We start from the raw sequence: 57671 nt of genomic DNA on the forward strand, positions 1-57671 counted from the left end.
AAAAGCCTAACGGCTAAAAAGTTAGGCGAATCAACGCTTGCGAAATTCCGCAAGCGACTATAAGTGATACATTATAGAAAGGAGTGTAACTTTTATGAAAAAGGAAACACAAAATATCACAGCATTAAGATCCAAAATGTGGATTACAGAAGCTCTTTTAACTATAATGAAAGAAAAAGAATTTAATAAAATTACAATCACAGAAATAATAAAAAAGGCTGATTTAACTCGTCAAACCTTTTATAGAAATTTTAATACAAAGGAAGAAGTACTTCATGAATATGTAAAAAAATTATATAAAGACTGTTTTGATGAAATAGAGCAAATGCCTCAAAAGAATATGTATAAAATATTAGTGACTTATTTTCATTATTGGCATAAAAATAAGAATTTTTTGTTATTAGTAAAAAAAAGTAAGGTGAATCATAAAGTTATGGATTTCTATTATCCCTATATGGGCAAATATTTTGACCAAGCAATTATTAAACTGTATGCAAGCTCTGATTTAGAAATATCATATATGAAACATTTTCTATTAGGTGGTTTAGTTCAAGTAAAAGCTCATTGGCTGGAGAATAATTTTACAGAAACTCCTGCACAGCTTGCAGAGCTTGTATTAAAGTTGATAAATCCTTTAGTTTATGATGTTAAGGAACTGTAGAACTATATTTAAGCAGGATTTAATAGATAATGATTTTATTTATTCAAAGGATGAAGAGGAGTAAAGATCATAAACCCCCTCGAGTAATCAAGGGGGTTATCCTGTTAAATCTATAAAGTTATTTAGTGATATAATATTGATTTTATTTATAAGCTGATATGTATTTCTAAATAATTTTAGAAGAATGCTTTAATACTTGATAAAACTACTAGTAATCCAACAACAATAACAAATATATTGCTTAAATTTTTTCTGTATTTAGATAGTGTTGGCACTTTGTATATTGCGTACATAGGTAATAAGAATAAAATTATTGCAATTAGTGGTGCATTAACCATGTCTATAAGATCAAGAATACTTGGATCTGCATAAGCAACTAACCAACATGTAAGAATCATAAATACAACAATAATATTTTTAACTGTTTTACTATTTAAATCTTTTCCGCAAGATTTAGCACCTTGAACAATAATATCTTCTAAACCTTCATATGCGCCTATATAATGTCCAAGGAAAGATTTTGTAATTGCAACTAAAGCAATTATAGGAGCTCCATAAGCGAATAATGGCATTTTGTATTTGTTAGCAAGGAAAGAAAGAACTGGTAGATTTTCTTTTTTAGCAAGTGCAAGATCAGCAGAAGTTACACTTAAAACAGTACTGAACACAAAGAACAATACAACACAAATTGTTACTGTATAACATACCTTTTGAATTTGAGCACATTTACGATCTACGTTTTCCATTCCATAAGTTTCACGCTGCTTAACAACAAAAGTAGATATCATTGGAGAATGGTTAAATGAAAATACAATTATTGGTAGAATAAACCAAGCTATTCCTAACACAGTAGTAATACCAACGTTTCCATTTGCTGGTGTAAAGTTACCGGCTAAACTTAAATTTGATACATTCCATTGTGGAATCAAATATATAGATAGAAAAACTAAAGTTGCTATAAATGGATATACAAGATAGCTCATTACTTTTACAGTTACATCTTGTCCAAAATTTACAATGAATATTAGAAAAAGAACTAAAATAAGTGATAATATCATTCTTGATGGTGCTTGCATATGTAATTGATTTTCTATAAAACTCTTTGCAGTATTAGTTAATGAAACTGCATACATTATTAGTATTGAATAAATAGAGAAGAAATAGACAACATCAAAAACTTTACTTGCTGTATCTCCAAAATATTCTCTTACAGTAGCTGTAATTCCCTTATCACCAGATTTAGAAAAATAAATCATTTTTGCCATGGCTCTGTGTGAAAAATACATGATAGGGAATGCAATTATAGTAATTAAAAGTAGAGATAATATTCCGCCTGCTCCTGCATTAATTGGTAAGAAGAGTACACCTGCTCCAATTGCTGTTCCAAAAAGGCTCATTGCCCAAGTTGTATCTTGATTATGCCATTTATTAGGATTTTTGTATTCTTTCGAGTCCTGTAATTTTTCTTGAATCATTTTAACGTCTCCTTTATACTTCTTTTGCGATTTTTAAAATTGATAAAGTTATAATATTATGTTTTTTAAGTATTTTGTTTAGTTTAAATTAAAGATAATATTTATTGCCTTTACTCGAAACGTTATCATTATGATTAGTAAATCCTTAAGATTTAAACTAAACCCATCAATTTTTAATATGTATTATTTTAACCTATTATTTATTTTCACCTCCACATTAATATTTTGAAAAATTTTAATCGTAAGAATAAATAATTATTAATATAATAAATTTTTATTGCAATAAGAATATATCACACGAAAAATGTAATGTCAACATAGTATTATAAGAAGTTTGTATTATAGAGTCTAATAAAAAATTAATTTTAAAATTTTGAAAGTTTAAATTTTTAAAAATTGTTCTTTTTTAATTTAGCCTTTTTTATAAATATATTAAATGTTTTTAATGTTTGTAATAATTCAATTTGATGTTATAATATATACGAGTTTTAGCCATCTTTCTTAGTATTTATACATTGTAAATGCTAAAAAATAGGGGCTATATACATTTAAAAGCTCAATTTACTATTATTAGTGAGGTGGAAATTTTGAATGACAGAGAATTAATTGAAAAGCATATACCTATCGCAGAATTTATATCAGAAATTTTAGGAGATAACTGTGAAGTTTTAATACATGATGTTACGAATCCAAATCATTCTGTAATATTTATAAAAAATGGACATTTAAGTGGTAGGAGAATAGGGGCACCTATTACAAATTTAGTACTTAATATAATACAGAATAAGAGCTACAAAAATAAGGATTTTGTGGCAAATTATAAAGCAGAGGGGAATTTCAAAAACTTTAGATCTGCAAGTTATTTTATAAAAAATGAAAAAAATGAAATAGTAGGAGCAATATGTATAAACATAGATATAGAAGAGTACGATAACGTAAAAAAACTGATGGATAAACTATGTTTTATATCCAACGAGTCTTCTAAAGAAATCGAAGATATAAAAACCCAAGAACAATTCTATGATAATGTAGATGACATCCTATATACTATGATCTTTGATGTAATTCGAGATGTAAACATAGATCCTCAAAGAATGTCAGCTGAGGAGAAAATTTATGTTGTAAAACAATTATACGACAAAGGTACATTTAACCTTAAAGGTGCAGTTTTAGAAGTTGCAAAGGCACTTCAAGTATCAGAACCTACAATATATAGATATCTTAACAAATTCAAATCGTCTCATTAGAAGTAAGAAAAATTTGTCGTTATTGCAAGGTATATATAATGCAAAATAATAGTATATAGATTAATATTGTTTTTTTATATTTGTAGAAAAGCTTAGAAAAAGTTAGTATAATTTAGAATTAGATAAATTTCATAAAACACAAAAATATTATAAAAGGAAGGTAGAGTTGTGGAGATTTTTAAAGATGAAATGACATCTAAAGAGAGAAGAGAAGCTTATTTTAGAGGTGAAGAAGTAGATAGATTACCTTGTGCGATTATGTTTGAAGAAACAGCAGCAGTATATGCAGGCATAAATGTTGAAGAATATTATTTTGATTCTAATAAAATGTTAGAGTCTGAAAAGTTTATAGTAAGAGAATTGGGAGCGGAAAGCTGTGGAATTAATGTAACTTTAAGAGGACTAGGAGAAGCACTTGGAAGCAAGATGGGGTATAGTGATTTAAGAGCCTCATTTTTAATAGATCCTGTTTTAAAAGATTACAAAATGTTAGATAATATGGATGTTGTAAATCCTTATAAAGATGGACGACTTCCAATAACATTGAAGGCTCTAGGTAAAATAAAAAAAGAATTAGGTAATGAAGTAAGTGTTGGAAGTGGAGTATCAGGGCCTGTTAGTGCAGCATCTGCCATTAGAGGAACAGAAAATCTTATGAAGGATTTTATACAAAATAAAGAAGCTGTACATAAGCTATTGGACTTTATAGTAGAGTGTAATTTATCGTATGTTGAAGCCGTTTACAGAGAGCACGGATTGACATGTGGAATAGGTGATCCTATATCCTGTGGAAATTTAATAAGTCCTAAGCAGTTTAGGGAATTTTCAAAACCACATCTTAGTAAAATGATAGATGGCATGTATAAGATAACTGGTCAAAAGCCATCACTTCATATATGTGGAAAAACAAAAGGAATTTGGAACGATCTGCGGGATTTAAATATATCAGCTTTTAGTGTTGACAACTGTGAAGATATAGAAGAAGTTAAAAACGCTCTAGGAGATAAGGTGTGTTTGGTTGGAAATATTGATCCAGTTTCAATCATAAGAAATGGAACAGTAGAAGATGTTTATAGAGAAGTTAAAAATTGTATAGAAAAAGCAGCAGATAGTCCAAATGGCTATATAGTTGGATCTGGATGTGATATTCCTGGTGGTGCTCCAATTGAAAATATAAAGGCAGTTATAGAAGCAACTAAAAAATATAGTGGAAGAGTTTCTATTGGAAGATAATATTTTGGTGAAAATCAGGAGGGATTTATGAGCTGGAGCAAAATGAAACAAAGTTTAGAGAGTTTTCTTTGTCCTGCATTATATGGTAGGGTAGAATATGGTGCAACTAGCTATAGATATTTATCTGATAAAGCTGGGCAATGTTATATAAAAGTAGATAAAAAGAACATATTCAATATGAGTGATACAAGCACCTTAATCAAATGGTATAAGACAGAACAGGAAATAAAAAATGATCAAGATATTCAAATCCATATTAACAATGAGGAAATTGAAATGGTGAGAAATGATATTAAGGGGCCAGTCCCAGAGGATAGATTAAAAGTAATTGCAAGAAATAGAAAAGTATCAGAATATGCAAAGGAAATACTATCTGCACAGTCAGCATTATGTAAATCAAATTTCAATGTTGTAGTGAATAAATTTTTAACTATTTCTATAGAGGAAAGTTTAGATAGTAATGATATCTTATTAAATGTTTTGGCATTGGTGGACAGGAGAGTTGGAAAAAAGCGGCTTTTAAAGATGGATGAAAAAATGAGATTGAAGCACCCAATTGTACAATATTTTTATGAACTGCGTCTTAGTGTTTGATGTAAAGAAATGATTTAGAATTTGATGAACATGTGATTAAGTTTTATTAAGAGGTCTTTAAAGCATGGATAGAGAAAAGTTATTGGAGAATATCAAAATACAAATAAAAAATGGAAAACGTATTGTTGGTGTAGCAACAGGTACGGGAATGACAGCGAAGTATGCTGAAAAGGGTGGAGCTGATTTTCTTTTGGTTTTAAACTCAGGTAGATTTCGTCAAATGGGGAGAAGTTCACTAGCAGGATTTTTGCCATTTTGTAATAGTAATGATATGGTAATGGATTTTGCTTCAAAAGAAATAATACCACTAGTAAAAGATATACCTATTATCTTTGGTTTTAATGCAACTGATCCTATGAAGGATATGGAAGATTATATAGATAAAATAAACAATATGGGATTTTCAGGTATTAATAATTATCCTACTGTTGGAATTTTAGATGGTAAGTTTGGTGAAGCTCTTGAGGAACATGGATGTGATTATTTAACTGAAGTAGAAGCAATAAGAATAGCTCATAAAAAAAACATGTTTACAGTTGCTTTTGTATTTAACGAAGCGCAAGCAGAGCAAATGATTAGTGCAGGTGCTGATGTTATTTGTGTACATTTAGGTTTAACAGGAGGGGGATTACTTGGAGCAAAAAAGGTTTTTTCCTTAGAAGCTGCAAAAGTTAAAGCTGAAAATATATTTAATAAATGCAATGAGCTAAATCCTAATGTAATTAAATTAATATATGGTGGACCTGTAAAAACACCAATTGATGTTCAATATATGTATAATAATAATGAAGATTTAATGGGATACATAGGAGGATCAGCTTTTGAGAGAATTCCATCAGAAAAATCTATTACAAATATAACAAAAGCTTTTAAAGTATCAACACAGCTTGATGAAGAAGATTTAATGGTTAAAATGTTAGATGGAGTTACAAAGCATTATAATTATGTTGAATTTGTAAAGAAATATGTAGCTGAAAATTATATGAATCAAATCTCATTTTTGGATTTAGCCAAAGTTGCCCATGTATCCAGAGGTTACCTAAGTAGCTTGTTTAAAAAAGAAGTTGGCTGTAGTTTTCCAGAGTATTTGGTTAAGTTTCGCATAAATAGAGCAGCAGAAATTATAAATAAAGAAAATATACAATTATCAGATTTAGCACCATTAGTTGGTTATCAGGATTATGCTCAGTTTAGCAAAATGTTTAAAAAGTATAAAGGTTGTTCTCCAAAACAATATAAACAGAGTTTTATGACATAAACACAAAAATATAGTACATAACAACGTTTACATAAGTGTGTAAAAAAAGTATGATTAACTTGTAGTTGATCATACTTTTTTTATGAGAACGTTCTCCGGGGAGTTATTTAGCATTGTACAGGCTAAATAAGAGTGGATTTATATTAAGGGAGGTAAAAAAATGAAGACAATTGCCATAGCAGGAACATTTGACACTAAAGGTGATGAATATTTATACGTAAAAGAACTAATTGAAAGCTTAGGTTTATGTACTTTTACCATTCATACAGGTGTATTTAAGCCAACCTTTGAACCGGATATATCAAACAGTGAAGTCGCTGAGGCAGCAGGTACAAATATAGAAACTTTAGTATCGAAAAAAGATAGGGCATTAGCAACAGAGCTATTATCAAAAGGTATGGAAAAGTTACTGCCAGAGTTATATAAACAGGGTAAGTTTGATGGTATTATCTCTTTTGGAGGAACAGGAGGAACTTCACTAGTAACTCCAGCTATGAGGGCGCTGCCTATAGGTGTGCCAAAGATTATGGTTTCAACAGTAGCCTCAGGAAATACTGAACCTTATGTAGGTACTAGTGATATTATTATGATGCCTTCTGTGGTAGATGTTGCAGGTCTTAATTCAATTTCAACAAAAATCTTTACAAATGCAGTATTTGCAATTGTAGGTATGCTTAAATTTGAAAACACAAAGGTTGTGGAGAAAAAGCCGTTAGTTGCAGCCACTATGTTTGGGGTAACAACACCATGTATAACAGCTGCAAGAGAATATCTTGAAAAAAGAGGATATGAAGTTCTTGTATTTCATGCAACAGGCATTGGAGGACGATCAATGGAAGCACTTATAAATGGAGGTTTTATTGAAGGTGTATTAGACCTTACTACTACAGAATGGGCAGATGAAATTATTGGTGGTGTTTTGAATGCAGGACCTCATCGTCTGGAGGCAGCAGCTAAAAATCATGTGCCACAGGTTGTGTCAGTAGGTGCTATTGATATGTGCAATTTTGGTCCATATGAAAGTGTACCAGAGAAGTTTTTATCTCGTAATTTATATAAGCATAATCCAACAGTAACCCTTATGAGAACAAATAAAGAGGAAAATCAAGAAATTGGTTTGAAGCTTGCTGAAAAGTTAAATCTATCTAAAGAAAAAACAGCCTTATTTATACCTTTAAAAGGGGTATCGGCTATTGATATAGAAGGTCAACCTTTTTATGGACCAGAGGAAGATAAGGTATTATTTAATATATTGAGAAATGATGTAAACAGAAATGTTGTGGAAATAGTAGAAATGGATTGTGATATCAATGATGTGAAGTTTGCAGAAGCTGCAGCACAAAAATTGATAGATATGATGAAGAAATAATAAATTTAAGATATGGGAGGATTTAATAATGAATAAAATGACAAGAAGTGAAATTATGGCAAAGTTTAGAGAACAGGTTAAAAATGGAGAAATACTACTTGGGGTAGGAGCTGGCACAGGTATTACAGCTAAATTTAGTGAAGCTGGTGGAGCAAATATTCTTATAGTTTATAATTCAGGTAGATACAGAATGGCAGGAAGAGGTTCTCTTGCAGGTTTATTATCTTATGGAGATGCTAATAAGATTGTAGTTGAAATGGGATCAGAAGTACTTCCAGTTGTAAAAGATACTCCAGTACTTGCTGGTGTTTGTGGAACTGATCCATTTAGAGTAATGGAAATTTTTCTGAAAGAATTAAAAGATCAAGGTTTTGCAGGAGTTCAAAATTTTCCTACAGTAGGATTAATTGATGGTGTATTTAGACAAAACTTAGAGGAAACTGGCATGGGATATGGTCTAGAAGTTGAAATGATAAGAAAAGCGCATGAGCTTGACATGCTTACAACTCCTTATGTATTTGATCCTGATCAAGCAAAAGCAATGGCAGAAGCAGGTGCTGATATATTAGTTGCACATATGGGATTAACTACAAAAGGTACAATTGGAGCACAAACAGCGCTAACATTGGATGATTGTGTAGAAAAAATAGAAGCTATTATTAAAGCAGGAAGAGAAGTTAATCCAGATATCATGGTAATTTGTCATGGAGGGCCTATTGCAGAACCAGAAGATGCTGCATATGTAATAGAAAAAACAGAAGGAATTGATGGATTCTTTGGTGCTTCAAGTATTGAAAGATTTGCAGCAGAGAAAGGGATAAAATCTCAGACTGAGGCATTTAAGACTATAAAGAAATAATAAAACAGATAAAAATCTCTAAGCCCCTTGAATGATCAAGGGGCTTTAAAAATTTAAGAGTGACTTTCTACTATTTTTTAACAATATATAAGATATTAACAAGATTATCTTTTCTAAATCAAGTGATTATTAAAGACTAAGTATTAGTTGTTTATAGTCCAGCGTAAAATTCTGCATTTTATTAAATCGAACAAGTACATTATACCAACTAACACAATAGCAATAAAAATAAATCCTGCACTTACAAGATCAAATCTTGCGAAGTCAGAGTAATATTGAACAAAATAGCCCATACCTGAAGTTGCTCCGAACATTTCCGCCACTGTAAGCAATACAAAGGAAAATTTAAGTGCAACAGCACAGCCTGAAAGTATTGATGGAGAAGCAGCAGGAAGTACAACTTTGAACATTTTTTCCATTCCAGTTATTTCTAATGTAGCTGCATTTTCTAAATATCTTTTGTCAATAGTCATAGTTGCATTAACGGTGGTACCAAGTATTGGCCAAAATGCTCCTAAAAAGATAATAAATATGGATGCATATCTGAAGGAGGAAAAAATGTGAATTGCATAAGGTGTCAAAAGGGTCGCTGGAATAGCACTGAACCCATTAATGTATGGTGTAATATTTTTTCTAAGTAACTTTTTTAAGCCAATAAGAACACCTAAACTTATTCCTAAGGTTACCGCCATAATATATGCTGGTATAAGCAATCCTAGGGAGCTTATCAAACCCTGCATCAGTTGGCCTAAATGTGAAGTGAATTCTGGTAAGACTTTGCTAAGTCCATGAAATAAAAATGGATCCAGTATGCTAAAAACATCAGTTGCAATCTCATATAATAATATCAGTCCTATAAAAATTAGAATCATACCCAATCTATCTTTAATAAATTTTTTCATGCCAACGCTCCTTTTTAAATCATTATATTTAGGTTTGAAATTCTTATGTAAAAGATAAGCTTGGCATGAAGCTGCATACCAAGCTTATCTCAGTTGATTGTATAATTAAGATTTATAAATTATTTTTCTTAAAAGCTTCTAACTTCTTCTTGAAGAATTCGCTATTTGGATAATCCTTGATTAAAGAATCTAAAGCTGCTTTATAATTAGCTGTATCAATATGATCTTCAACTTTAACTTTAGGATCAGTTATGTATCCAAAGCCATTCATCTTCTGCCACATTTTTATTATACTGTTTTTATATGGGTCTGTATCATATTTCATATGTGGACTAAGCAAGAAGCTTTTTGCTGTTTCAGGAGACATATCCAATTTTTGAGTTGTTAGCTCAACAACTCTATTCATGCCTCCATCTTTCTGCATTGCTTCTTCAGCTCTTAGGTATGCACGAAGCAGCTTTTGTGCAGCTTCAGGATTTTCTTTAAGCCAGCTTGTTTTTGCGATCATACGGCAGCAAGAGTGATCAGGCCACAATTCATCAGGCCACATAACGATTTTCATTCCAGCCTTAGCAATTTGAAGTTCAAAACCTGTAGATACTGAACCAAAATCTGCTTGACCGCTGCGCACTGCTTCCATAACATCTGTATTCTTTTTCATTTCAATAAAAGTAACATCTTTTTTTAGATCAAAGCCTGCATCATATAAAATACCTTTTAGTACGATGTCTGGAGTTCCACCTCTCATAATAGCAATTTTCTTGCCGCGGAAATCTTCCACGCTTTTATATGTTGTATTTGGATTTGCAAAAACAGGAGTGGCACCAATAATCATATAGCCACCAAACATAGTGAAATCTTGGCCTTTTGCAATTTGAATCAAAGGACCACCAGTACCATATGTAGAAATAACGTCAACCTGACCTGAACTTAAAGCTTGGAAAGCATCTGTGCCGTTATTTATGTATTTAAGCTCAACATCAATACCTTCTTCTTTTAAGTATCCCTTGTCCTCAGCAAGAAACTGAAATACTTGACCAGAGGTTGCTTGGGCTGCCAATTTAACCTTATGGGTAGTCTTTTTTTCAGAACTGCTTTTATTGCTTGTGTTGTTAGATTTTGTAGCGCAAGCTGTTAGAGATAACATTGCTATGGCTAATAATGCTATAGTTTTAAAAATTTTTTTCACTTTCATACCTCTTTTCATATTTTATTATTTGTTTTTATTTGAATCTCATTATGGATGACTTTTATCAAATCATTACGTAACTGCATAGCCTGAGGATTATCATACATTGTTTCTCTATTCAGATTTTTCTCATTATTAAATGAGTATTTGTAGATGATTTTGCTTGGTGATTGACCTAACACAAAGATATCAGTTGCTAAAAGTAATGCTTCATCCACATCATGAGTAACAAAGAAAATTGTTTTACGACTTACAGTTTCTTTTTTCCACAAGTCTAAAATTAGGTCTTGTAGCTTGGCTCTTGTTACTGCATCCAAAGCTCCAAAAGGCTCGTCCATCAAAAGAATTGGAGGATCTATAGCAAAAGCTCGAGCTATTGCACATCGTTGCTTCATGCCGCCTGAAAGTTCCTTAGGAAACTTGTCAAAATTTGACTCAGCTAGCTCAACATCCTTCATTCTTCTAAGTGCTTCAGCCTTTCGTTCTTCTGAATTCATATTCTTAAATTTTTGTTTAAGTGCTATTGTAATATTTTCCCCCACACTCATCCATGGAAAAAGGCCATAGTCTTGAAAAACTACACCTCTTTGCAGACTTGCTTTTGTAACTGGTTCATTGTCCACAAGAATTTCTCCGGAATTTGGCTTTTCCAAACCTGCAAGCAAACGGAGAAGTGTGCTTTTTCCGCAGCCAGATTGGCCGAGTAAGCAGACAAATGCTCCAGCTTTAACATTCATATTGATATCACCTAATATTGGGTCTTTATCGTAAGAAAAGCTCAAATCGTTTACAGATACATTAAGCATAAATTTACCCCCCTTTCCTTATATTGTTTATGCTGCGACTATTTATACAAATTTTCATGTATAACTTAAGTAGTGCTTATATAAAAAATAGGATATTTATTGAAATTTAATTTAAATAATTAAACTACAATAAAATATTATGATAATAAAATTTACAAATACAGTAAAATAATAAACACAAGACAACAAAACATGTAGATAATTATACAATACGGATTGATATTATCATAATTAAAGTAAATTTGTCTAATCGATAAATTCTATATTAGATATAGGTTCTATTTGTTTTTATAATAACAAGCTAGCTAAAGCTTTTTAAATGAAGCTAAATACAACATTATTCCTACTAGAGTAAATATAAGCCTACTAATTATAAAATGTGAAGATAGAATAAAAACAGGTTCACCAAGACCATCAACAGGTAGAATTGTAGGCATATAACTTATATATCCTTTGGCAAAAATATCAATAAAAGGTGCGTTGTTAAAATTTACAAGTGACAAAACCAAAACAATTGGAATCCAAACATAAAGGAAAATTTGGTTTTTGCTTCCTAAAAACATACTTGTTCCAAAAACAAATGCAAAAGTGGGAAGTAGTATTATTAAAATTGGTAACAAAAAGTTTTGAAAATTTGTAAAATTAAAAATTGTCTTATAAAATACTACACTTATAAAAATGCAACACATTGCAATAATTAAATAAGAAATAAGCAAAGCTAAATTTTTTGTGGTTAAATACTTTTTTTCTGGTAAAGATGTACATGAAGTAATTTCCCTTACTCTTTGTTCATTTCTAGAGAAAAGTCCTGTGCAAGTGAGCATAAGAATTAATAACATAATCGTATTTATGTCACATAAAAACTTGCAATAGCTCCACTTTGAAAAAGGTGCCGTACCAGAAATACCCTGTATTATTTTTGTATATAGATCAATCACTGAAAAGAAAAGTGCAATTATGAAAGTTATAACAAATATCTTTGAAAAAATTATTCTCTTTAGTTCGTATTTAAGAATTTTCATATCCATTGACCACTACCTCCTTTTAGCACCAGTAATATTTAAAAAATCAGAAAAAGATAGTTTTTTATCTTTTTTACCGTAATATTCTTGGTAAATAACTTTCATGGAATTAAAATAATTTTCTTCACCAATGTTATTATAAACATTGTAAATTTCAAGTGGTGCTAGATGATAAATTTTACGATCCTTCAAAATTAATGTAACGAAATATTTTGGAAGCATTGATAGTTTGTTCATGTATGCAGGATTTCTTTGATAAAAGTTTCGATTCAATTCGTTTGCTCCTTTTTTCCACTTTTTTACCAATAAACTTTCTGCATAATCTTTTCCAAATTTGTTTTTCAAGAATAAATAGGTGCTAAAATCCGCAAAAGCTTCATTTGACCATTCACTGTGATTTTTATCTATTTCATTATTGCTGTTTGCGTTAGATGCATCTATTCCACCACCCCACCATTGATGAGCAATTTCATGAGTCATCGTAGCAAAAGTGTCAGAAGAAGAAGCTTGAGATAAATTCTTGTTGGATTTTTTATTTAAACAATCTTCAGCAATCCAAGAAATATTTCCCTGTTGAACTCCAGTTCCACCTTGTACTCCTGATGTTACAACTACTTTAAGACTATTTCTACTTAGTGGTCCAAATTTTTCTGAAAAGAATGAGAATATATCAAGTGTATCACTTCCCCTAGATTCAAATTCTTTTCTCGCAGATAATGGATAGAAAAACTCTACATTTGTGCCACTTACATTTCTTTCAAATATTCCATATGCTCCGGCTTTCAAAGATAAATCATTTAGTTTATTGCAAGAAAAACTCCAAGTAGTAAGACCATCTTTCTCAGAAATTTTGCGATTTTTATCTCCCTCCGTTATGACTGTAAACTTTGAGTCTATTTTTATTGACCCTTCAATAATCCTATCCTTTTGTTCAACACAAACAAAAGGAGCAATGTATTTAGCATGCCCTAAGCTTACATAATTTTTGTTAATTCCTTCAGAAAAATCATTAGTTACATTTAAGGCTTTCGGTGTCCCTGAATACTTTATACTTAGTTTAGCTTTAGTACTTTTGGGAATGCTTATTTCAAAAACATTTCCACGTTTTGCACTGCTCAAAACCTTTGGTGAAACCTTGATGTAGTTTATGTCTACATTGTTTAACTTCATCTCATTAATGTGGTAACCATCTGCTAATTCAAAATATATGTTTTGAGGCTTATCAGTTCCGTTTTGCAGTTCTTGAAGGTAAGCTCCTGTCGCACACTTTTTGTCTTTTTCTATCTTAAGATCTACAAGTATATTTGAAGTTCCTATGACACTATTGTTTACAGGCGTTTCTTTTTTACCATTAATCAATGTTGACGCCAGATCTGTAAGCGAAAATGATTTAAAAATTGGTTCATTTTGAAAAACAAAAAATGCTCCCAAAAGAGAAACTAAAAAGCAAATGGGTAATAATTTATATTTTCTGCAGTTTTTAAAGATAGATTTAAATAGTCCTTTTTCATAACATCTATTGCACAACATTCCGAATAAAAATATGGACATGGCTATTGATAATCCAAACAACCTATTCCAGAGCATTCCCAAAACGATATTCCCGCTTCCGAAATTTTCGGAAAGTCCACTAGCAGCTGTCTGAACCCACATATATTGATAATTAATATTTCCTGTTAAAAAACTAAAAAGCACAGCTAAAATCATAATAATGCAGGTTATATTAACATTTCTAAAAACAAGATAAAATCCTGCGGTCATAAGAATTGTTAGCACAACGGAACCAAAAATTATTATGGAGTAACTGAGTAAGAAGTAACTGAAATTGCTTAAACTGCCCATATTAAATATATAGTGAGGAATCATAAATATCATCGCCATCACTGTTGAAATAACACCAGCGCACATTAAACCTGCAATTTTAGTTAAATTTATCTTTATAGAGCTTGATATTGGCTCAATTATATAATTAACTCTAAACCTAAGTATTTTGTCAAATTCGAAAACTGTTAGTGCAATAAACGCAAAGGTTGAGATTACTGCCCCTGCTTTTGCTGGCAAAAGTATGATTTGAGACAAAAGAGTAAAGCTTTTTACCTCCAATAATTGACTAATACTTTCTGAGATGTATGGAGAAAGTAGTGCGACAATCAAAGGAAAAACTGATGTAAGCAAAATTATTATTTGAGTAAATCTAGACTTCAGAATCCTCTTTGTTTCATAGGCAAAGAATGCATTTTTCATTTAATGAACACCCCCATTGTGTATGACATATGTGTACGCATCTTCGAGAGTAGGCTCGATAAGTGGAATAGAACCTTCTATTTCTTTACCAATAACACGACAAGAGATACCATTACCTGTAAACAATTTAGATGTAATTTTGTACTTATCTCCAATTCTTTTTTCTAAAGCTTCGTTATTTTTTTCCTCAATAAAACCAACATGTCCGTGCACAGCTTTTATTAAATCTGGTGAAGTTCCGTCAAACAAAATCATGCCGTTATTAATGATTATAATTCTATTGCAAATGGCTTGTATATCATCGATGATGTGAGTGGAAAGTAACACTATTTTGTCATTTGCAGTTTGTGAAAATACATTTCTGAATTTAATTCTCTCTTCTGGGTCAAGTCCAACTGTAGGTTCATCTAAAATGATAAGTTCGGGATTTCCAAGTAATACTTGTGCTATACCAACACGCTGTCTCTGACCACCTGAAAGAGTTTTAATTTTAAAGTTTCTTTTTTCTTTCAAATTGGTCTGTTCAATAGCTTGTCTGATAATACCTTTCACATTTTTTTTAATTTCTTTTAATGCACACATGTAATCTAAAAACTCATAAACTGTTAATTCGTCATACAAACCAAAGCTTTGAGGCAAATAGCCTAACTGCTTTCTGAGTTCTTTTTCGTGTTCTTGTATTGGTTTGCCATCAACAGTTATCTCGCCAGTTGTTGGTATTATCTTCGATACCAATAGTTTCATAAAGGTACTTTTTCCAGCACCATTTGGACCCAAAAGTCCTATAAAATTAGGGCTTTTAACTTCTAAGTTTATGTTACTTAGCGCCTTTTTTCCTGTTTTGTATGTCATGCTCACGTTTTTGATATTGATTTTCATAAATGTGTTACACTCCTTTTAGTATATTTTTATGTTTTACTTATATAATAGAATTTTCAACTTACATCTCCGTGACTTTTTGGTGAGAGATTAGTCACTCTAAGAAACCTAAAAATATTGGATAAAAATACGGGAGCATCCTTGGATTTGATTTACACAAATCTAAGAATGCTCCCGTATAATCCTACAACATCCCATAGTCAAGAACATATAGGTTGTTGTTTTCATCATACCCGAAGGAATTAACCTTGCAGTACTCATTTTGTAATTGAGGAGATTTAGTTACAAATAAATTTTTAAACTTCTCTAATTTTGAGAGAAAAGTTTTGTGATTTGAAAAATTTTTTTCCTTTTCTATATATCCATATATTGTCTCATCAGAATCTGTACTAGTATCTATAGGAATTAAACGTTTATGGACAGTCAAATATAAAAATTTGCTTTTATATATTGCATATACTGGGCATAATATATCTTTAAAGTTTTCAAGTTTTTCATCATTTGATGTATAGATTTTAAATTCGTTAATACATTGGTCTGCTCCTACAGGTAAAGAAAATCCTGTAGCATCAGATGAAACTTTAATTATAAAGTTATCTAAAATATATACACATCGCATAGAACGTGCTATGATATTTTTTCTATTTAATTGCTTTAGTAAGCTATTGGTTATGCAGTTATTTTCGCCTAATTTCATTCCATACTGGCTTAAAAATTTTTCAACCTCATATAATTCTTTATTCATAAAAATTCCTCCTTTAAATAATTCTTGGCAATAAAATAAGGACATGAGGGAAAGCTTATGCTTTTACCACATGTCCTCTGTATTCTTTACCTGAGAGTTTGGACATAAATATATATCTTACACCTTGGGTTTTGTATTTAAACAAATTTTCAGAGTTTCGTCCTATAGCGCTATGGGCACCTGAAAGTTTCTGATACAGCCGTGGAACTATATCATTGCTTCTTCGGTTAACAAATTGTTATCTCACGCTATATTCACCCGAATAATATTAAATTTTAATATCTTGGCTTAATTATATCATCCCATTAATCTGATTTCAACCCAGATTTCACAGTATGGGGCTGTATAATATCTATTTCATAATACTTTTTTTAGCAACAGAAATAGCATCTCTTGATTTTTCAATCATTTTCTTACTTTCATCGCCCATCTTTAAGCTCACTGAAATGAAAATCATATCTAAAATAACAAGCTGTATAAGTCGTGAAACCATGGCATCTGTATAATATTTTAAATCATAGGTTGAGCTGAATAGGGATACATCTGATATTTTTGCAAGAGAAGAGTTTAAATAACTTGTTATCCCAATGATTTTACAACCTGCTTTTTTAGCATTTTCAGCACATTCCAAAACTTCACGGCTTTCTCCAGTATGTGAAATGAGAACTACCACATCATCTGCTTTAAGATGAGAAGTTTTTATCAGTGAAAAATGGGAATTTATATCAAAGGATACTCTTTTACCAATTCTCATAAATTTATGATATGCATCCATTGCAATTACACTGGAACCACCTGAACCGTAAAACAATATACTGTCGCTATTTAAGATAAGGTTTACAGCAGTATTCAAATCTTCAATATTTATAATGTTATTTAAATCGTTTATTGCACAAGCAGCAGAAGATACCACTTTTTGCTTTACTGTTTCAATGCTATCGGAAGCCTCAATATTTTGATATCCATCAGCTATATTAATGATACTTGATGATGCTGCAGTAGTATTTTCTTTAGATAATTCTCCAGCCATATCTATACGAAATGTTTGATATGAATTGTAATCAAGCTTATTTATAAAACGTATTACAGTAGGTTCACTAACGGAACATTTTTGAGCTAAATCACTAATAGTTAATCTAACAGCTTCATTTTTATTACTTAAAATATAGTCAGCTATATTTTTTTGTATTTTGGATAAAGTATTATAGCGTGAACGTATAGTAGTAAACAGATTGTCCTGCATGTTTAATAATTCCCCCTAAGTTCTTTTATTTTATGATAAGTCAATTGTAGCAAAACATTATATAAAAAACAACAAAGCTAATATTCAAAAAATTAATTATTGACAACGTTTAAATGTTTTGATATTCTTAATATAGTAAAAATACTACTGATAAACAAAATAATAAGTAATAAAATTACTAAAACAAAAAATATTAAAATAAATGGTGTCTAAAAAAGCATATAAAGCTTTTGAGGATATCACTAAAAAATTGGAGGATGAGATTATGAAAAAAAATATTGGTTTCATAGGATTAGGTATAATGGGAAGACCTATGACATTAAATCTTTTAAAAGCTGGTTACAAGGTGACTGTATATGACATAAACAAGGAAGCAATAGAAAAATTAGTGGCTGAAGGTGCTAAAGGAGCTGCATCACCAAAGGAAGTTGGAGAAAATAGTGACGTAATTATTACTATGGTGCCAAATTCTAAGCATGTAAGAGAAGCAGTTTTGAGTGAAAATGGAGTTGCTAAGGGTGCAAAAGCTGGTTCAGTTGTAATCGATATGAGTTCTATTACTCCAGTTGCTTCAAAAGAAATTGCAAAAGAGCTTTCTGAATTTGGTATTGAAATGTTAGATGCACCTGTAAGTGGTGGAGAACCAGGAGCTGTAGCTGCTACATTATCCATAATGGTAGGTGGTAAGGAACAGGTCTTTGAAAGCGTTAAAGATGTACTTCAAGCTATGGGAAGAGATATTGTTCTAGTTGGAGCAAATGGCTGCGGAGTTACTGCAAAATTAGCAAATCAAGTTATTGTTAATTTAAATATTGCAGCAATGTCAGAAGCACTAGTGCTTGCAGCAAAAGCTGGAATCGATGTTGAAAAGATGTACCAAGCAATTAGAGGCGGACTTGCAGGAAGTGTTGTACTTGATGCAAAGGTTCCTTTAATACTTGATAGAAACTTTGTACCAGGTGGAAAAATTTCAATAAATCTTAAAGATATAACTAATGTTATGGAAACAGCTCATAGCATTGATGTTCCACTACCATTATGCAGCCAATTATTAGAAATAATGCATGCATTAAAAGCAGATGGAAAAGAAAATGACGATCACGGTGGTATAGTACAATATTATGAAAAAATTGCAAAGGTTGAAGTTAGAAGGGAGCAATAATAATGAGCAAAGTGCTAGCTAAAGGAGTTTTTGATAAGATACCAGCAGTAGATGTAAAAGTTGTAGATGAATTATTAACTAAGGAATTAGCTGAACTTGATAAAAAAATAGTAGTACTTGATGATGATCCTACTGGTGTACAAACAGTCCATGATGTTTCAGTTTACACTGATTGGTCATTAGATAGCATTGAAAATGGTTTTAAAGAAGAAAGTTCTATGTTTTTTATTCTAACAAATTCAAGAGGCTTTACTGCAGCAGAAACGGAAAAAGCTCATAAGGAAATGTCTTTAAATATTACACAAGTAGCTAAAAAGCTTAATAAAGATTTTATAGTAATTAGTAGATCAGATTCAACTCTTAGAGGACACTATCCTCTTGAAACAGAGATTTTAAAACAAACTATAGAAGAAAATTCGCAGGTTAAATTTGATGGGGAAGTACTGATGCCATTTTTCAAAGAAGGTGGAAGATTCACTGTTAACAACATTCACTATGTTCAATATGATGAGTATTTAGTGCCAGCTGGAGAAACTGAGTTTGCAAAGGATAGAACTTTTGGGTATACAAAATCTCAATTAGGTGAATACATTGAAGAAAAAACAAAGGGAGCTTTTAAAGCTGAAAACACTACTTATATATCACTTGAAAGCATTAGAAATTTGGAAATAGAAAAAATTAAAGAACAATTATTAAAGGTTGAAAACTTCAATAAAGTTGTAGTTAATGCTGTAGACTATGTTGATGTGAAGATATTTGCTATTGCATTAGTAAAAGCAATAAAAGCAGGTAAAAATTTTATGTATAGAAGTGCAGCTGCTTTGACTAAGGTAATAGGGGGAGTAAGTGATAAAAATTTACTAACTAGAGATGAACTTATTAAAGAAGGTTCTAAAAATGGAGGCTTAATAATAGTTGGTTCTCATGTTAAAAAGACTACTGAGCAATTAGAAGAATTAAAGAAATGTGATTTTATAGAGTTCATTGAATTCAATTGCCATCTTGTTTTAGATTCTGAAAAATTTGAAGCAGAGGTTCAAGGAATTATTGAAAAAACTGAAAAGCTTATAGCAGAAGGTAAAACTGTAGCAGTTTATACTTCAAGAAAAAGGTTAGATCTTGGTGAAAATAAAAAGGAAGAAGAATTAAAGCTTTCTGTTAAGATTTCAGATGCAGTAACAAGCATTGTTGGAAAATTGAAGGTAAGACCTAACTACATTGTTGCTAAAGGCGGAATAACATCAAGTGATGTAGGAACAAAGGGACTTAAAGTAAAAAGAGCAACTGTAGCTGGTCAAATAAAACCAGGAATACCTGTATGGAGAACAGGTGATGAAAGTAAATTCCCAGGTGTAGCATATGTTATATTTCCAGGAAATGTGGGAACTAAAACAACTTTGAAAGAAGCAGTTGAAATTTTAAATCAATAGAAACTATACATTTAATTTGTGATCTGAGGTGTTATAGGGAAAGGAGGAAAAATGCTAGTTAACATGAAAGAAATTCTCCTTGATGCAAAGTTAAATAATTATGCAGTTGGTTCATTTAATGTATATAGTTATGAAACAATAAAAGGTGTTATAGAAGCTGGTAAACAGAACAATAATCCTGCAATAATTGCATTTGGAGAAAAATACATTAAAAATATGGATTTTAAATCAGTATACGCTTTGGTAAATAACTTATCAAAGGATACTAAGGTTCCTTTTGCTTTACACTTAGACCACTGCAGCAATTTGGAAAATGTGTACAAGGCTATAAAGGCAGGATTTACTTCAGTAATGTATGATGGATCTTCCTTGAAGTTTGAAGAAAATGTTGAAAATACTTCAAAGGTTGTTGAAGTTGCACACTCATGTAATGTATCTGTGGAGGCTGAATTAGGTTCTTTGGCAGCAGGATTAGATTCTAATGAAGGAAATTTAGAAGATAAAGAAATTTATACAAGTCCAGCACAGGCAGAAGAATTTGCTAATAGTACAAAAATAGATGCTTTAGCGGTATCAATAGGTACAGTACATGGTATGTATAAAGGTGTGCCTGATATAAGAGTGGATATACTAAAGAAAATAAAGGAAAAAGTTCATATACCACTTGTTTTACATGGCGGATCAGGAACTCCTCAAAATGTATTGAAGGACTGTATTGAAAATGGTATATGCAAAATAAATGTTAATACAGAAATATCAGTATATACTATAGAAAAAATAAGAGAAATGTTAAATGATAATAAGAAACATCATTTATCAGAGATATCATTAAAAGAAACAGAATTTGTTAAAGAAGTAGTTACTAAATATATGAAGATATTTAAATAACTTTTAGAAGGTAAACTTCACCTTCAAAAAACTGGGAAAAGGTGAAGTTTGCACTTTAAAGAAATGTTACATATATCAGATATAGTATTGCAATAATTTATACGATCTAAGAAAACGATAACATAAATGATAAATTTTAGAAAAAACTTTAAGTGGAGGATTTTATTATGAGTAATATAACAATTATGATTCTCATTCTATTTATTTCTATTGCTTTGATTGTGTTTCTTATTATGAAAACAAAGCTAAGTGCATTTTTGGCATTAACTATAGCCGGATTATTCCTTGGTACTGCAGCAGGTATGCCTCTTGATAAAGTTGCTGTTTCATTTCAAAATGGTATGGGAAGCACTTTAGGATTCCTTGCAACTGTTCTTGGACTTGGAACAATCCTTGGTAAGATGCTTGAAATTTCTGGTGGAGCACAGCGTCTTGCAAGAACCTTACTTGATACCTTTGGTGAGAAAAGGGCACATTGGGCAATGTTATTTGTAGCATTTATATGCGGAATACCTGTATTTTTTCAAGTTGGTTTTGTTTTATTACTTCCAGTAATATTTAGTATTGCACTTCAAACAAGAATGTCACTAGTAAAAATAGGAATTCCTGTTGTAGCAGGACTAATAACAGTACATGCAATGGTACCACCACATCCTGCTGCTCTAGCTATTGTTTCTACTCTCAAGGCTGATGTTGGAACTGCTATTATGTTAAGCTTAATTATAGGATTACCAGCTGCAATTTGTGCAGGACCTATTTATGGTAATTTGATTTCAAAATATGTCAAAGTTAATCCTCCAGAGAATCTTTTCCAAGATGAACTTATACCAGAAGAAAAACTTCCTAAATTCGGAATAACATTATTTACAATATTATTACCTATGATAATCATGGTAGTAAAAACTATTGTTGAATTAGCAGCACCTAAGGGAGCACCATATATTCGTCTTGTAGAATTTGTTGGTAATCCAATAGCAGCACTTTTAATTTCTGTAGTTTTCTCATATTTTACTCTTGGATTTTCAAGAGGTATGAAAAAGGAAGAAATATTGAAGATTACTGATGGTTGCTTTGGACCAGTAGCAGGTATACTTCTAGTTATAGGTGCAGGCGGAGCGTTTAATCAAGTTCTTCAGGATAGTGGAATAGGAAAGGTACTTGGAAGTGTTCTTACAAACTTGCACATGAGTCCGATATTGTTAGCATGGATAGTTGCTATTATAATGAGATTTGCTGTTGGTTCTACTACTGTTGCAATGATGACTTCAGCAGGCATAATTCTACCACTTTTATCTAGTTATCCAGATGTGAATCGTGCATTAATATGTGCAGCTATTGGTGCAGGAGGAATTGGTTTATCACATGTAAATGACTCTGGATTTTGGATAGTTAAAGAGTATTTTGGAATGTCAGTAGGAGATACCTTTAAATCATGGACAGCAGCTACAACTGTTGCATCTGTTGTTGCCATTGCTATAACTATGATTGTGGGAACATTCATTTAATTCTAGAAAAATATAATAATATAAGAGTATAATATAAATATGTTAGGTATATATAATTTAGAAACATTATATATACCTAATCGTTTTTGATAAAATACAGTTTAATTATAAGTTTTTGAAATATTAAATAATTGCTTTTAGATTAATTTGTAAAAGTTAGTTATTATAATTTTAGTATAAATTAAGAAGGAGAAGATACTAATGATTAAATATAATTGGTGTGTATGTGATATGGATGGAACGTTGCTTAATTCAAAGGATAGTATATCAAAAGAAAATGAACAAGCATTGAAAAAAATTCAAAATATGGGGATTGAAGTTGTTATTGCTTCAGGAAGAGTTGATCTTTTAATGAAGTCTTTTATAAAACAGTTAAATTTAAAAGGCTATATTATATGCTGTAATGGTGGATTAATTAAAAATATAAAAACAGGAGAAGTTCTCTATTCAAAAATAATGAATAAAGCAGATGTAAAGAAAATTATAAATTATAGTATAAGAAATAATGTTGAATTTTTTATATATACTATTGATACTGTGTATTCTAGTAAAAATAATCCTAAGGCTAAAAAATATGAAATTTTAAATAAGTCATTTTCAGAGGATTTAACAATACCAATAAAGTATGTAAATGATGAAATCATAGAAAATTTAGATGAAATTGATGCTTTTAAAATTTTGCTTGTTTGTGAAGATAGTGATCAGGTTAAGCTAGCTGAAAGTGATTTTTCAGAAATTCATGATATTACAATGGTAAGTTCACTAAAGGGACTTTTAGATATTATGGCATCAAATACTTCAAAAGGGAATGGACTTAAAATTTTATCTGAAAAGTTAGATTTAGATTTAAGTAAAGTTATTGCTTTTGGAGATAATTATAATGATATTGAGATGTTTAGACAAGTAGGAATGCCTATAGCTATGGGAAATGCAGTTGATAAGGTTAAATCAGAAGCTAAATATGTAACTAAATCAAATGATGAGTCTGGTATAGCTTATGCAATTAATAAGTTTATATTGGAAAAATAAATATTTTATTATAGTAGTAGATAAGTACCAATGGGATGTAATTACTGTTGGTACTTTTTTGTGTAAAATTTTGGTTGATGACTATTGATAAAAAAGTAAATTAATTCTAAGATATTATTATAAAAAATTAAAAATTAGAATAATATAAGTATGTTTATAGGTAAATTTAATTTGTGCTATAATGCCCGCAAAATAGACTTGATATAAAATAAGATAGTAAGGGGGATAACATGGTAGAAAATTTATTGGACCATAAAAAAATTTTAGAATGTTTATTGGAAAATTTAGATGAAGGAATTCAAATTGTAGATTCTACAGGTAAAACTATATATTATAATCAGGTAATGGGTAAGGTGGAAGGAATAAATCCTAATGAAGTTTTAGGAAAGCGTGTTAATGAATATCTATCAGATGTAAAGGAAGATACATCAACTCTTATGAAAGTATTAAAAAGTGGAGAAAAAATTGTAGATTTAATTCAACAGTATAGTAATGAATACAAGAAAAAGGTTACGACTATAAATACTACTGTACCTGTGACATGTGATGGTAAAAATGCAGCAGCAATTGAAATATCTAAAGACATGACAAGGTTAAAGGAACTTACTGAATATATATATAAACTACAAGGAAATGATACAAAAGTAAAAAAAAGGTTTAACTTTAAAGATATAATTACTAATAGTGATAAGATGAAGGAAATAGTGAAAAAAGCCAAAAGATCCAGTTTGTCAAATTCATCAGTTTTAATATATGCAGAAACAGGGTCAGGAAAAGAAGTAATGGCTCAAAGTATTCACTATGGTGGGATAAGAAATAATAACCCTTTTATACCAATTAATTGTGCTGCAATACCAGCAGCTTTACTTGAAGGAATGATGTTTGGAACAACAAAAGGTAGTTTTACAGGGGCGGAAAATAAAAAGGGATTATTTGAAGAAGCAAATCATGGAACTATTTTGTTAGATGAAATTAATTCAATGGAACCATATCTTCAATCTAAACTTTTAAGAGTACTTCAAGATGGATACATAAGACCAATTGGAAGCAATAAACCTATAGATATAGATGTAAGAATAATAGCTACATTAAACGAAGAACCTGAGGAACTTGTGAAATCAGGAAAACTTAGAAAAGACTTTTATTATAGATTAAGTGTAATAAAATTAAGAATACCACCACTAAGGGAGAGAAAAGAAGATATACCTATTTTAGCTAATAAATTTCTTAAAGAATGCAATGATATTATGGGGAAAAATATAGAAAGAATACATGAAGATTTAATGGAAAAGTTTTTAAAGTATAACTGGCCTGGAAACATAAGAGAACTTAGAAATGTAATTGAATCTGCTGTAAATATGTCAGATGATACTTCTGTTTTGAATTGTAACAATTTTGAATCTAAAATTTTTAATAAATCAATAAGTGGGCTGTATGAAGATTTTAATATAGATAACTGTGAAAAAATTGATTTAGAAAAATATATAGGCAGCATAGAAAAGAATGTAATTGAAAAGGTGCTTAAAAAAAATAATTATAATGTAAGTAAAACTTCTAGGCAATTAAATATTTCAAGACAAAATTTACAGTATAAATTAAAAAAGCACAATATTAAGCATGAGGGAGAGTAGTAAAGAAAGTACTACTATATCTTTATAATGAATATTTTTAAAATTTTTCATTAAAATGTGTTTTCAATATAAAAGTTTATAAAAACTAGTATGTACAATAGAAGCATATATACATACTAGTTTTTATTTGTTATGTTAAAAATGAATAAATATTCAAAAAAATTAATTAATTAATGCAATAGCAAAATAATTTGTCACATGTAAAAAAATTTTGCACATGGCTATATTAATTGTAAATATTAGACAACATCTATTTAATACCAATTTGAGTAAATATATAGCAAGAAATTTTGCTGATTATTTTATACAAATTAATTTTTAAGCTATATAAATAGAGGATTTCAGCATATGGCACACTGTTTGCTTTATATATTAACGAGACCAATGGAAAACAAAAGTTCCATTTGATACATACAAAATTATATTTATGGTAGGTGAAGAAGTATGATAAAAAAAGGTACATGGGTTGAGGTTGAGGAGATCGTATTGATACCTGAGGAAAGAGCTAAAAATATACCAGAAGAAACCAAAAAAACTCCTCTTAAATGTTGGATAAGGGGAAATTGTTTAAATGATTGTAAGTTAGGCGATGAAGTAAATGTTGAAACAAATGTAGGAAGAATAGCTCGAGGGAAGGTAGTAGATGTAGAACCAGGTTATTACCATTCCTTTGGAAGATATATTAGTGAACTGGGTTACATAGGAAAACAAGCCAGAGATATGATCAAGTAAGTACACTACCTTGCGAGAAAACGTTAACGGTAAAATAAAAGTTCATAATAGGAGGTCTATAAAGCATGAATAAATATGAAGAGCTTATGTTGAGAAAAAATGAAATTATGCTTAAATCTGTTGGCATTGATTTTGATAAATATGAAAATGAGGGACTTTCATTTAATTATGATGGTCTTATGAAGGATGTTGGATATTCTCTAGAAGAAATTAAAAAAATTCAAAAAGAAGTAGGAGTAGGTGATACACCATTATTAGAATTAAGAAATCTTACAAAATTGGCAAGGAAAGTATCTAAAACAAGAAAAGCAGCTAGAATATTTGTAAAAGATGAAAGCTGTAATCCATCTGGAAGCTTTAAAGATAGAAGAGCATCAGTATCTGTATACGATGCAATGAAGAGAGGATATAAAGGAGTAGCTGCAGCTACATCAGGAAATTATGGTGCAGCAGTGGCTTCACAAGCTAATATGAGAGGTCTTAAATGCATAATAGCTAATGAATGCTATGATTCAAGAAAAGTTGGTCAACCTGAAATATTGGAAAAGGGAAGAAAGTGTGAGGGATATGGTTCAGAAGTAGTTAGACTTACTGTAGGTCCTGAACTATTTTATACTTTTTTAAAAATACTTGAGGATACAGGATATTATAATGCATCATTATATTCATCTTATGGAGTGGCTGGTATAGAAACACTAGGTGTTGAAATAGCAGATCAGTGTAGAGAAAGGTTTGGAAAAGATCCTAAGGCTGTGGTTATAACTCATGCAGGTGGAGGTAATGTTACAGGAACGGCTAGAGGACTTATAAAATCAGGAGCAAAGGATACAAAAATAATAGGAGCATCTGTGGATTTAAGTGGTTTGCATATGGCATCAGATATAGCATTTAATAAAAAATCTTTTACAACAGGTCACACTGGTTTTGGAATACCATTTATGACTAATCCAGATAGATCAGATGTGCCAAGAAGTTCAGCAAGACCACTAAGATACATGGACAGATATGTGACAATAACACAAGGTGAGGTATTTTGGATGACCGAGCTTTTAGCTCAATTAGAAGGATTAGAAAGAGGACCTGCTGGAAACACTTCATTAGCATCGGCCTTTGTAATTGCTCAGGAATACGAGGATGACGACATAATAGTGGTCCAAGAAACTGAATATACAGGAGCAGGCAAAAGTCCCATAGCACAACTTAACTTTGCAAAAGAAAATGGCATTGAGGTTTTAGTAGGGGACCCAAAAGATCAAGTACCAGGTAAAAACATAATATTACCTTCTCATCCTGGATTAGTTACTGTAATTGATGAAAATATGGATAATTTAAGAAAATCTTATTTGAAAAATGCTTTTAAGAAAGTAAAAGAAAATAAAATTGGAAAAATAGATTTAAAATTTTTATGTAGTGAGACTAAATTCAGCAAAGAAAAGGTTGTAGAAGCATTAAATCAAAATAATATTGAAATAGAATAGAAGAGGTGAAGATTATGAAAAGGGAAGATGATTATGCAAAGAGAAGAGAGCATTTAAAAGGTTTAACAGATGAACAACTTTATGATAAATTTTGGAGCCTTACTTCTGAAATTGTAAAGCCTTTAGTTGATCTATCTTATCAATATACATCCCCAGCTATTGAACGTTCAGTACTTTTAAGAATGGGGTTTTCCAGTCTAGAAGCGCAGCCAATAGTTGAATATGGAACCAAGTGGAATTTATTGGGTAAAGGTATAGGAAATGTGGTTTTGACCTATGCAAAATTAAAAAATATGGATTACTTGAAAGCAGGAGAGGAATTATCCAAAGGAATAGGATGGAATTTAGTAATAGACAAAATGAAAGGCGGTGAAAAATAATGATTGAAAAATTAAAAGAAAATGAAAAGCTTAATGTAGAAGAAATATTAAAAGATTTAGATAAATATGAACCAAAGTGGAGAGGCTGGCATTGGAGAGAACCTTATAAAGAAGGAAAAGTTGGAGAATTTACCTATCATGAAATATCTAAACCTTTAAAAAATAGTGAACCTCTTCCTGCAGCAAGAAGTTTTAATGGAATAGACCCTCAACCAAAGGCTGTTATTACTACAGAGATAGCTTCAGGCAGATTTGAAGATGATTTAAGAAGGATGAGGATGGCAGCTTGGCACGGAGCTGATCACTTAATGGTTATAAGGACAGCAGGACAAAGCCATTATGATGGATTAATAGAAGGAACTCCAGAAGGAATAGGTGGTGTTCCTATTACAAGAAAAGAAGTTAGAGCTACAAGGAAAGCTATAGATTTAATAGAAGAAGAAGTGGGAAGAAAAATCAATTTTCATTCCTATGTGTCTGGTGTAGCGGGACCTGATATTGCAGTTATGTTTGCAGAAGAAGGTGTAAATGGAGCTCACCAAGATCCACAATATAATGTACTTTATAGAAATATAAATATGTATAGATCTTTTGTAGATGCTGCAGTAGCTAAAAAAATAATGGTATGGGCAGAGATGCTTCAAATAGATGGTGCACATAATGCCAATGCCACAGCTATGAAAGGTTATAATGTAATGCCTGAACTTATGGTTCAGCATGCTATAAATTCAAAGTTTTCAGAAATGATTGGGATGAAACCAGAGAATATATCACTTTCTACAGTACCACCAACATCAGCACCAGCTCCTTGCATGAGATATGATTTACCTTATGCAGTGGCTTTAAGACAATTATTTGATAGATACAAAATGAGAGCTCAAATGAACACTAAATATATAGAATCTTGTGAAAGAGAAGCTACAGTAGGACATACTTTGAATTTATTAATTTCAGAACTAACTTCGGTAGACATTCAAAGTACCATAACTCCAGATGAAGGAAGAAATGTTCCATGGCATTATAATAATATACATGCTGTAAATACAACAAAGCAATCATTTATAGCTATGGATGGACTAATGGACATGATAGAACTTAAGAAAACTGGATATTTACCTGAAAAAGTAAGAGAGCTTAAAGAAAGAGCAGTTCTGTTTTTAGAAGAAATGATAGAAGTTGGCGGATATTTTAAAGCAGTTGATAGTGGCTTCTTTATAGATTCAGGACAGTATCCAGAGAGAAATGGAGATGGCATTGCAAGAAAAATGGAAGGTGGAGATGCTGTAGGAACTATAGTAAAAAGAGAAGAAGATTATTTTGCACCAGTTTGTGCGCATTTTGGATATAACAATGTACCAAAGGAATATAAAAAACCTTGTGATGCTATACATGAATGCACTTTATGTAATCATTCAAAAATTAAATATATAGATGAATTAGATGAAAATGACAATGTATTTAAGAGAATGGAAAATGTAAAAGAAGATGGTACTATAGTACCTGAAGTTCAATGGTCTAAAGATGGATATTTGAAAGTTACTTTATGTTTACCTGAAAATGAACAAATTAGTGAAGCAGCAGCTATTGAAATGGGAAAGAGAATGAACTTAAAGGATGTAGAAATTATACACAAACAAGTACTTCAAAAATCTGAAGGAACTTTAGTTGAAATTAAAGGAGTATGTGATTTCAAAGCTGTGAAGAGAGATGAACTTACTCTTCCAAGAAGAAGAAAAACTCTTGCTCCAGATATAATGAGAGACTATGTAAAAGAACATCCTGTAAAAGTTGTTGCAGCTACTGTTGGAGAAGATGAACATTCTGTTGGATTAAGAGAAGTTATTGATATTAAACATGGTGGTGTAGAAAGATTTGGTATAGAGGCAATATATCTTGGAACTTCATGTCCTGTGGAAAAACTTGTAGACGCAGCTATAGAATCAAAGGCTCAAGCTATATTGTGCAGCACTATAATCACTCATAATGATGTGCACATAAAAAATATGCAAAAACTTCATGATTTATGTGTAGAAAAAGGTGTAAGAGATAAATTAATTCTTGTATCTGGCGGTACTCAAGTAACAGATGAAATAGCTAAAGCTCATGGCATGGATGTTGGTTTTGGAAGAGGTTCCAATGGAACAGATGTTGCATCTTTTATAATTAAAAAATTAATGGGACTTGATCCAGATGAAGAAGAATAATTTTTAAGGTAAAGCAGCAATTTGAATAGGAGGGACTTTTTATGAAAGTAGATTACTTGGTTGCTGAAATAGGCAGTACTACTACACTTGTAACAGCTTTTAATGTAAAGCACGACAACTTAGGAAAGATATTTGTAGATGCTCCTTTTCAGGGTAAAAGCTGTACTACAGTGTTGGAGGGCGATGTAACTATTGGGCTAGAAAATGCAGTAAAAGATATAGAAAACAAAATAAAAGAACCTCTCACATGGGAAAAAATGCTGGCTACTAGTAGTGCTGCAGGAGGACTTAAAATAACAGTTCATGGTCTTATGGAACAGATGACAGTTAGAGCAGCTAAAGAAGCAGCATTAGGTGCTGGTGGCATAATAAAAATGGTTACTTCAGGAAAAATGAGGCAAATAGATTTAAAAAGGATACGTAAAATTAATCCCAATATGATAATGATTGCAGGTGGCACAGACTATGGTGAGAGGGAAACAGCTATTTACAATGCAGAACTTATAAGTGCGGAAAAGTTTAACAAACCTATAGTTTATTGTGGAAATATTGAAAATAGAGAAGAAATAAAAGAAATATTTAAGGGCCAGGAACTTTATATTATTGATAATGTTTATCCTAGAGTAGATGAATTAAATGTAGAACCTGCAAGAAAAATAATACAAGAGGCTTTTGAAAAAAATATTGTAAAAGCTTCAGGTATGAACAAAATAAAGAGCATGGTAAATGGAAGTATAATGCCAACTCCTGGTGCAGTTATGGAGAGCGCAAAAATACTTTATGATATCATAGGAGATTTAGTTGTTTTAGATGTAGGGGGAGCTACTACAGATGTCCATTCTGTAACTGATGGAAGTGCAGTAGTTTTAGATATGTTAATAAGTCCTGAACCTAAAGCCAAAAGAACAGTGGAAGGTGATCTGGGGGTTTTTGTAAATAGCAAAAATGTAATAGATTTACTGGATATTAGAGAACTTGGTGAGCTTAACAAGGATTATATATCACAGCATATAAAAGCTATACCAGAGGAAGAAGAAGATATAAAGGCAAGTTTAGTGCTTACAAAAAAAGCAGTGGAAATGGCTGTAAATAGACATGTAGGAACCATAAAAAGAAAATATGGTGGAGAAAGTGGTTTTGCAGCTTATGGCAAAGATTTATCTCAAGTGAAATATATTATAGGAACTGGAGGGGCACTTACAAGGCTTCCAGATGGAGAAAAAAATCTTTTAGGTATAAGGTTTTTAGAAGATGATGTTACTATGATGCCTAGAAAAGGTGCTAAAGCATTAATAGATAAGGAATACATTATGGCTTCTGCAGGGGTTCTAAGTAAAGATAATAGAGAGGCTGCAGAAGCTCTTTTGAAGCAAAGCTTGAATATCAATGAATCTATGAAAGTTGAAAATTTTTAAATATTAATAAAAAAGGAGAATTTGTTTATGAAAAGGGAATACCCTTGTGTAGAAATAGATTTGTGCAAAATAACGCATAATGCAAAGACAATTCTATCAATGTGCAGTAAAAAAGGTATTGAGGTGGTTGGGGTAACTAAAGTGTTTTGTGCTGAATTATCTGTAGTACAGGCAATGCTAAAAGGAGGAATTAAACACTTTGGTGATTCTAGAATACAAAATTTAATAAGCATGAAAGATATACATTGTAAAAAAACACTTTTAAGAATTTCAATGGAAAGTGAAGCGGAAGAAGTAGTTAAATATAGTGATATAAGTCTTAATTCTGAATTACAAACTATTAAAGTTTTATCAGAAGCAGCTGAAAGCACTAATAAAGTTCATAACATTATACTTATGGTTGATGTAGGTGATTTAAGAGAAGGTGTACTTGTTAAAGATGTTATTGAAACCGTTAGAGAAATATTAAAGCTTAGTAATATAAAATTAATAGGGTTAGGAACTAATGTTACCTGTTATGGAGGAATACTTCCTGATGAAAGGAATTTAGGTAAATTAGTAGAGTTAAAAAAAGATATAAAAAAGATTTTTAATATAGAGCTTCCAATAATTTCAGGGGGGAATTCTAGCAGTATTTATATGGTAATGAATAACACTATACCAAAAGAAATTAACCAACTAAGAATAGGAGAAGGAATTGCATTAGGAAAGGAAACAGCTTTTGGAAAACCTATAGATAATTGCTATGATGATGCCTTTGTACTTAAAGGAGAAATAGTAGAAGTTAAAGAAAAGCCTACGGTTCCTACAGGAGAAATAGGAAGGGATGCTTTTGGTGAAAAACCTCATTTTAAAGATATGGGAATACGTAAAAGAGCTATTGTAGCTGTAGGAAGGCAGGATATAAAGGTAGATGGACTTATACCTTTAGATAAAAATATAAGTATTTTTGGTGCAAGTAGCGATCATTTAATTTTAGATATTACAGATAGTTCAAGAGATCTTGAAGTTGGAGACATAGTAAAATTCAAGATGGACTATGGATGTGTTCTGGCCGCTATGACTTCGCAATATGTGAAAAAGTATTACGCAAATGAATTAGCAATGTCTAGTATATAGAAATGGAGTTGCTAAAGATAAAATAAAAAAATTTTATTGTAGGAGGAATTTTTTATGAAAAGAAAAGTAAAAGTGGTAACCTGGGGTTTAGGCTCTATGGGAAGTGGAATAGCTAAAATGATATTAGGGAAAAAAGGGTTTACTATAGTTGGTGCTATTGATATGGACCCTAATAAAGTAGGTAAAAAGCTTTGCAATATTTTAGATTTAGAAGAAAATGAAGATAATTGTTGTATAGTTACGGATAAGCCCGAACAGGTTATTAAAAAGGGCTTTGCAGATGTATGTATGATAGCTACAGCTTCATTTACAAAAGTAGTATTTCCTTTAATAAAAATGGCAGCAGAGGCTGGTATGAATGTTGTAACTACAGCTGAAGAAATGTCATATCCAAAGGCTTTAGATCCAGAGTTATCTGAGAAAATGGACAAAATAGCAAAAGCAAATAATGCCTCTATATTAGGAACTGGTGTAAATCCTGGCTTTATTATGGATCTAATTGTTATTGCACTAACTGGTGTTTGTGACAAAGTCGATAATATAAATGTATCTAGAATAAATGATTTAGCTTGCTTCGGTAAAGCTGTTATGGTGGAACAAGGCATAGGACTTAAAAAAGAAGAGTTTATAGAAGGAGTAAAAAATGATACTGTAGCTGGACATGTTGGTTTTTTACAATCCTTTGGAATGTTTGAAGAAGCTTTTAATGTTAAATTCAATGATATAAGACAAGAAAAGGAACCAATTCTTACAACTGTTCCACGTTCTACAGAAATAGTATCAGTTAAATCTGGTGATGTAGCAGGTTGCAGACAGCTAGGATATGCTTCTTTAGGAGATAAGATATTTATTAAAATGGAGCACCCTCAACAAATAAGACCAGAGATTGAGAATGTTGACACAGGGGACTATATAACAATAAATGGAGATCCTAAAATAGATCTTCAAATAAAGCCAGAAATTCCAGGAGGCATTGCTACTATAGCTATATGTGTTAATATGATTCCGCTTGTAATGAATTCTACACCTGGACTAAAAACTATGCTAGATTTACCATTACCAAGAGCAATTATAGGCGATGTACGAGATCTAGTCAATGATAGATAATAAGTGCAATTTGTTATATGTGGAAATAATTATTATTAAATAAAAGTTAATTTGGATGAAGTTTCATTTAGTAATGAATAAATTTGTGTAAACTTCATCTGAATTTTACTACAATTTATTAGTTAAATAGAAAATCATTAATTTTTTAGCTTTAGGCTAAATTTTCAGAAAAATCATAAAAAAGATATAAAACGAATAAAAAATTTCATTATATGCCTATAGATTATGGTGAATAAAAAAGAGCTGTTAGAGAGTTGGCAAGCTAAGTGCTGTAACTAATCACCTTGATTTAAACCTTTCTTACTCCCTAAAATTTTATCAAAGTAAGTTTTGGAAAATTATACACTTAAAACTAAAATGATATAAATATACAAAATAACTTGTATATGTAATCATTGATAATGAAAAGTTTAATAAAATAAAAATAAAAAAACTGAGGGGGATTATCTAATGAATTTATTTAGGAAGAGGAGTGTAGAAGACTTTAAAGCGATAGCAGAGGGGAGTGGTTTAAAAAGAAAATTAACAGCTTTCGATATAGCAGCTCTTGGCGTTGGATCAGTAATAGGAACAGGTATATTTGTGGCAACAGGTCAAGGATCTCAATTAGCAGGTCCAGCAATAATAATGTCATATGTAATAGCTGCCATAACAAGTGCATTGTGTGCTCTTACTTATGCAGAACTTGCTACTATGTTTCCTGTTTCAGGTAGTACTTACTCTTATGCTTATGTGGCTTTTGGTGAAATTGTAGCATGGATTATAGGATGGAATTTGATTTTAGAATATCTTGTTGTTTCAGCAACTATTGCATCAGGATGGTCATCAACTTTAGTAGGAATCTTTGAAGCTTATAATATACATCTACCTAAAATGTTTATAAATTCTCCACTGGCTGGTGGCATAATAGATTTGCCAGCGGTTATAATCATGGCTATTGTAACTTCTTTACTTTATATTGGAGTATCAGAAAGTGCCAAAGTAAATAATGTTATAGTTATAATAAAAGTAAGTGTAATAATTATATTTATAGCTCTTGGGGTAACCCATATAAATCCGGCAAACTATCATCCATTTTCACCTTATGGATTTAAGGGAATAATGTCAGGTGCAGCAATTATATTCTTTGCGTATATTGGATTTGATGCGGTGTCTACTGCTGCAGAGGAGACTGTTAATCCTAAAAGAGATATTCCTCTTGGATTAACTATTTGTATGATTGTAATTATTATCTTGTATATAGCTGTTTCTTTTACACTTACAGGAATGGTTCCATATAAAGAGATAGATGTAAATAATGCTCTTCCAGCTGCATTAAGACGAATAGGAATTAACTGGGGTTCAGCATTAGTTGCTGTAGGAGCTATTATAGGAATGATATCTGCTCTTATTGTAACTACATATGGTCAAGTAAGAATATTTATGGCCATGTCAAGAGATGGATTAATACCAAAGTCTTTTGCTAAAATATCAGGAAAATACGGTACACCTGGAAAATGTACCATAATGACAGGAGTCGTAACAGCTATTATAGGAGGCCTTTTACCATTAACTATACTTATGGATCTGTGTAATATAGGTACTTTATCTGCTTTTGTGGTTGTATCAATAGGTGTTATTGTTTTAAGAAAAACTATGCCTGATATTGAAAGAAAGTTTAAGTGTCCAGGAGTACCTTTTACACCTGTATTAACAGTAATTTTTTGTATTTACTTAATGGCAAGTCTACCTGTAGTTACTTGGATTAGGTTTGCAATATGGACATTAATTGGTGTTTCAATTTATTTCATATATAGCAGAAAACATAGCACATTAAATAATAGACAAAATATTGATAAACAGGTGGAAAAATTTTGAAAATAATATTATATTGAGCTTTCTAAATTAGTATGAGTTTGAATTGTTAGCTAAAACTATTTTTATAGTTTTAGCTTTTATATATTCATAGCTGTAAATAGAAGAATTTATGAAAAAATTAAAAATAAAAATCTGTCTTCTTTAATATTTTTCAAGTTTACCATCTATGAAAGTTTATTAGCTAGTTCAATTTGTGTAAAATTATTAAGGAATATCTGCCACTTATATTTTTAAGTAATATGAGAAAACTACATGTATATGCTAATAAAAGTAAAGCTTGCTTAAGCATATAGTCATGAAGTTAAATTTACTTTTCTAAAGGAGGTAATTATTAATGGCACATGAAAAACGAGAAATAGAAGAACATTCAGGTGGCAGCAATCTTATGCATTGGATAGGAAGACTCATAGCAGTTGCAGTTATTTTGGCAATAACGTCATTTTTGACACCAGGTTTTACAATTGTTGGTTTATGGTCATTCTTATTAGCCGCAGTTGTGATAATTGTAATAGATTATTTAGTAGAATCTTTTATGGGCGTTGATGCATCACCTTTTGGAAAAGGACTTAAAGGATTTATTATTGCTGCTATAATAATATATTTAACACAATTTTTAGTTCCTAATATGAGAGTATCTATAATGGGTTCAATATTAGCAGCCATAGTTATTGGAATATTAGATGCTGTATTTCCAGGTAGAGCTATGTAATTTAGCTTTTTATTAATATATAGTTTTAAATGCAATAGCAGTTTAAAGAATAGGCAGCCATATCAAAATCCGAGGATTTATATGGCTGCTTAATTTATAAAATAAAAAAATATTGACAAAGTATTGTAAAAGAAGTAATATGAATATATGAACAGATAAACATATGAACAAGTGAACAACTTAATATATTAGGAGGAGCATATGGAAAATAAAAATAATATTGAAGTTTGTAATTGTAACGTAATACATGAGAATGTAATAAATGAAGTTAAGAAAAGCATACCTGAAGAGGAAAAGCTATATGATTTAGCAGAATTTTTTAAGGTTTATGGTGATACCACAAGAATAAAGATAATATGTGCACTATTTCAAGCAGAAATGTGTGTATGTGATATAGCAGCTTTATTTTCAATGACTCAATCTGCAATATCACATCAATTAAGGGTACTTAAACAAGCAAGATTAGTAAAGTTTAGAAAAGAAGGTAAAGTTGTATATTATTCTCTTGATGATGAACATGTAAAACATATTTTTGACCAAGGATTACTTCATATTAATGAAAGATAAATTGAAGGTGGTGTTAAAATGGCAACTGTAATAAAAAAAGGGAAGATACCAAATAGGACTATTAAAATTCCCCAAAAAAATATAAAAGGTAAATTAAGAAAAGAGTTTATATTAGAGGGGTTGGGTTGTGCAAATTGTGCAGCCAAGATGGAAAGAAATATAAGTAGAATAAAAGGTGTTACAAATGTTTCTGTAGATTTTATGAGAAAGTCTTTGGCATTAGAAATTGAAGAGGTAAGTAGAACTGATGAGCTTATTGCAGCGGCTGAAAAAATTGTAAAAAATATTGAATCACAAGTTATTATGAAAGAGAAGATGTTAAATAAAGAATTGTCTAAAGAGAAAGTGCATGATAATGAGGAACATGATCATAATCATGGGGAAGGACTAAACAAGAAGGAATTAATCCAATTATCCATTGGTACAGCAATATTTGTAATTGCAACTGTTTTTGAATTTAATTTTTGGACAGAAGCTGTACTATATATTATAAGTTATATTTTAATAGGTGGAGAAGTAGTATTAAAGGCTTTAAGAAATATAACAAAGGGACAAATATTTGATGAGAATTTTTTGATGAGTATTGCAACTATTGGAGCTTTTTCAATTCAACAGTTTCCAGAAGCTGTAGCAGTTATGTTATTTTATCAAGTAGGAGAATTGTTTCAAGATGCGGCTGTAAATAATTCTAGAAAATCTATTTCATCACTTATGAACATTCGTCCCGATTTTGCTAATTTGAAACTGAATGATGAAGTAAAGAAAGTTAAGCCAGAAGAAGTAAATATAGGAGATCTAATTGTTGTAGCACCAGGTGAAAAAGTACCGTTAGATGGAACTATAGTAGAAGGAAAATCAATGCTAGATACTTCTGCATTAACAGGTGAATCTGTTCCAAGAGAAGCCATAGCAGGTGATACAATATTAGGTGGATTTATTAATAAAAATGGTCTTTTAACTATTAAAGTTACAAAAGAATTTTCAGAATCTACAGTAGCTAAAATATTAAATTTAGTAGAAAATGCAAGTAGTAAAAAAGCACCAACAGAAAAATTCATAACTAAGTTTGCTAGATATTATACTCCAGTTGTGGTTATATCAGCTGTTTTATTAGCTCTCATTCCACCTTTGGTAATTAGTGACGCAAGTTTTTCTGAATGGATATATAGAGCTTTAGTATTTTTAGTAGTTTCTTGTCCTTGTGCATTGGTAATATCAATACCACTTGGTTTCTTTGGAGGTATAGGTGGAGCATCTAAGAATGGAATTCTTATAAAGGGTGGTAATTACCTAGAAGCTTTAAACAATGTAGAAATGGTTGTTTTTGATAAGACAGGAACTCTTACAAAGGGAACATTTAAGGTTACTGAAATTAGATCTTTTAATGAAATATCCAAGGAAGAAGTATTAGAGTATGCTGCTTTTGCAGAAAGTTATTCTAATCATCCAATAGCTACTTCAATATTAAAAGCCTATGGAAAAGAAATAAGTAAAAATGATATGAAGAACTATGAGGAAATATCAGGATATGGCATTAAAGCAGAAATAAGAGGAAAAGAAGTGTTGTGTGGAAATGCTAAATTAATGGAAAGAGAAAAAATACATTATGATGCCATAGACACTTTTGGAACAGTAGTATGTATAGCTATTGATAAAAAATATGCAGGATATATTGTTATATCCGATGAAATAAAAGAAGATTCAAAAATGGCGATACAGGGATTAAAGTCAATAGGAATTAAAAAGACTATCATGCTAACAGGTGATAATAAAGTTGTAGGTTCAAAAGTTGGACAAGAATTAGGAGTAGATGAAGTTTATTCTGAACTTCTTCCACAGGATAAGGTTGAAAAACTTGAAAATTTAGAAAAACAAAAATCATCAAAGGGAAAGCTTGTTTTCGTTGGAGATGGAATTAACGATGCACCAGTACTTGCAAGAGCAGATATAGGTATAGCAATGGGAGGTTTAGGATCGGATGCAGCAATAGAAGCAGCAGATGTAGTAATTATGACTGATGAACCTTCTAAAATCGTAAGTGCTATAAAGATAGCAAAAAGAACAAAGACCATTGTAATGCAAAATATAGTTTTTGCATTAGGGGTTAAAGCAATAATCCTAGTATTAGGAGCTTTAGGAATCGCAAATATGTGGGAAGCTGTATTTGGAGATGTAGGCGTAGCAGTAATTGCAATTCTAAATTCTATGAGAGTATTGAAAGTGAAAAAATAATGAAAGAGAACAATGCAGTGGAAGTTTGAATTTTAACTTTTACTCCGTGATATATGTTAAGTGTTTCATCACGGCTAAATGTTTCTAATTATTCTAAAGCTCAAAGTTTGTGAAAACCTAAGAACTTTGTCAAACTCGGTTCCCTCAAACAGGACTAAAGTTCTAAGGCTTTCACAAACTGTTCGCTAAGAATAATAAGAAACAATTTAGCTAATGTGATGAAACACTTAACATATATCACTGCATAAAAGTTAAAATTCGAACTAGTAGCTTCAAGTGTACACATCTAATTGCATTATTAAAATAGTTTAAATATATATGAATTAGGTAATAAGTATTATGAAAGTTGCTTATTAGTGCATTGAGTGTACACATAATACATTATCGCGGAGCCTGCAAAATAGTAATTTATTTAAAAATGAATAAGATATAAATTACAATTGAGTGTATTAAAACATAGATAAATAATACTGATGGGGTAATTCTCATCAGTATTATTTTTGCTTATAATCTCTTTTTTAGTTTATGTAAAAGGATGAAAGTTTTTTTAAAATAGTGAATGTTATTATGAGTAGCCGTGTGCGGGAAAGCCGCACGTAAGGATTCTGTGAGGAGCTTAACATTGTGAGGGGTAAGTCTACTCGACTAGAGTTAAGTAGTATAAATGGTGGACATACTTAAAACCACCTTACAAGGCAAGTCCACCTTTGTTGGTGTTGTGATTTCTAGGATGCATTAAGTATAATCAATAGGTTTAAATATATATAGGTATAATTTTAAATTAAAGTAAAATTAATTTTATTTTGTAAGTGTAGGTAATAATATGGATTAATATGGTATAATTCGATTAGAAACATTATAACGTATATAATGTATTTTAATTATAGTAATTATGTATATAATTGGAAGTTAGGAAATGTTGTTCGGCAAATTTTAAACTATTCATTAGTAAATATATTGATAAAGCAATTGTATCAGAGTTGGCATAAAAGTTATAATAAAGAGGTGAGCAATGTGTCATTATTAGCAGAAACATTGGTAGAAGAATGGTTTAATCGACGTGGCTATTTTACTATTCGTGGAATCAAAGAAACAGTGGATGAAATTGATATATTTGCTATTAAGAATGTGAGGCACAATTGTTGGAATTGTGTTCATTGCGAAGTTCAAGTAGGGATTCGGCCTGTTACTTACATATCGAGACTTACAAAACAACTCATGATTGAATTGAATGTGAAGAATTCAAATAGTGCAAAGCAGAGAACTCTTGACCAATTAAATAAGTGTGTAGATGCATGGGTTGAGATGAAGTTTACTAATACAAAGAAAGAGAGTGTTTGTAGTCAACTTTTTGGCGAAACAAATTGGAACTATATGTTTGTTTATGGGTAAGATGGTTTGTATGAAGATGATGGGGAATATGGATATCGAAAAATATAATAAATATTTATTATTTCCTTTTATAATTTAATCCTTAGAAGCTTCAGTAAATGCGCCACTTACATAATCAAAAATTCGCTTTCAGTAAAAGCATCAAGCATGTTTTTCAAATTATCAACCGGAACTTAAACAAAAGAAGTTAAGCATCATTGACAACTGTTGGTGTTATTTAGTAAAATAAATTTCTGCAAAATATTCATGCTTCATATCTTTATGAAGTAATGCAAAGCAAAATTTAATGTGAAGAATTGTATTTTTTAATTTAAAATGACGACAAAGCAGATGCAGATATTCCTGTAATTCATTTTCAGTTCCCCAAAAACTAATGTGTCTGTAACTGCCCGATATATGATGTTTTGATACTTTTTCTTCCTCTACCGCATAATCAAGATATTTGTATAACTCATTCACATAAATGGTATGATTATGAATAGACAGTCCTAGCATACCGCTATTTTCTATAATTGAGTTCTCATCATCTACATGATAAGAAATCCATTGTTCAAAAGCTTCTATTCCATTTATTTGAGTGTTCTCTATGTTATTAAGAAAGTTCTTAAGATTTACCTGATAAATGTTAATATCTATATCTTTCTCTGTAGCTACCTTAGAAAAGGTGTTATCATTAGAGAAGTTTTGTATATTTTTAAGCATATCTGTCATTTCACTGGTATATTGGTTGAGTTTACTTAATACAGTACGCTTCTCTTCAATAAATCGGTTCTGTTCCTCCATCATAGCCAGATACCCATCTATGCTTTCAGAATCTATCTTTTCCTTCATCTGTTCTAAAGGTATCTCAAGGTATTTCCCTATAAGAATCATCTCTAATATGTCAAGGTGCTCTAAGGAATAATAACGGTATCCGTTCTGTTCATCGACAATCGGCTTCAATAAATCCTTGTGGTCATAATATCGTAAGGTATCAAGAGATATACCATATAAATTACTTACCTGACCAATCCTCAATAAATTTTGCATAATTACCTCCTAAAATAAGCACTTGACTCTTGAGTAGCTCAAGGGTTTATGATAAGTATAACACCGATAAATAAGATTTGTAAAGGAGATACTATTATGACACAGATTAGCATTGAAAAATATCAAGATAGTGATTTTAAGAAAGTGATATCTTTATTAGTCAGTTCATTCGAGAGTAAATTTTGCCACAGGCAAAACCTGACAATGAGCAACATTGAGAATATCCTGTATTCTATATGGGATATAAAAGCAGAAAACTCAAGTTACTTACACTTTGTTGCAAAAAAGGATGGAAAGGTAGTAGGAGTTATATTAATACGAGTTGGTAAACCACTAAAGAGCCAGAAGAAAAATCTTTTTTTCCACCTCTGCCAGCGTTACGGACTTTTTAATATGCTGTTCTTGATTTTTAAGTTATCTGTTTTAGAAATGGTTACCTCCAAGGATTGCTATGTCGAGCACATTGCTGTGGATAAATCTATGAGAGGAAACGGTGTTGGAGAACTTCTTATATCTTATGCAGAAGAAGTTTTAAGGGGCAGAGGCTTTACTAGTTTGTCATTAGTAGTTGCAGAAAATAATTCAGCAAAACACCTGTATGATAGAAATGGCTTTAAAGATATTAAGCACATTAGTAGTCGTTTTAAGGAATATTTTATAGGAATAAATCAATGGGTATTTATGCGAAAGAACCTAATCAGAAATCCGCAGGGAAAAATATTAAAAGTTAAATAATATTCTTTAAATGAGCAAATCTTATAACAAATTATGGAATAAAAATAGACATTAATAATATTCTAGTGTATTTTGTTTCTGCTACAAAAAATAAACAAAGGATGAATATGAATGTCTACAGAAAATAATATACTGTATTTATAAAAAATGAATCCATCAAAGGATATAGGAGGATAGAAATGAGGAAGAAATTAATCGGAATAATTACCATCATCGGTATTTTAAGCATTTTATGCATTGCTATCATATTATATCAGAATACCTTTCATATGACAGTTACTTCTGTCAAGATACAGACTTCTAAGGGAGTCTTAGAGGGGAGCCTGATATTACCCAAGAATCCCAAAAGCAAGCTTGGTTTAGTTGTTTTTATTCATGGTGATGGTCCGGCTGATGCTTCATATAATGAGCAGTATAAACCATTGTGGGAAGAATTAGCTAAACAGGGTTATGCATCATTGTCATGGAGTAAACCAGGTATAGGTGGTTCAGATGGTAATTGGTTATTACAATCAATGGATGATAGAGCAAATGAAGCAAATCAAGTTATTGAGTGGGCGAAAACTTTACCTGAAATTGATAATAACAGAATTGGTTTATGGGGAGCAAGTCAAGCAGGATGGGTCATTCCTAAAATAGTTCAGCTTAATAAAAATATTGCCTTTAATATATTAGTAGCACCTGCAGTAAATTGGATAGATCAAAGTAAATATAATACATTAAAAGATCTTGAGAAAAAAGGAGCAGCTAAAGATGCAATAAGAATTAAAGAAAAGGAATTTGGCAAAGAGTTAGAACTTCTTAAAAAAGATGCTAGCTATGAAGAATATGTAAAGGCAGTAGGAAAAAAGGAAGCAGTATCAGAAGATCGCTGGATTTTTATTAAGAAAAATTATAAAGCAGATGCAACAGAGGATATTATACATTTTTATAGTCCTGTAAAGTTATTTTTAGGTGGAAAGGATATAAATGTAGATAGTGAAAATACAAAAGAAGTTTATGAAAAGGAAGTTCCATCAAAACTTTTAAATGTTACTGTAATACCAACAACTGACCATTTTATGCTTAAGGCTTCTTTAGTAGATTCTAAGATAAGAACTTTCTTTGTTGGACTTTTTGCACCAAGAGAGCTTGCTGATAAGCAATACTATAAAGAAATTGAAGAATTTTTAAAGAAATAAGAATCATTATAATAAAGCATTATACTAGTTAATTTTTATAAGAAAAAAAGTATTATTAGTATCATTAAAAAAGAAAAAATAGGGAGCATACATCAAAGAATTAGCAAATTTCAGTCTATCCTATAGGTAAATTCCAATTTAAAGTTAAACAATGTAAATAATTAATATATCATATTGGAGTTTATACCCAAATTATATTTATAATCATAACTTATGACACTTAAAAATTAAGCTGGAGTCTAATGTTTTGCTAATATATTTGGTTTAAAAAGCAGCTATTCCCCGTTTTATAAAAATACCTCTAAAAAGACTTATTATTTATGCTGTTGAAGATATAACACTAAAACTTACAAATATTTAAAATCAAGTTAACAATCAACCATCCAGGCCACGCCATATAGTATTATTAAATATAGTTTAAATATATATGAATTAGGTAATAAGTATTAAGTAAAGCTACACTTTTTTATTTAGAGTCATATAATAATGTATTATTATGTAACCGCAATGCACTAAGAAGTAACTTTCAACTGTATGCAGACTGATATATGATGTGAAGTGAGTTTTCATTCACATCATATATCAGCCGGAATACAGTTTAAAGTTACTTCGATTACATACACTTACATCATAATGTGATTTTTAAACGTGCCATATTTCCTGTGCATATTTTTTTATGGTATTGTCAGAAGAGAAAATACCTGATTTTCCAATGTTCATTATACACATTTCCTGCCATTTATTTTTATTTCTATAAAGCCTATCTATTTTATCTTGAGCCTTTGTATAAGAATCAAAATCCTTTAGAACAAAGTATTCATCATTTTTTTCTAAAAGTGATGAATATATATCTTTAAATTCAGATGATGATACATTTAAAGAGTTATCTACAAGAGAATTTATAATTTTCATAAGTCTAGAATCTGAATAGTAATAGTTATTTGATTTGTAATTTTTATTTTCTTCTAGGGAAAGTACTTCTTCTTTATTCATACCAAATATGATTATATTTTCATCTCCTACCGCTTCTTTAATTTCAATATTAGCTCCATCTAAAGTGGCAATAGTTATTGCTCCATTCATCATAAATTTCATATTTCCAGTGCCAGAAGCTTCTTTAGTAGCTGTTGATATCTGTTCACTTACATCAGCACAAGAAATTATTTTTTCAGCTAAGGATACAGAATAATTTGGCAAAAATATAACATTTAATTTTCCATGAATAGCATCTTTATCATTATTAATTTTCACTGCCACTGTATTAATAAATTTTATGATTTGCTTTGCAAGATAATAACCAGGTGCAGCTTTTCCTCCAAAGAAAAATGTTCTTGGTATAATATCTAAGGATGGATTCTCCTTAAGTTTATAATATAGATTTAATATATTAAAGGCGTTTAACAGTTGTCTTTTATATGCATGCAGCCTTTTTACCTGCACATCAAATATAGAATAAGGATTTATATCTATGCTATATATCTTTTTTGCATAGTTACAAAAATCTATTTTGTTTTTTTCTTTTACTTCTCTAATTTTATTTTGAATATTTAAATCTTTAGAATATCTAGTGAATTTTTCTAATTCCAAAGGATTTTTAATCCATTGATTTCCTATGGTTTTACATAAAATTTCCGTAAGGCGAGGATTTGCTTTAACAAGCCATCTTCTATGAGTTATACCATTAGTTTTGTTATTAAATTTTCCACTATAGAATTCGTTGAAGTTTTTTAACTCTTTATTTTTCAAAAGTTCTGTATGAAGCTTGGCAACACCATTAACGGAGTGACTTCCTACTATAGCTAAGTGTGCCATTTTTATTTCACCATTAAATATTATGGACATGTCATTAAGCTTTTTAGTATCATTTGGGTATTTATTTTGTATTTCTTCACAAAAACGTCTGTTTATTTCTTCTATTATCATATAAATTCTTGGTAGAAGTTTTTTGAACATGTTTATAGGCCATTTTTCAAGAGCTTCTGAAAGTATAGTGTGATTTGTGTAAGACATAATATTTGTAGTGATTTTAAAGGATTCATCCCATGTCATATTTTCTTCATCGATTAGTATTCTCATAAGTTCTGCGACAGCCATAGATGGATGGGTGTCATTTATTTGAACAGCGATATATTTATCTAATTCGTTAATAGGAACATTAATTTTTTTATAATATCTAACTATGCTTTGGAGACCTGCACTTACTAAGAAATATTGTTGTTTAAGTCTTAATAATTTACCTTCTTCTTTTGAATCATCAGGATATAGTACTTGAGATATGGATTCAATAGAGTTTTTATATTCTGAAGCTTTTGAATATTGTCCTTTATTAAAGGATGCAAAGTCAAAGTCATCATCTAAAGTTTCAGCATTCCAAAGTCTTAGAGTGTTAACAGTATCTGTGTTATAGCCTATTACAGGAGTATCATAAGGTACAGCTAGAATTTCTTCATAATTTTCATGTATAAATTTTAAAGAATTGTTTTCCATTATAGAATGTACATTACCACCAAATCTAATTCTAACAGCTTTATCTTCTTTTCTTGTTTCCCACATATTTCCATCTCTTAGCCAATGATCAGGAATCTCAACTTGATATCCATTTATTATTTTTTGCTGAAAAAGTCCATAATAATATCTTATACCGCATCCATGGCCAGGAATATTTAGAGAAGCCATTGAATCAAGAAAACAAGCAGCGAGTCTTCCTAATCCACCATTACCGAGACCAGCATCATTTTCAATTTCTTCAAGTTCATTTAAACTAATACCCAATTCATTTAAGGCTTCTTTACAAGTATCTTTTATTCCTAAATTCAATAAATTATTTCCCAAAAGCCTGCCTATTAGAAATTCCATAGAAAAATAGTATACTTGTTTTTTTTTAGTATTTTTATATTTTCTATTAGTTCTCATCCAATTTTGTGATGAATACTTTTTTACTAGTTTCGCAAGGGCAAAGTATTTATGCAAATTAGATGCTTCATCAATACCTTCAGAATACATAGTAGTGAGTTCGTTTATAAAATCCATTTTAATATTTTTTTTGTCAATGTACATATTATGGATCATCCTTTCATGAAATACATTCTTTTAGAAGAACTTATCCAGGCGCGTAGCAGTGCTTATTCCCCAATTGAAGAAGATGAGTGTATTAGCAATGGTAGCGATCGGATAAAGAAATATATAGTATTGAAGTTGCGCTATTACTATATTATAACATATAAGTAAAAATGTACAATTTAAATCAGGAAGAATAGTTAATTTTCTAAATTGATCAGATTTATTTAAAATATTATATATATGCAATTATTGCTAATATATTATGAAAAAAAGTTTAACTTTGAATTTAGTTTGATTAAAAAAAGAAAATAAAATTAATGAATATCAAAAAAAAGGAATTTATAGGTTCATTGTAGAATATATATGCAAAACAAAAGAATACTTGTTGAAAAATATTGTAAAATAAAGAAAAATATCAAACTTGTCAGAAAAAATAAGTTTGTTAGTAAAATTTGTAGTGGTTTTTAAAATATTTGAAAATTGTAATAATTAGTTGGAAGTAAATTGTTTATTATATTAAAATTCAAACAGTATATTTAGAAATAATTAAAGCAAAAATATTATGAGGAGTGATTTAGGGTGGATAGAGAACCAATGTTGGATATGTTCCTTTTTGAAACAAATCAGCTTATAGAGCAATTAGAAGAAATAATAATTCAGTGTGAGAAAGATAAAAAGCTTCAAGAGGAAGATATAAACGAAATTTTCAGAATAATGCATACAATAAAAGGATCTTCAGCAATGATGATGTTTAACAACATCTCTGTTCTTGCTCACTCTCTAGAGGATTTATTTTTCTTTATAAGAGAAAATAAAGTTACATCCATTGACTTTGAAAAGTTATCTGAATTAGTTCTTTCAGGTATTGATTTTATAAAGGCTGAAATAGACAAGCTGGAAAATTTTAATGAAGCTGATGGAAATTCTGATACACTTGTAGAGGGTATAAAGGCTCATTTAAGTATTATGAAGGGCAATGAAGATGGAAGCAATGAAATAAGTTTGGAAAAGAATGAAGAAGATAAGACACAATATTATGTAGGTTCTTTTAAAGAGGAACCTTCAGATGTTAAAGTAACAAAATATTCTGTATGTATCCTATTTGAAGAAGATTGCGAAATGGAAAATATAAGGGCATATACTGTTTGGCATAATATTAAGGATATTACTACAGAAATTTATTATTTTCCTGAAGATATAATGGAGGATAATGATAGTGCAGAGATTATAAAAAAAGATGGATTTTTAATGTATTTTGCTACTGACAAATCACGATTAGAAGTTGAGGCATTACTAAATCAAACTGCTTTTGTAAGAAATATGGAGATAAATGAAATTGATGAATATCCAGAGAAAATTACAGCTCCTTCATTTCAAGAGGAAGATACAAATGTCTACAATACGGAAGAAAAACAAAAAACTTGTGAGGTTGAACACGTCAATAATAAGAACAGTGAAAATAAATCTAAAGCATCCAAGCAGCAAAGTATTATAAGTGTAAATATTTCAAAATTAGATATGCTCATGGATTTAGTGGGTGAAATAGTTATTTCAGAAGCTATGGTTACAAAAAATCCTGAAATAGAATCTTTGCAATTAGATAGCTTTAATAAAGCTGCAAGACAATTAAGAAAGCTTACAAATGAGCTTCAGGATATTGTAATGTCCATACGAATGGTTCCTGTGTCTATGACTTTTCACAAAATGAATAGGATAGTTAGAGATATGAGTAAAAAATTAAATAAAGAAGTTGAATTGGAGATTATTGGAGAAGAAACAGAGGTAGATAAAAATATTATAGATCATCTTTCAGATCCTCTTATGCATCTTATAAGAAATTCGGTGGATCATGGGTTAGAGGACAAAGAAACGAGAATAGAAACTGGTAAGCCAGAAAAAGGAAAGATAACTTTAGAGGCTAGAGGTGAAGGTGGAGATGTATGGATTGTAATTAAAGATGATGGAAAAGGCATGGATAGAGAAAAAATCTTAAGTAAAGCTAAGGAAAATGGACTCTTAACAAAAAATCCAAATGAGCTTACTGATAAAGAAGTTTTTTCATTCATATTATTACCTGGATTTTCCACAAAAGAAAAGGTTACAGAGTTTTCTGGACGTGGTGTTGGTATGGACGTAGTGAAAAAAAATATTGATAGTATTGGTGGAAGTATAGTAATAGATAGTACTGTAGGTGAGGGAACTACCATAGTGATAAAAATTCCTTTAACGCTTGCAATAATAGATGGTATGGAAATTGCAGTAGGAAAAACAAAATATACGATACCAACGACTTCTATAAGAGAGTCCTTTAAACCTTCAGCAAAAGATGTTACAGAGGATTGTGATGGAAACGAAATTATTATGATAAGAGGTCAGTGTTATCCTGTACTAAGAATTCACAGAGCTTTTAATATACAAACTGAGGTTAATTCAATAGAAGATGGAATTATGGTAATGGTAGATGGTGATTTAAAGTCAGCATGTATTTTTGCGGATAGACTGTTGGGAGAACAACAGGTAGTAGTTAAAGCATTGCCGAAATATATCAAAAAGGTTAAGGGAATTGCAGGATGCACTATATTAGGAGATGGTAGTATAAGCTTAATTATAGATGTAAATGGTGTTTTGGAAAAGCTGTAAAATTAGTATGTGAAATTTAAAATATATAAAATAAATATATTATTAAATTTAACAATTTTATAATAAGGGGGCTTATAAATGAGTCATTTTAAGGATCTAAATATAAGATTGAAAATTTCAATAGCCTTTATATTAATAAGTGTATTAATGCTTATTATGGGTTATGTTGCAGTTAAAGACATTAAAGATATAGACAGACTTGATACAGATTTATATGAAAAAAGTACAAAACCATTAAGTAATTTGAATGCTATTTCATTAGACATTGAAAAAATGAGCAGCCTGGTACGAAATGAAGTTATAAGTGCAGATATAAATGAAATTAACAATAATAAAAGTGAAATAGCAAATTTAGATAAAGATTTTGATAGTAATATGAGTGAATTTGCAAAAAACATGAACAGTCAGGAAATTAAAGATGAATATAATAATCTAAAGAATTTGATGGATAAATATAGGCCTATTAGAGATAAAGTTACAAATCTTGCGGCTGCACAAAATCATGCGGAGGCTATAAAGTTAATAAATGGAGAAGGAGCTGAATTAAAAAAGTCTTTAGATAAATCTACTAAAAATCTACTTGATTTGAAGATAGGTCGTGCTAAAGAAAAATCAGATACTAATACTTCTACAGCTAATAAAGCAGCAGTTATAATTATAGCTTTGATTGTTGCGTTTATAATATTAGCATTGATAATAGGAGGATTTTTGTCGCATATAATAAGCAAACCATTAAAAAAGCTTACTGAAATTGCAAAACAAATTTCAGTGGGAGATGTTGAGGTTGATGTACAATCAGTTTCAAAAGATGAAATAGGAAAACTTCAAGATGCATTTAAGGATATGGTTGAAAATATAAAGGAAAATACTGATGCTATAAATAAAATAGCTTCAGGCGATTTTAAAATACAAGTAAAGATAAAATCAGAAAAAGATGTGCTTGGAAAGTCAATAGTAAAAATGATTGACAACATGAAATTATTAATGAATGAAACCAACAATTTAATTGAAGCAGCAGAAAAAGGAAAATTAAATACAAGAGGTAATTCATCGGAGTTTGTTGGAGAATGGAAAGAACTTATAGAAGAAATAAATAATTTAATAGATGCATTTGTTGTTCCAATAAAGGTAACATCAAATTATGTTGAAAGAATAAGTAAGGGTGATATACCATCTAAAATAACAGATGAATATTTAGGAGATTTTAATGAAATTAAAAATAATTTAAATAGTTGCATAGATAATATTAGTGAATTAGTAAAGGATGCAAATGTGCTTGTTGAAGCAGCAGCAATTGGTAAATTAGATGTGAGAACTGATGCAAGTAAACATAGTGGAGATTATCGCAAAATAGTGGAAGGTGTTAATAATACACTTGATATTGTAATAAAGCCATTAGATGAAGCTAACAATGTTTTAGGAAAGTTATCTTTAAATGATTTTAGTATTTCAATGTCGAGGGATTATAAAGGAACCTTCAAAGAATTTTCAGATTCAATAAATGCTGTATTAGAAAGATTATTAAGTGTACAAGATGCTTTTGTTAAAATTTCTAATGGTGATACAAGTAAACTAGATCAATTCCGTAAAGTAGGGAAAAGATCTGAAAATGATAAATTAATTCCTGCTGCTATAGAAATGATGGTTGTTATAGAAAATTTAATTATTGAGTCAAAAGCACTTGCATCTGCGTCTGTGGAAGGAAAATTAAATATTAGAGGCGATGCAAAAAAATTTAAAGGCGGTTATAGAGAAGTTATTGAAGGAATAAACAAAAGTATGGATTCAATAGTAAATCCAATTGAAGAAGCTTCAAGCATAATGCAGAAAATGTCACAGGGAGATTTGACGTGTAATATGAATGGGTCATATAAGGGTGAATATGCTAAGATGCAGGATTCCTTGAATTTCACAATTAGCTTTTTGAATAATATATTAAGTCGAATTAATAATGCATCTGCAGAAGTTGCTTCTGGAGCAAGGCAGGTGTCTGATGGAAGTCAAGCATTGTCCCAAGGAGCTACAGAACAGGCAAGTTCTATAGAAGAATTAACAGTATCTATTACAGAAGTTGCAACACAAACAAAAGAAAATGCGGTTAATGCAAATGAAGCAAATGAATTAGCACTTAAGGCAAAGGAAAATGCAGAACAAGGAAATATACATATGGTTGGAATGCTTAAGTCTATGGAAGAGATTAATGAATCTTCTTCAAATATTTCAAAAATTATCAAAGTAATAGATGAAATAGCCTTCCAAACTAATATACTTGCTTTAAATGCAGCAGTAGAAGCAGCAAGAGCAGGACAACATGGTAAAGGCTTTGCAGTAGTAGCAGAGGAAGTTAGAAATTTAGCAGCAAGAAGTGCAAATGCGGCTAAAGAAACTACGGCATTAATAGAAGGGTCTATTAAAAAAGTAGAATCCGGTACCGAAATAGCCAAAGAGACAGCTGAAGCACTTAATGAAATTGTGGAAGGTGTAGCAAAATCAGCAAATTTTGTTTCGGAAATAGCTTCAGCATCTAGTGAACAGGCATCAGCAATAGCACAAATAAATAAAGGAATTGAGCAAGTTTCACAAGTAGTACAGACCAATTCTGCTACAGCAGAGGAAAGTGCAGCAGCTAGTGAAGAACTTTCAAGTCAGTCTCAAATATTAAAGGAAATGGCAGGTAAATTCATACTTAATACTGTAAATTCAAATTATACAGAATTTGAAAAGAAACAGTATAAAAGTAAAGAGAGTAATGCAAATGATATGAATTATGCATACATGGAAGCAGCAACAACATCTACAAAACCTAGAATAGCTCTTAGTGATAATGAGTTTGGTAAGTATTAATAAATGTCTATAAATTTTTAAAAAAATTGTTTGTAAATCATGTTTTTATTAAATTTAAATTGAAGGAAGGTGCATTAAATGGCAGAAATAATTGATGAAACAACAGAATTGGCAGAAGATACTCAAAAGGGAAGATTTTTAACATTTTCAGTTGGAAAAGAAAGCTATGGCATAGAAATTAAGTATGTTAAGGAAATAATCGGCATACAAGAAATAACAGAGGTGCCAGAACTTCCTGACTATGTAAAAGGTATAATAAATCTTAGGGGTAAGATTATACCTGTGATGGATGTAAGATTAAGGTTTAAAAAAGAACCAAAAGAATATAATGATAGGACATGTATAATAGTAATTGATGTTGAAGAAATTTCTATAGGATTGATAGTGGATAATGTTTCAGAAGTACTTACAATAGAAGAAGAAAATATTGTTCCACCACCAGATTTAAAAACAGGATTTCATAATAGATATGTAAAAGGAATAGGTAAAGTAGGAAATGAAGTTAAACTTCTATTGGATTGTCAAAAAGTTTTAAATGATGATGAAATGGATGCTATTAAAGAAGTGTTATAAAATGACTATTAGATTTAGGTAGAATTTGCTGAAATTCTACCTAATTAAACAAAATAAGTGACTTAATTTAGAAAGGGATGAATGCTATGAAATGGTTTTACAATTTGAAAATTTCTAAAAAAATTATTATTTCAATTACTGCTATAGCAGTAATTGGTGGTTTACTTATTGGATCAGTAGGATTTTTATATATCAATAAAATTAATAATTTAAGCAAGTTAATATATAAAGAAAATATAGCACCATTAACTCCTATATATAAAGTAGAAGCAGATTTTTTAAAAGTGCGTAATAATTTAAGAGATATGGCATTAAGTAAATCACAGGATAAATCTCAATATGTTAATACAATAAATGATTTATATAAAGATTTAAATAATAATTTAAGTGAATATGACAAATATATATCTTCCAATGAAGAAGATCAAAATTATAAAGTATTAAAATCTGATGTTAGTAAATATGGAGCGTTAAAAGATAAGATTATTAATTTGATACAATCAAATCAATTGGATAGTGCTTTAGCGTTAATGAATGGTGATGGTAGTACTATAACAAGCGAGCTTGATGCCTCTATTACAAAAGCTTTTGATCTTAATAATAAGCAAGCTGATGATAGAAATAAGATGAATTTAAATAATGGAAGCAGAGCAGAACTGTTAATGTTTGGAATAGTATTATTGGCAGTAGTTATGTCTATATTAATAGGTTTATTTGTTTCAAAGATGATTAGCAAGCCTCTAAATAAAATATTGGATGCAGCAAATAATATTTCTTCTGGAAATCTTAATGTTGATTTAAATATTGATAGTAAAGATGAAGTTGGAATTCTTGTACAAGCATTTCAAAAAATTGTGCAAGCATTGAAAAATTTAATAACAGATTCTAATATGCTTGCGGCAGCAGCAGTAGATGGTAAACTTAATACAAGAGTAGATGCAAATAAGCATAATGGAGATTATCGTAAAATAGTAGAAGGCTTCAATAGTACTCTTGATTCAGTAATAGAACCATTGAATGAAGCAAATGCAGTTTTAGGTAAAATGTCAGTAAATGATTTTACTGTAAAAATGGATGCAAATCAAAAGGGAGAATTTATAAAGTTTGCCAACTCAATTAATACTGTACAAAGAAATCTGCTCAATGCTGAAGATATTTTTATTAAAATTTCAAAAGGTGATATAAGCAGATTAGATGAGTTTAAACGAATAGGCAGAAGATCTGAAAATGATAAGTTAATGCCAGCAGCCATAGCTGTTATGGAGTCAATACAGGAATTAATAGATGAAACAGTTACTCTTTCTAATAATGCTATAAATGGAAGCTTGAGTTCAAGAGCAAATGCTGGAAAATTCCAAGGGGGATATAAAGAATTAGTAGAAGGTTTCAATAAAACGCTTGAAGCAATTGCAGAACCTATTAATGATTCGATGATGGTTTTAGAAAAGTTTTCTCTTAATGATTACACAATTAATATGACTAAAAATTATAAAGGCGATTTTAATAGCTATGCTAATTCCATTAATGATTTACACAAAAGGTTATTGGTAATACAGAGAGCTTTTAATGACACTTCAAGAGGAGATATTAGTCAATTAGAAGAAATGAAACGCGTGGGAAGAAGATGTGAAAATGATCAGTTGCTTCCAGCATTAATAGAGATGATGGAAACGAATAAAAATTTATTCCTTGAAGTTCAAATGTTAACTAATAATGCTATTGAAGGTAAGCTAGATGTTCGAGGAGATTCAACAAAATTCAAAGGAAATAACAAAACAATAGTTGATCAGATAAACAAACTTATAGATGAGTTGAATGCTCCTTTAAATGAAGCTAATAAAGTTTTGAATAGGATGTCTTTAAATGACTTAAGTGTACAAATGAGTGGAAACTACAAAGGCATGCTTAAAGAATTTTCAGATGCTATAGAAAATGTACATCAAAGGCTTTCAAGTATTCAAGCTCTATTTATAGATATCTCTAATGGTAACACATCAAGTTTAGAAGAATTGCGTAAATTAGGAAGAAGATCTGAAAATGATAGATTGCTTCCTGCAATAATAACAATGATGGAAACAATACAGGAATTAATTAATGAATCCAGTGTACTTGTTGACGCAGCTGTAAATGGAAATTTAAGTATAAGAGGAAACGCAGATAAATTTAAAGGCGGCTATAGAGAAGTTATTCAAGGAATCAATAAAACTATGGATGCAGTAGTTAAACCAATAGAAGAAGCTTCAAATATAATGCAGAAAATGGCGGAAGGTGATTTGACATTTAAGATGAATGAAGACTATAAGGGTGAATATGCTAAAATGAAGGATTCATTGAACTTTACAATTAGTTTCTTTAATGATGTATTAAATGAAATTAATAATTCAGCAACTGAGGTTGCTTCAGGATCAAGACAGGTATCCGATGGAAGTCAGGCATTATCTCAAGGAGCTACAGAGCAGGCTAGTTCTGTTGAAGAATTGACAGTATCTATTAATGAAGTAGCAGCACAAACAAAAGAAAATGCAGTTAATGCAAATCAGGCAAATGAATTAGCACTTAAAGCAAAGGAAAATGCAAAACAGGGTAATGAACACATGGGTGAAATGCTTAAATCTATGCAGGAAATTAACGAATCATCTTCAAATATTTCCAAGATTATCAAGGTAATAGATGAAATAGCTTTTCAAACCAATATACTTGCTTTAAATGCAGCAGTAGAAGCAGCAAGGGCAGGACAGCATGGTAAAGGCTTTGCAGTAGTAGCAGAAGAAGTTAGAAATTTGGCAGCAAGAAGTGCTAATGCAGCTAAAGAAACAACAGGACTTATAGAAGGCTCTATTATCAAGGTAGAAGCTGGTACAGAAATAGCTAATGCTACAGCTAAAGCTCTCAATGAAATTGTTGAGGGGGTAGCAAAATCAGCTAATTTTGTAGGTGAAATAGCATCAGCTTCTAATGAACAGGCAGCAGCCATTGCACAAATAAATAAGGGGGTTGAGCAAGTATCACAGGTTGTACAAACAAATTCTGCTACAGCAGAGGAAAGTGCAGCAGCTAGCGAGGAACTTTCAAGTCAATCTCAGATATTAAAAGAAATGGTAAGTAAGTTTAGGCTTAATAGTACTTCGGTTAAGAATTCAACATATGAAAAGAATAAATATAAAAATAATGGAAATTATATGGATGATGTAGACTATTCATATGCAGAAGCAGCAGTAACCTCTAACAAACCTAAAATAGCTCTTAGTGATAGTGAATTTGGTAAATATTAATTTATGTAAAAATATTATAAAAGGCTATTGCGTGTTTCTAAAATCAATACAATAGCCTTTTTATAGCTTAGAGGTGAGAGTATGATTCATATAAAACAGGATGAATTTAAGGAATTAACAGAGTATTTAAAAAGCAATTATGGTATAAATCTTAGTAAAAAGAAAATTTTAATAGAGGGAAGATTAAATAATATATTAATAGAAAAAGGTTTTAAAAATTTTAGAGATTATTTGAATTTCTTATTTAGTGATATGTCAAAAAACGAATTGACACTTCTAATTAATAAGTTAACAACAAATCATACTTTTTTTATGAGGGAGGCTGCTCATTTTGAATACTTTAAAAATGAAATTTTGCCTTATTTAGAGGGAAAAGTAAAAGATGGAGATTTAAGAATATGGAGTGCTGGATGTTCTTCTGGAGAAGAACCATATACATTGGCTATGATACTACAAGATTATTTCCAAGGAAATAAAGGAGTTTGGGATAAAAAAGTTTTAGCTACAGATATTTCTGTAAATGTTCTTCATACAGGAGAGAGAGGTATTTATTCAAAGGAATCTATAGAAAGAATTCCGGCTAATTGGAAACTAAATTATTTTAGTAAAATTGATAATGATAATTACAAAGTTTCAGATAAATTGAAGAAAGAAGTTATTTTTAGAGTTTTTAATCTTATGGATGAAGTCTTTCCCTTTAAGAAAAAATTTCATGTTATATTTTGCAGAAATGTAATGATTTATTTTGATGCTAAAACAAAGATGGAATTGGTAAATAAATTCTATAAAATGACAGAGCCAGGAGGATATATTTTTATAGGACATTCAGAATCTATTAGTAGGGATGAAACCGATTATAGATATATAATGCCTGGAATTTATCGGAAAGGATAGATCAGTATGTATAAGAGTAAAAAGGTAAGAGTGCTGGTGGTGGATGATTCTCTTATATTCAGGGAAACTGTAGCTAAAGGTATTGCAAAAGATATGGGAATAGAGGTTGTTGGTACAGCTTCAGATCCATTTGATGCAAGAGACAAGATAATCGAATATGAACCAGATGTTATTACCTTAGATGTAGAAATGCCTAAAATGAATGGCATAGAATTTTTAAAGAGGTTGATGCCTCAATATCCACTTCCAGTTGTAGTGGTTAGCGCAGTAAGCAGCAATGTATTTGATGCTTTAAATGCAGGAGCTGTAGACTTTGTTACTAAACCAGATGGAAGAAGTGTTAATGGACTTGAAGGGTTTATTAAGGAATTAGTTACAAAAATTAAAATAGCTTCTGTAGCAAAAGTAGCACATTGGAAGAAAAAAAATGATGAAAGATTTTCCAATAGTGTTATAGGTAGTAATATTTCAAATAAAATTATTGCTATAGGTTCATCTACAGGAGGTACAGAAGCTGTAGCTACTATTTTAAAAATGCTTCCCAAAAATATACCACCTATAGTTGTGGTTCAGCATATGCCTCCAGTTTTTACAAGAATGTATGCTGAAAGGCTTAACAATTCATGTGCTATGGAAGTAAGGGAAGCCAAAAATGGTGATAGACTTTACAATGGACTTGCATTAATAGCACCTGGAGAATATCATATGTCTTTAGAAAAAAGAGGAACTTATTATTATGTAAAATGTTTTAAAGGTGAAAAGGTTAATGGACATTGCCCAGCTGTAGATGTACTTTTTGAATCAGTGGCAAAGGAAGCAGGAAAAAATGCCATAGGTATTATACTTACGGGTATGGGATATGATGGAGCAAAAGGATTGC

At 30.5% G+C, this 57671-nt stretch carries 44 protein-coding genes and 1 riboswitch (1 of these 45 running past the window's edge); of the genes, 33 read left to right on the forward strand and 11 right to left on the reverse strand.

Translation table 11 applies throughout. The features are described from left to right. Positions 1–94: 94 nt before the first annotated feature. Positions 95–661 (forward strand): TetR/AcrR family transcriptional regulator, encoded by a 567-nt coding sequence (locus tag EG57_RS25560; protein WP_052038002.1) that lies wholly within the window; start codon positions 95–97, stop codon positions 659–661. Positions 662–837: 176 nt separating this feature from the next. Here the strand turns inward: EG57_RS25560 and EG57_RS0217895 are convergent, their stop codons facing one another. Further along, entirely contained in the window at positions 838–2136 is a 1299-nt protein-coding gene (locus EG57_RS0217895) for an aromatic amino acid transport family protein (protein WP_032078514.1), read from the reverse strand. Between the two features lie 578 nt (positions 2137–2714). Here EG57_RS0217895 and EG57_RS0217900 point away from each other — a divergent pair. From EG57_RS0217900 to EG57_RS0217925, 6 genes are all read left to right on the forward strand, one after another. Further along, positions 2715–3383: a helix-turn-helix transcriptional regulator gene (locus EG57_RS0217900; protein ID WP_242859877.1), complete on the forward strand. Its 669-nt coding sequence runs from the start codon at positions 2715–2717 to the stop codon at positions 3381–3383. 168 nt (positions 3384–3551) lie between these two features. Continuing rightward, positions 3552–4616, forward strand: a complete 1065-nt coding sequence (locus tag EG57_RS0217905; RefSeq protein ID WP_032078516.1) for a methylcobamide--CoM methyltransferase — start codon at positions 3552–3554, stop codon at positions 4614–4616. A gap of 27 nt (positions 4617–4643) precedes the next feature. After that, the gene (locus EG57_RS0217910) at positions 4644–5210 is read left to right on the forward strand and encodes an SF0329 family protein (protein WP_032078517.1); all 567 of its coding nucleotides are present in this window, start codon (positions 4644–4646) and stop codon (positions 5208–5210) included. A 64-nt stretch (positions 5211–5274) separates the two neighbouring features. Further along, complete coding sequence (locus EG57_RS0217915) at positions 5275–6468, forward strand: phosphoenolpyruvate hydrolase family protein (protein ID WP_032078518.1); 1194 nt, start codon at positions 5275–5277, stop codon at positions 6466–6468. 160 nt (positions 6469–6628) lie between these two features. Next, the gene (locus EG57_RS0217920) at positions 6629–7837 is read left to right on the forward strand and encodes a Tm-1-like ATP-binding domain-containing protein (protein WP_032078519.1); all 1209 of its coding nucleotides are present in this window, start codon (positions 6629–6631) and stop codon (positions 7835–7837) included. A 28-nt stretch (positions 7838–7865) separates the two neighbouring features. Further along, on the forward strand, positions 7866–8696 hold the full coding sequence (locus EG57_RS0217925) for a phosphoenolpyruvate hydrolase family protein (protein WP_032078520.1): 831 nt from the start codon (positions 7866–7868) through the stop codon (positions 8694–8696). Between the two features lie 143 nt (positions 8697–8839). Here the strand turns inward: EG57_RS0217925 and EG57_RS0217930 are convergent, their stop codons facing one another. From EG57_RS0217930 to EG57_RS0217965, 8 genes are all read right to left on the reverse strand, one after another. Then, complete coding sequence (locus tag EG57_RS0217930) at positions 8840–9598, reverse strand: ABC transporter permease (RefSeq protein WP_032078521.1); 759 nt, start codon at positions 9596–9598, stop codon at positions 8840–8842. Between the two features lie 112 nt (positions 9599–9710). Next, a complete protein-coding gene (locus EG57_RS0217935; RefSeq protein ID WP_029162165.1) occupies positions 9711–10787 on the reverse strand; it encodes an ABC transporter substrate-binding protein in 1077 nt (358 codons plus the stop codon). A gap of 14 nt (positions 10788–10801) precedes the next feature. Further along, positions 10802–11593, reverse strand: coding sequence for an ABC transporter ATP-binding protein (locus EG57_RS0217940; protein WP_032078522.1), 792 nt, complete (start codon positions 11591–11593; stop codon positions 10802–10804). 305 nt (positions 11594–11898) lie between these two features. Beyond that, positions 11899–12621: a hypothetical protein gene (locus EG57_RS0217945; protein WP_032078523.1), complete on the reverse strand. Its 723-nt coding sequence runs from the start codon at positions 12619–12621 to the stop codon at positions 11899–11901. Between the two features lie 6 nt (positions 12622–12627). After that, positions 12628–14859 (reverse strand): gluzincin family metallopeptidase, encoded by a 2232-nt coding sequence (locus EG57_RS0217950; RefSeq protein WP_032078524.1) that lies wholly within the window; start codon positions 14857–14859, stop codon positions 12628–12630. Next, a complete protein-coding gene (locus tag EG57_RS0217955; RefSeq protein WP_032078525.1) occupies positions 14860–15738 on the reverse strand; it encodes an ATP-binding cassette domain-containing protein in 879 nt (292 codons plus the stop codon). A gap of 184 nt (positions 15739–15922) precedes the next feature. Further along, positions 15923–16483 (reverse strand): hypothetical protein, encoded by a 561-nt coding sequence (locus EG57_RS0217960; protein ID WP_029162160.1) that lies wholly within the window; start codon positions 16481–16483, stop codon positions 15923–15925. A 158-nt stretch (positions 16484–16641) separates the two neighbouring features. Beyond that, positions 16642–16741: riboswitch (glycine riboswitch) on the reverse strand. Positions 16742–16835: 94 nt separating this feature from the next. Then, complete coding sequence (locus EG57_RS0217965) at positions 16836–17726, reverse strand: MurR/RpiR family transcriptional regulator (RefSeq protein ID WP_032078526.1); 891 nt, start codon at positions 17724–17726, stop codon at positions 16836–16838. Positions 17727–17928: 202 nt separating this feature from the next. Between EG57_RS0217965 and garR the strand changes: the two genes are divergently transcribed. The 18 genes from garR (at position 17929) to EG57_RS0218055 (ending at position 40563) form a co-directional block, all read left to right on the forward strand. Beyond that, positions 17929–18888 carry a 2-hydroxy-3-oxopropionate reductase gene (gene garR / locus EG57_RS0217970; protein ID WP_084572265.1) on the forward strand — a complete coding sequence of 320 codons (960 nt, stop codon included), beginning with the start codon at positions 17929–17931 and terminating at the stop codon, positions 18886–18888. Positions 18889–18890: 2 nt separating this feature from the next. Beyond that, positions 18891–20318, forward strand: coding sequence for a four-carbon acid sugar kinase family protein (locus EG57_RS0217975; protein ID WP_032078528.1), 1428 nt, complete (start codon positions 18891–18893; stop codon positions 20316–20318). 51 nt (positions 20319–20369) lie between these two features. Beyond that, a complete protein-coding gene (locus EG57_RS0217980) occupies positions 20370–21206 on the forward strand; it encodes a class II fructose-bisphosphate aldolase (protein WP_032078529.1) in 837 nt (278 codons plus the stop codon). A gap of 167 nt (positions 21207–21373) precedes the next feature. Further along, positions 21374–22711: a GntP family permease gene (locus EG57_RS0217985; protein WP_200880577.1), complete on the forward strand. Its 1338-nt coding sequence runs from the start codon at positions 21374–21376 to the stop codon at positions 22709–22711. 201 nt (positions 22712–22912) lie between these two features. Then, positions 22913–23740: a Cof-type HAD-IIB family hydrolase gene (locus tag EG57_RS0217990; protein WP_032078530.1), complete on the forward strand. Its 828-nt coding sequence runs from the start codon at positions 22913–22915 to the stop codon at positions 23738–23740. A 230-nt stretch (positions 23741–23970) separates the two neighbouring features. Further along, positions 23971–25371 (forward strand): sigma-54 interaction domain-containing protein, encoded by a 1401-nt coding sequence (locus EG57_RS0217995; RefSeq protein WP_032078531.1) that lies wholly within the window; start codon positions 23971–23973, stop codon positions 25369–25371. A gap of 444 nt (positions 25372–25815) precedes the next feature. Further along, complete coding sequence (gene ortA, locus EG57_RS0218000) at positions 25816–26103, forward strand: 2-amino-4-oxopentanoate thiolase subunit OrtA (protein ID WP_032078532.1); 288 nt, start codon at positions 25816–25818, stop codon at positions 26101–26103. Positions 26104–26168: 65 nt separating this feature from the next. Next, entirely contained in the window at positions 26169–27581 is a 1413-nt protein-coding gene (gene ortB / locus EG57_RS0218005) for a 2-amino-4-oxopentanoate thiolase subunit OrtB (protein WP_032078533.1), read from the forward strand. 14 nt (positions 27582–27595) lie between these two features. Beyond that, the gene (locus EG57_RS0218010) at positions 27596–27961 is read left to right on the forward strand and encodes an ornithine aminomutase subunit alpha (protein ID WP_032078534.1); all 366 of its coding nucleotides are present in this window, start codon (positions 27596–27598) and stop codon (positions 27959–27961) included. Then, positions 27961–30165, forward strand: coding sequence for a D-ornithine 4,5-aminomutase subunit OraE (gene oraE, locus EG57_RS0218015; RefSeq protein WP_032078535.1), 2205 nt, complete (start codon positions 27961–27963; stop codon positions 30163–30165). Before EG57_RS0218010 ends, oraE begins: the two co-directional genes overlap by 1 nt. Before the next feature lie 41 nt (positions 30166–30206). Then, positions 30207–31580, forward strand: coding sequence for a GlmL-related ornithine degradation protein (locus tag EG57_RS0218020; RefSeq protein WP_032078536.1), 1374 nt, complete (start codon positions 30207–30209; stop codon positions 31578–31580). A 27-nt stretch (positions 31581–31607) separates the two neighbouring features. Continuing rightward, entirely contained in the window at positions 31608–32699 is a 1092-nt protein-coding gene (gene orr, locus EG57_RS0218025) for an ornithine racemase Orr (RefSeq protein ID WP_032078537.1), read from the forward strand. Positions 32700–32753: 54 nt separating this feature from the next. After that, a complete protein-coding gene (ord, locus tag EG57_RS0218030) occupies positions 32754–33806 on the forward strand; it encodes a 2,4-diaminopentanoate dehydrogenase (RefSeq protein ID WP_032078538.1) in 1053 nt (350 codons plus the stop codon). 450 nt (positions 33807–34256) lie between these two features. Next, complete coding sequence (locus tag EG57_RS0218035; protein WP_032078539.1) at positions 34257–35663, forward strand: amino acid permease; 1407 nt, start codon at positions 34257–34259, stop codon at positions 35661–35663. 334 nt (positions 35664–35997) lie between these two features. Further along, the gene (locus tag EG57_RS0218040) at positions 35998–36372 is read left to right on the forward strand and encodes a phage holin family protein (RefSeq protein WP_032078540.1); all 375 of its coding nucleotides are present in this window, start codon (positions 35998–36000) and stop codon (positions 36370–36372) included. 201 nt (positions 36373–36573) lie between these two features. After that, positions 36574–36939, forward strand: a complete 366-nt coding sequence (locus EG57_RS0218045) for an ArsR/SmtB family transcription factor (RefSeq protein WP_032078541.1) — start codon at positions 36574–36576, stop codon at positions 36937–36939. A gap of 18 nt (positions 36940–36957) precedes the next feature. Next, entirely contained in the window at positions 36958–39171 is a 2214-nt protein-coding gene (locus tag EG57_RS0218050) for a heavy metal translocating P-type ATPase (protein WP_200880578.1), read from the forward strand. A 1014-nt stretch (positions 39172–40185) separates the two neighbouring features. Beyond that, positions 40186–40563 (forward strand): hypothetical protein, encoded by a 378-nt coding sequence (locus EG57_RS0218055; RefSeq protein ID WP_052038003.1) that lies wholly within the window; start codon positions 40186–40188, stop codon positions 40561–40563. 213 nt (positions 40564–40776) lie between these two features. Here EG57_RS0218055 and EG57_RS0218060 read toward each other — a convergent pair whose 3' ends face one another. Then, complete coding sequence (locus EG57_RS0218060; protein ID WP_032078542.1) at positions 40777–41592, reverse strand: MerR family DNA-binding transcriptional regulator; 816 nt, start codon at positions 41590–41592, stop codon at positions 40777–40779. Between the two features lie 96 nt (positions 41593–41688). Between EG57_RS0218060 and EG57_RS0218065 the strand changes: the two genes are divergently transcribed. Both EG57_RS0218065 and EG57_RS0218070 read left to right on the forward strand, forming a co-directional pair. After that, positions 41689–42327, forward strand: coding sequence for a GNAT family N-acetyltransferase (locus EG57_RS0218065; RefSeq protein ID WP_032078543.1), 639 nt, complete (start codon positions 41689–41691; stop codon positions 42325–42327). Positions 42328–42506: 179 nt separating this feature from the next. Next, positions 42507–43508, forward strand: a complete 1002-nt coding sequence (locus EG57_RS0218070) for an alpha/beta hydrolase family protein (RefSeq protein ID WP_032078544.1) — start codon at positions 42507–42509, stop codon at positions 43506–43508. A 642-nt stretch (positions 43509–44150) separates the two neighbouring features. On the opposite strand, the gene EG57_RS0218075 is transcribed toward EG57_RS0218070, so the two are convergent. Next, a complete protein-coding gene (locus EG57_RS0218075; protein ID WP_032078545.1) occupies positions 44151–46565 on the reverse strand; it encodes a glycogen/starch/alpha-glucan phosphorylase in 2415 nt (804 codons plus the stop codon). A gap of 597 nt (positions 46566–47162) precedes the next feature. Here EG57_RS0218075 and EG57_RS0218080 point away from each other — a divergent pair. The 6 genes from EG57_RS0218080 to EG57_RS0218105 all read left to right on the forward strand — a co-directional run. After that, positions 47163–49208, forward strand: coding sequence for a chemotaxis protein CheA (locus EG57_RS0218080; RefSeq protein WP_032078564.1), 2046 nt, complete (start codon positions 47163–47165; stop codon positions 49206–49208). A gap of 78 nt (positions 49209–49286) precedes the next feature. Next, positions 49287–52052: a methyl-accepting chemotaxis protein gene (locus EG57_RS0218085; RefSeq protein ID WP_032078546.1), complete on the forward strand. Its 2766-nt coding sequence runs from the start codon at positions 49287–49289 to the stop codon at positions 52050–52052. 78 nt (positions 52053–52130) lie between these two features. Continuing rightward, positions 52131–52625, forward strand: coding sequence for a chemotaxis protein CheW (locus EG57_RS0218090; RefSeq protein ID WP_032078547.1), 495 nt, complete (start codon positions 52131–52133; stop codon positions 52623–52625). Between the two features lie 86 nt (positions 52626–52711). Further along, positions 52712–55897 (forward strand): methyl-accepting chemotaxis protein, encoded by a 3186-nt coding sequence (locus EG57_RS0218095; RefSeq protein ID WP_242859879.1) that lies wholly within the window; start codon positions 52712–52714, stop codon positions 55895–55897. 81 nt (positions 55898–55978) lie between these two features. Next, positions 55979–56791, forward strand: coding sequence for a CheR family methyltransferase (locus EG57_RS0218100; RefSeq protein WP_032078549.1), 813 nt, complete (start codon positions 55979–55981; stop codon positions 56789–56791). Between the two features lie 6 nt (positions 56792–56797). After that, on the forward strand, positions 56798–57671 hold the 5' portion of the coding sequence (locus EG57_RS0218105; protein ID WP_032078550.1) for a protein-glutamate methylesterase/protein-glutamine glutaminase. Its footprint extends 167 nt past the window's final position; only the first 874 of its 1041 coding nucleotides appear in the window; the start codon lies at positions 56798–56800; the stop codon falls past the right edge of the window.

The sequence above is a fragment of the Clostridium drakei genome, from assembly GCF_000633595.2.
GTDB classification, from domain to species: Bacteria; Bacillota; Clostridia; order Clostridiales; family Clostridiaceae; genus Clostridium_AM; species Clostridium_AM drakei.

Excerpts from the sequence above, each read along its gene's own strand:
- EG57_RS0217965 (WP_032078526.1), bottom strand. The coding sequence starts at position 17,726 with ATGCAGGACAATCTGTTTACTACTATACGTTCACGCTATAATACTTTA.
- EG57_RS0218095 (WP_242859879.1), top strand. The coding sequence starts at position 52,712 with ATGAAATGGTTTTACAATTTGAAAATTTCTAAAAAAATTATTATTTCA.
- EG57_RS0218040 (WP_032078540.1), top strand. The coding sequence starts at position 35,998 with ATGGCACATGAAAAACGAGAAATAGAAGAACATTCAGGTGGCAGCAAT.
- EG57_RS0217960 (WP_029162160.1), bottom strand. The coding sequence starts at position 16,483 with ATGAATAAAGAATTATATGAGGTTGAAAAATTTTTAAGCCAGTATGGA.
- EG57_RS0217995 (WP_032078531.1), top strand. The coding sequence starts at position 23,971 with ATGGTAGAAAATTTATTGGACCATAAAAAAATTTTAGAATGTTTATTG.
- oraE (WP_032078535.1), top strand. The coding sequence starts at position 27,961 with ATGATTGAAAAATTAAAAGAAAATGAAAAGCTTAATGTAGAAGAAATA.
- EG57_RS25560 (WP_052038002.1), top strand. The coding sequence starts at position 95 with ATGAAAAAGGAAACACAAAATATCACAGCATTAAGATCCAAAATGTGG.
- EG57_RS0217945 (WP_032078523.1), bottom strand. The coding sequence starts at position 12,621 with ATGGATATGAAAATTCTTAAATACGAACTAAAGAGAATAATTTTTTCA.
- EG57_RS0217975 (WP_032078528.1), top strand. The coding sequence starts at position 18,891 with ATGAGCAAAGTGCTAGCTAAAGGAGTTTTTGATAAGATACCAGCAGTA.
- EG57_RS0217950 (WP_032078524.1), bottom strand. The coding sequence starts at position 14,859 with ATGAAAAATGCATTCTTTGCCTATGAAACAAAGAGGATTCTGAAGTCT.
- EG57_RS0217940 (WP_032078522.1), bottom strand. The coding sequence starts at position 11,593 with ATGCTTAATGTATCTGTAAACGATTTGAGCTTTTCTTACGATAAAGAC.
- ortB (WP_032078533.1), top strand. The coding sequence starts at position 26,169 with ATGAATAAATATGAAGAGCTTATGTTGAGAAAAAATGAAATTATGCTT.
- EG57_RS0218010 (WP_032078534.1), top strand. The coding sequence starts at position 27,596 with ATGAAAAGGGAAGATGATTATGCAAAGAGAAGAGAGCATTTAAAAGGT.
- orr (WP_032078537.1), top strand. The coding sequence starts at position 31,608 with ATGAAAAGGGAATACCCTTGTGTAGAAATAGATTTGTGCAAAATAACG.
- ortA (WP_032078532.1), top strand. The coding sequence starts at position 25,816 with ATGATAAAAAAAGGTACATGGGTTGAGGTTGAGGAGATCGTATTGATA.
- EG57_RS0218060 (WP_032078542.1), bottom strand. The coding sequence starts at position 41,592 with ATGCAAAATTTATTGAGGATTGGTCAGGTAAGTAATTTATATGGTATA.
- EG57_RS0217910 (WP_032078517.1), top strand. The coding sequence starts at position 4,644 with ATGAGCTGGAGCAAAATGAAACAAAGTTTAGAGAGTTTTCTTTGTCCT.
- EG57_RS0217925 (WP_032078520.1), top strand. The coding sequence starts at position 7,866 with ATGAATAAAATGACAAGAAGTGAAATTATGGCAAAGTTTAGAGAACAG.
- EG57_RS0218065 (WP_032078543.1), top strand. The coding sequence starts at position 41,689 with ATGACACAGATTAGCATTGAAAAATATCAAGATAGTGATTTTAAGAAA.
- EG57_RS0217895 (WP_032078514.1), bottom strand. The coding sequence starts at position 2,136 with ATGATTCAAGAAAAATTACAGGACTCGAAAGAATACAAAAATCCTAAT.
- EG57_RS0218050 (WP_200880578.1), top strand. The coding sequence starts at position 36,958 with ATGGCAACTGTAATAAAAAAAGGGAAGATACCAAATAGGACTATTAAA.
- EG57_RS0218020 (WP_032078536.1), top strand. The coding sequence starts at position 30,207 with ATGAAAGTAGATTACTTGGTTGCTGAAATAGGCAGTACTACTACACTT.
- EG57_RS0218075 (WP_032078545.1), bottom strand. The coding sequence starts at position 46,565 with ATGTACATTGACAAAAAAAATATTAAAATGGATTTTATAAACGAACTC.
- EG57_RS0217920 (WP_032078519.1), top strand. The coding sequence starts at position 6,629 with ATGAAGACAATTGCCATAGCAGGAACATTTGACACTAAAGGTGATGAA.
- EG57_RS0218090 (WP_032078547.1), top strand. The coding sequence starts at position 52,131 with ATGGCAGAAATAATTGATGAAACAACAGAATTGGCAGAAGATACTCAA.
- ord (WP_032078538.1), top strand. The coding sequence starts at position 32,754 with ATGAAAAGAAAAGTAAAAGTGGTAACCTGGGGTTTAGGCTCTATGGGA.
- EG57_RS0218070 (WP_032078544.1), top strand. The coding sequence starts at position 42,507 with ATGAGGAAGAAATTAATCGGAATAATTACCATCATCGGTATTTTAAGC.
- EG57_RS0218085 (WP_032078546.1), top strand. The coding sequence starts at position 49,287 with ATGAGTCATTTTAAGGATCTAAATATAAGATTGAAAATTTCAATAGCC.
- EG57_RS0218100 (WP_032078549.1), top strand. The coding sequence starts at position 55,979 with ATGATTCATATAAAACAGGATGAATTTAAGGAATTAACAGAGTATTTA.
- garR (WP_084572265.1), top strand. The coding sequence starts at position 17,929 with ATGGTGTCTAAAAAAGCATATAAAGCTTTTGAGGATATCACTAAAAAA.
- EG57_RS0217990 (WP_032078530.1), top strand. The coding sequence starts at position 22,913 with ATGATTAAATATAATTGGTGTGTATGTGATATGGATGGAACGTTGCTT.
- EG57_RS0217915 (WP_032078518.1), top strand. The coding sequence starts at position 5,275 with ATGGATAGAGAAAAGTTATTGGAGAATATCAAAATACAAATAAAAAAT.
- EG57_RS0218045 (WP_032078541.1), top strand. The coding sequence starts at position 36,574 with ATGGAAAATAAAAATAATATTGAAGTTTGTAATTGTAACGTAATACAT.
- EG57_RS0218080 (WP_032078564.1), top strand. The coding sequence starts at position 47,163 with ATGTTGGATATGTTCCTTTTTGAAACAAATCAGCTTATAGAGCAATTA.
- EG57_RS0218035 (WP_032078539.1), top strand. The coding sequence starts at position 34,257 with ATGAATTTATTTAGGAAGAGGAGTGTAGAAGACTTTAAAGCGATAGCA.
- EG57_RS0217955 (WP_032078525.1), bottom strand. The coding sequence starts at position 15,738 with ATGAAAATCAATATCAAAAACGTGAGCATGACATACAAAACAGGAAAA.
- EG57_RS0217980 (WP_032078529.1), top strand. The coding sequence starts at position 20,370 with ATGCTAGTTAACATGAAAGAAATTCTCCTTGATGCAAAGTTAAATAAT.
- EG57_RS0217930 (WP_032078521.1), bottom strand. The coding sequence starts at position 9,598 with ATGAAAAAATTTATTAAAGATAGATTGGGTATGATTCTAATTTTTATA.
- EG57_RS0217985 (WP_200880577.1), top strand. The coding sequence starts at position 21,374 with ATGAGTAATATAACAATTATGATTCTCATTCTATTTATTTCTATTGCT.